The 57,671-nt window shown below is 59.3% G+C and carries 51 protein-coding genes and 2 pseudogenes (1 of these 53 only partly in view); 30 read left to right on the forward strand and 23 right to left on the reverse strand.

All coding sequences use genetic code 11. From position 1 onward, the window contains the following. Nucleotides 1-29: 29 nt before the first annotated feature. Nucleotides 30-3,455: a PAS domain S-box protein gene (locus BW686_RS26785; RefSeq protein ID WP_444860434.1), complete on the reverse strand. Its 3,426-nt coding sequence runs from the start codon at nt 3,453-3,455 to the stop codon at nt 30-32. Nucleotides 3,456-3,824: 369 nt separating this feature from the next. Here BW686_RS26785 and BW686_RS08120 point away from each other — a divergent pair, with 369 nt between their 5' ends. The 5 genes from BW686_RS08120 (at nt 3,825) to BW686_RS08140 (ending at nt 8,877) form a co-directional block, all read left to right on the forward strand. Next, entirely contained in the window at nt 3,825-5,678 is a 1,854-nt protein-coding gene (locus BW686_RS08120) for an ABC transporter ATP-binding protein (RefSeq protein WP_084915818.1), read from the forward strand. A 182-nt stretch (nt 5,679-5,860) separates the two neighbouring features. Next, nucleotides 5,861-6,442: a TetR/AcrR family transcriptional regulator gene (locus BW686_RS08125; RefSeq protein ID WP_084915819.1), complete on the forward strand. Its 582-nt coding sequence runs from the start codon at nt 5,861-5,863 to the stop codon at nt 6,440-6,442. Nucleotides 6,443-6,498: 56 nt separating this feature from the next. Beyond that, entirely contained in the window at nt 6,499-7,602 is a 1,104-nt protein-coding gene (locus BW686_RS08130) for an alkene reductase (RefSeq protein WP_084915820.1), read from the forward strand. Between the two features lie 171 nt (nt 7,603-7,773). Next, entirely contained in the window at nt 7,774-8,160 is a 387-nt protein-coding gene (locus BW686_RS08135) for a nuclear transport factor 2 family protein (protein WP_084915821.1), read from the forward strand. A 60-nt stretch (nt 8,161-8,220) separates the two neighbouring features. After that, nucleotides 8,221-8,877 (forward strand): NAD(P)H-binding protein, encoded by a 657-nt coding sequence (locus tag BW686_RS08140; protein ID WP_084915822.1) that lies wholly within the window; start codon nt 8,221-8,223, stop codon nt 8,875-8,877. A 16-nt stretch (nt 8,878-8,893) separates the two neighbouring features. Here BW686_RS08140 and BW686_RS08145 read toward each other — a convergent pair whose 3' ends face one another. After that, nucleotides 8,894-9,988 carry an NADH:flavin oxidoreductase gene (locus BW686_RS08145; RefSeq protein WP_084915823.1) on the reverse strand — a complete coding sequence of 365 codons (1,095 nt, stop codon included), beginning with the start codon at nt 9,986-9,988 and terminating at the stop codon, nt 8,894-8,896. A 137-nt stretch (nt 9,989-10,125) separates the two neighbouring features. Between BW686_RS08145 and BW686_RS08150 the strand changes: the two genes are divergently transcribed. After that, nucleotides 10,126-11,028 carry a LysR family transcriptional regulator gene (locus BW686_RS08150; RefSeq protein ID WP_084915824.1) on the forward strand — a complete coding sequence of 301 codons (903 nt, stop codon included), beginning with the start codon at nt 10,126-10,128 and terminating at the stop codon, nt 11,026-11,028. 59 nt (nt 11,029-11,087) lie between these two features. Here the strand turns inward: BW686_RS08150 and BW686_RS08155 are convergent, their stop codons facing one another. From BW686_RS08155 to BW686_RS08170, 4 genes are read right to left on the reverse strand one after another with little or no spacing between them, the layout of a single operon-like run. Further along, nucleotides 11,088-11,960 carry a transporter substrate-binding domain-containing protein gene (locus tag BW686_RS08155; protein ID WP_084915825.1) on the reverse strand — a complete coding sequence of 291 codons (873 nt, stop codon included), beginning with the start codon at nt 11,958-11,960 and terminating at the stop codon, nt 11,088-11,090. Next, nucleotides 11,957-12,718, reverse strand: a complete 762-nt coding sequence (locus tag BW686_RS08160; RefSeq protein ID WP_084915826.1) for an amino acid ABC transporter ATP-binding protein — start codon at nt 12,716-12,718, stop codon at nt 11,957-11,959. The genes BW686_RS08155 and BW686_RS08160 overlap by 4 nt, the downstream gene beginning before the upstream one ends. Then, on the reverse strand, nt 12,715-13,374 hold the full coding sequence (locus BW686_RS08165) for an amino acid ABC transporter permease (RefSeq protein WP_084915827.1): 660 nt from the start codon (nt 13,372-13,374) through the stop codon (nt 12,715-12,717). The genes BW686_RS08160 and BW686_RS08165 overlap by 4 nt, the downstream gene beginning before the upstream one ends. After that, entirely contained in the window at nt 13,355-14,020 is a 666-nt protein-coding gene (locus tag BW686_RS08170) for an amino acid ABC transporter permease (RefSeq protein ID WP_084915828.1), read from the reverse strand. The genes BW686_RS08165 and BW686_RS08170 overlap by 20 nt, the downstream gene beginning before the upstream one ends. A gap of 274 nt (nt 14,021-14,294) precedes the next feature. Here BW686_RS08170 and BW686_RS26790 point away from each other — a divergent pair, with 274 nt between their 5' ends. The 9 genes and pseudogenes from BW686_RS26790 to BW686_RS08210 form a co-directional block, all read left to right on the forward strand. Further along, nucleotides 14,295-14,456, forward strand: a complete 162-nt coding sequence (locus BW686_RS26790) for a hypothetical protein (protein WP_179149201.1) — start codon at nt 14,295-14,297, stop codon at nt 14,454-14,456. Between the two features lie 4 nt (nt 14,457-14,460). Further along, nucleotides 14,461-15,099 carry a helix-turn-helix domain-containing protein gene (locus BW686_RS08175; RefSeq protein ID WP_084915829.1) on the forward strand — a complete coding sequence of 213 codons (639 nt, stop codon included), beginning with the start codon at nt 14,461-14,463 and terminating at the stop codon, nt 15,097-15,099. Between the two features lie 297 nt (nt 15,100-15,396). Beyond that, the gene (locus BW686_RS08180; RefSeq protein ID WP_084915830.1) at nt 15,397-17,028 is read left to right on the forward strand and encodes an ABC transporter substrate-binding protein; all 1,632 of its coding nucleotides are present in this window, start codon (nt 15,397-15,399) and stop codon (nt 17,026-17,028) included. Next, nucleotides 17,025-17,975 (forward strand): ABC transporter permease, encoded by a 951-nt coding sequence (locus BW686_RS08185; RefSeq protein ID WP_084915831.1) that lies wholly within the window; start codon nt 17,025-17,027, stop codon nt 17,973-17,975. The genes BW686_RS08180 and BW686_RS08185 overlap by 4 nt, the downstream gene beginning before the upstream one ends. A gap of 4 nt (nt 17,976-17,979) precedes the next feature. Then, nucleotides 17,980-18,897: an ABC transporter permease gene (locus tag BW686_RS08190; protein WP_084915832.1), complete on the forward strand. Its 918-nt coding sequence runs from the start codon at nt 17,980-17,982 to the stop codon at nt 18,895-18,897. After that, a complete protein-coding gene (locus BW686_RS08195) occupies nt 18,894-20,561 on the forward strand; it encodes a dipeptide ABC transporter ATP-binding protein (protein WP_084915833.1) in 1,668 nt (555 codons plus the stop codon). The genes BW686_RS08190 and BW686_RS08195 overlap by 4 nt, the downstream gene beginning before the upstream one ends. 92 nt (nt 20,562-20,653) lie before the next feature. Continuing rightward, nucleotides 20,654-21,175: a hypothetical protein gene (locus tag BW686_RS26795; protein ID WP_179149210.1), complete on the forward strand. Its 522-nt coding sequence runs from the start codon at nt 20,654-20,656 to the stop codon at nt 21,173-21,175. 400 nt (nt 21,176-21,575) lie between these two features. Then, nucleotides 21,576-22,037, forward strand: coding sequence for a DUF3574 domain-containing protein (locus BW686_RS08205; protein WP_084915834.1), 462 nt, complete (start codon nt 21,576-21,578; stop codon nt 22,035-22,037). 127 nt (nt 22,038-22,164) lie between these two features. After that, a pseudogene (locus tag BW686_RS08210) lies at nt 22,165-22,437 on the forward strand (BRO-N domain-containing protein); the annotation flags it as partial. A gap of 12 nt (nt 22,438-22,449) precedes the next feature. Here BW686_RS08210 and BW686_RS08215 read toward each other — a convergent pair. From BW686_RS08215 to BW686_RS08230, 4 genes are all read right to left on the reverse strand, one after another. Next, entirely contained in the window at nt 22,450-24,828 is a 2,379-nt protein-coding gene (locus BW686_RS08215) for a TonB-dependent receptor plug domain-containing protein (protein ID WP_084915835.1), read from the reverse strand. 147 nt (nt 24,829-24,975) lie between these two features. After that, the gene (locus BW686_RS08220; RefSeq protein ID WP_084915836.1) at nt 24,976-26,031 is read right to left on the reverse strand and encodes a substrate-binding domain-containing protein; all 1,056 of its coding nucleotides are present in this window, start codon (nt 26,029-26,031) and stop codon (nt 24,976-24,978) included. A 24-nt stretch (nt 26,032-26,055) separates the two neighbouring features. Further along, nucleotides 26,056-27,081, reverse strand: coding sequence for an ABC transporter permease (locus BW686_RS08225; RefSeq protein ID WP_084915837.1), 1,026 nt, complete (start codon nt 27,079-27,081; stop codon nt 26,056-26,058). Next, nucleotides 27,074-28,633 (reverse strand): sugar ABC transporter ATP-binding protein, encoded by a 1,560-nt coding sequence (locus BW686_RS08230; RefSeq protein WP_084915838.1) that lies wholly within the window; start codon nt 28,631-28,633, stop codon nt 27,074-27,076. The genes BW686_RS08225 and BW686_RS08230 overlap by 8 nt, the downstream gene beginning before the upstream one ends. Nucleotides 28,634-28,956: 323 nt before the next feature. Here BW686_RS08230 and ehuB point away from each other — a divergent pair, with 323 nt between their 5' ends. The 4 genes from ehuB to BW686_RS08250 are packed head-to-tail and all read left to right on the forward strand — an operon-like array spanning nt 28,957 to nt 32,008. Beyond that, complete coding sequence (ehuB, locus tag BW686_RS08235; protein ID WP_084915839.1) at nt 28,957-29,829, forward strand: ectoine/hydroxyectoine ABC transporter substrate-binding protein EhuB; 873 nt, start codon at nt 28,957-28,959, stop codon at nt 29,827-29,829. A gap of 57 nt (nt 29,830-29,886) precedes the next feature. Continuing rightward, nucleotides 29,887-30,564 carry an ectoine/hydroxyectoine ABC transporter permease subunit EhuC gene (gene ehuC / locus BW686_RS08240; RefSeq protein ID WP_084915840.1) on the forward strand — a complete coding sequence of 226 codons (678 nt, stop codon included), beginning with the start codon at nt 29,887-29,889 and terminating at the stop codon, nt 30,562-30,564. Next, nucleotides 30,565-31,218: an ectoine/hydroxyectoine ABC transporter permease subunit EhuD gene (ehuD, locus tag BW686_RS08245; protein ID WP_179149202.1), complete on the forward strand. Its 654-nt coding sequence runs from the start codon at nt 30,565-30,567 to the stop codon at nt 31,216-31,218. Continuing rightward, nucleotides 31,211-32,008: an amino acid ABC transporter ATP-binding protein gene (locus BW686_RS08250; RefSeq protein WP_084915841.1), complete on the forward strand. Its 798-nt coding sequence runs from the start codon at nt 31,211-31,213 to the stop codon at nt 32,006-32,008. The genes ehuD and BW686_RS08250 overlap by 8 nt, the downstream gene beginning before the upstream one ends. A gap of 38 nt (nt 32,009-32,046) precedes the next feature. On the opposite strand, the gene BW686_RS27430 is transcribed toward BW686_RS08250, so the two are convergent. Together BW686_RS27430 and BW686_RS27435 are read right to left on the reverse strand one after the other, a co-directional pair. Next, nucleotides 32,047-32,919, reverse strand: a complete 873-nt coding sequence (locus tag BW686_RS27430) for a methyl-accepting chemotaxis protein (RefSeq protein WP_373270992.1) — start codon at nt 32,917-32,919, stop codon at nt 32,047-32,049. 33 nt (nt 32,920-32,952) lie between these two features. After that, nucleotides 32,953-33,975: pseudogene (locus BW686_RS27435) on the reverse strand (methyl-accepting chemotaxis protein); the annotation flags it as partial. 336 nt (nt 33,976-34,311) lie between these two features. On the opposite strand from BW686_RS27435, the gene mexE reads away from it, so the two are divergent. From mexE to BW686_RS08280, 5 genes are all read left to right on the forward strand, one after another. Then, nucleotides 34,312-35,553, forward strand: coding sequence for a multidrug efflux RND transporter periplasmic adaptor subunit MexE (gene mexE / locus BW686_RS08260; RefSeq protein ID WP_084915843.1), 1,242 nt, complete (start codon nt 34,312-34,314; stop codon nt 35,551-35,553). Nucleotides 35,554-35,565: 12 nt separating this feature from the next. Beyond that, on the forward strand, nt 35,566-38,757 hold the full coding sequence (locus BW686_RS08265) for an efflux RND transporter permease subunit (protein ID WP_084915844.1): 3,192 nt from the start codon (nt 35,566-35,568) through the stop codon (nt 38,755-38,757). Continuing rightward, nucleotides 38,757-40,154 (forward strand): efflux transporter outer membrane subunit, encoded by a 1,398-nt coding sequence (locus BW686_RS08270; protein WP_084915845.1) that lies wholly within the window; start codon nt 38,757-38,759, stop codon nt 40,152-40,154. The genes BW686_RS08265 and BW686_RS08270 overlap by 1 nt, the downstream gene beginning before the upstream one ends. Nucleotides 40,155-40,296: 142 nt before the next feature. Continuing rightward, nucleotides 40,297-41,391 (forward strand): HEAT repeat domain-containing protein, encoded by a 1,095-nt coding sequence (locus BW686_RS08275; protein WP_084915846.1) that lies wholly within the window; start codon nt 40,297-40,299, stop codon nt 41,389-41,391. A gap of 472 nt (nt 41,392-41,863) precedes the next feature. Next, nucleotides 41,864-42,226, forward strand: coding sequence for a histone-like nucleoid-structuring protein, MvaT/MvaU family (locus BW686_RS08280; RefSeq protein WP_084915847.1), 363 nt, complete (start codon nt 41,864-41,866; stop codon nt 42,224-42,226). Between the two features lie 483 nt (nt 42,227-42,709). Here BW686_RS08280 and BW686_RS08290 read toward each other — a convergent pair whose 3' ends face one another. Continuing rightward, complete coding sequence (locus tag BW686_RS08290) at nt 42,710-43,258, reverse strand: DUF4946 domain-containing protein (RefSeq protein WP_084915849.1); 549 nt, start codon at nt 43,256-43,258, stop codon at nt 42,710-42,712. Nucleotides 43,259-43,409: 151 nt separating this feature from the next. On the opposite strand from BW686_RS08290, the gene gloA reads away from it, so the two are divergent. Continuing rightward, entirely contained in the window at nt 43,410-43,931 is a 522-nt protein-coding gene (gene gloA, locus BW686_RS08295; protein WP_084915850.1) for a lactoylglutathione lyase, read from the forward strand. Between the two features lie 84 nt (nt 43,932-44,015). Here the strand turns inward: gloA and ahpF are convergent, their stop codons facing one another. From ahpF to BW686_RS08310, 3 genes are all read right to left on the reverse strand, one after another. Beyond that, nucleotides 44,016-45,578, reverse strand: a complete 1,563-nt coding sequence (gene ahpF, locus BW686_RS08300; protein WP_084915851.1) for an alkyl hydroperoxide reductase subunit F — start codon at nt 45,576-45,578, stop codon at nt 44,016-44,018. A 124-nt stretch (nt 45,579-45,702) separates the two neighbouring features. After that, nucleotides 45,703-46,266 carry an alkyl hydroperoxide reductase subunit C gene (ahpC, locus tag BW686_RS08305; RefSeq protein ID WP_084915852.1) on the reverse strand — a complete coding sequence of 188 codons (564 nt, stop codon included), beginning with the start codon at nt 46,264-46,266 and terminating at the stop codon, nt 45,703-45,705. 110 nt (nt 46,267-46,376) lie between these two features. Then, nucleotides 46,377-47,336: a site-specific integrase gene (locus BW686_RS08310; protein ID WP_084915853.1), complete on the reverse strand. Its 960-nt coding sequence runs from the start codon at nt 47,334-47,336 to the stop codon at nt 46,377-46,379. Between the two features lie 175 nt (nt 47,337-47,511). On the opposite strand from BW686_RS08310, the gene BW686_RS08315 reads away from it, so the two are divergent. Continuing rightward, a complete protein-coding gene (locus BW686_RS08315) occupies nt 47,512-48,522 on the forward strand; it encodes a DNA-binding protein (protein ID WP_084915854.1) in 1,011 nt (336 codons plus the stop codon). A gap of 10 nt (nt 48,523-48,532) precedes the next feature. Here the strand turns inward: BW686_RS08315 and BW686_RS08320 are convergent, their stop codons facing one another. The 3 genes from BW686_RS08320 to galU all read right to left on the reverse strand — a co-directional run bounded on the left by BW686_RS08320 (nt 48,533) and on the right by galU (nt 52,210). After that, the gene (locus BW686_RS08320; RefSeq protein ID WP_179149203.1) at nt 48,533-49,846 is read right to left on the reverse strand and encodes a hybrid sensor histidine kinase/response regulator; all 1,314 of its coding nucleotides are present in this window, start codon (nt 49,844-49,846) and stop codon (nt 48,533-48,535) included. Between the two features lie 63 nt (nt 49,847-49,909). Continuing rightward, a complete protein-coding gene (gene gorA, locus BW686_RS08325; RefSeq protein ID WP_084915856.1) occupies nt 49,910-51,268 on the reverse strand; it encodes a glutathione-disulfide reductase in 1,359 nt (452 codons plus the stop codon). Between the two features lie 102 nt (nt 51,269-51,370). Then, nucleotides 51,371-52,210, reverse strand: a complete 840-nt coding sequence (gene galU / locus BW686_RS08330) for a UTP--glucose-1-phosphate uridylyltransferase GalU (protein ID WP_024650365.1) — start codon at nt 52,208-52,210, stop codon at nt 51,371-51,373. Between the two features lie 319 nt (nt 52,211-52,529). On the opposite strand from galU, the gene BW686_RS08335 reads away from it, so the two are divergent. Next, complete coding sequence (locus BW686_RS08335; protein ID WP_084915857.1) at nt 52,530-52,811, forward strand: hypothetical protein; 282 nt, start codon at nt 52,530-52,532, stop codon at nt 52,809-52,811. 57 nt (nt 52,812-52,868) lie between these two features. Here BW686_RS08335 and BW686_RS08340 read toward each other — a convergent pair whose 3' ends face one another. Beyond that, the gene (locus BW686_RS08340) at nt 52,869-53,222 is read right to left on the reverse strand and encodes a hypothetical protein (protein ID WP_084915858.1); all 354 of its coding nucleotides are present in this window, start codon (nt 53,220-53,222) and stop codon (nt 52,869-52,871) included. A gap of 167 nt (nt 53,223-53,389) precedes the next feature. Between BW686_RS08340 and BW686_RS08345 the strand changes: the two genes are divergently transcribed. Genes BW686_RS08345 through alkB form a run of 3 tightly spaced genes read left to right on the forward strand, consistent with a single transcriptional unit; the run spans nt 53,390 to nt 54,603 of the window. Further along, nucleotides 53,390-53,695, forward strand: coding sequence for a DUF1883 domain-containing protein (locus BW686_RS08345; protein WP_084915859.1), 306 nt, complete (start codon nt 53,390-53,392; stop codon nt 53,693-53,695). Between the two features lie 14 nt (nt 53,696-53,709). Then, nucleotides 53,710-53,892 carry a hypothetical protein gene (locus BW686_RS08350; RefSeq protein WP_084915860.1) on the forward strand — a complete coding sequence of 61 codons (183 nt, stop codon included), beginning with the start codon at nt 53,710-53,712 and terminating at the stop codon, nt 53,890-53,892. A gap of 24 nt (nt 53,893-53,916) precedes the next feature. Beyond that, on the forward strand, nt 53,917-54,603 hold the full coding sequence (alkB, locus tag BW686_RS08355; protein WP_084915861.1) for a DNA oxidative demethylase AlkB: 687 nt from the start codon (nt 53,917-53,919) through the stop codon (nt 54,601-54,603). Here the strand turns inward: alkB and BW686_RS08360 are convergent, their stop codons facing one another. From BW686_RS08360 to zwf, 3 genes are all read right to left on the reverse strand, one after another. Next, nucleotides 54,604-56,421 (reverse strand): glycoside hydrolase family 15 protein, encoded by a 1,818-nt coding sequence (locus BW686_RS08360; protein ID WP_084915862.1) that lies wholly within the window; start codon nt 56,419-56,421, stop codon nt 54,604-54,606. Nucleotides 56,422-56,502: 81 nt separating this feature from the next. Continuing rightward, nucleotides 56,503-57,321: a Cof-type HAD-IIB family hydrolase gene (locus BW686_RS08365; RefSeq protein WP_084915863.1), complete on the reverse strand. Its 819-nt coding sequence runs from the start codon at nt 57,319-57,321 to the stop codon at nt 56,503-56,505. Continuing rightward, nucleotides 57,314-57,671, reverse strand: partial view of a glucose-6-phosphate dehydrogenase gene (zwf, locus tag BW686_RS08370; protein WP_084915864.1) — the 3' end only. It continues 1,175 nt past the right edge of the window; the window shows 358 of its 1,533 coding nt (coding positions 1,176-1,533); its start codon lies beyond the right edge, outside the window; the stop codon is at nt 57,314-57,316. Before zwf ends, BW686_RS08365 begins: the two co-directional genes overlap by 8 nt.

Below are 57,671 nucleotides of genomic sequence, written 5' to 3' on the forward strand. Positions count from 1 at the left end.
AGCGCTAACCGAGCGCTCGGTTCATGGTTTCAGAAAACCGATCCGACCCGAGGCCCTTGGCTGTCCCGGGATTCGCTGCCGACCTGGGACAGGCTTGCCGCAAGCTCATCCTTTCGGAACGGCTTGGTAAGCCGCGGTAGCTCCGGGTCGATCCCTTCACGTTCGGCATAGCCAGAGACGAGAAGAATCGCAGTGCCGGGCCGGGAAGTACGGACCACCCTGGCTAGGTCGGTCCCACTGATGCCAGGCATCAGGTGGTCCGTGACAAGCAGGTCAAATGGCTGCCCGGTGTCCAGCAGGTGCAACGCCTCCTCGCCTGAAGCGGCTTCGATCACGTGGTAGCCCAGTTCGGCCAACATGTATGAAGTGCTTGCACGTACAGGCTCCTCATCGTCGACCAACAGCACGACTCCATGCGCCGATTGTCGCTCCGGAACGTCGATAATGCGCAAGGCCACTGCCGGCAAGGCCATGCTGCGCGGAAGCCAAAGCTCCACGTTCGTTCCCAGGCCGGGCGAGCTTTGAATCGTCAGCGCGCCGTCCAGTTGAGATGCCAGCCCATGCACCATCGAGAGGCCGAGTCCGGTCCCTTTCCCGACACCCTTGGTCGAAAAGAACGGTTCCACCGCCCGGGCAAGCGTGGCTGCGTCCATCCCCGCGCCGGTGTCTGCAACTGACAGACACAGATATTCGCCTGTCGGAAGCTTCGAACGGTGACCGTTGAAGACCGCTTCCATGCTTGCAGATATCCTCATCGTGCCTCCCTCGATCATCGCGTCGCGCGCGTTCACGGAGAGGTTCAGGAGAGCCATCTCGAGCTGGTTCGGATCCGCCATCGCCGCCGGCAGATCCAACGGGGCATCGACGACGACCTTGATTTGCGGGCCGGTGGTGCTGGCCACGAGATCGCCCATATCACTCACCAGCTTTGCCACGTTGACCGGGACCGCCTGGAGCGGCTGACGACGGGCGAACGCGAGCAACCGCTGCACGAGCGTCTTTGCACGGTCGGCCGATTGCAAGGCCCCGGAGATCAGCCATTGCTCCCGTTCGCCGCCCACACCTCTGCGCTGGAGCATGTCGAGCGTGCCAACGATAGGCGTAAGCAGGTTGTTGAAGTCGTGAGCCACGCCGCCGGTCAACTGCCCCATGGCTTCCATCTTTTGACTCTGGCGTAGGGCCTGTTGGACCTCTTCGCGTTCGGCGATGGCTTGGGCTACTCGGGCTTCAAGCGTGGCGTTGAGCTCTCGCAACTCTTCCTCAGCCGCCTTGCGGGCGGTGACATCAACCACCGTGCCGGTGAAGCGCAGGCAGCGGTTGGCCGCATTGAATACGGCACGGCCCTTGGCCGCGACCCAGCGAACAACGCCGTCCTCCCTGCCAATCGTGCGATAGTCCACCTCATAGAGCGCGCGCCGTTCCGGGTCGACGGCTGCCGCGAAGGCCATGATCGTTGCTTCTCGATCTTCGGGATGCAAACCGTCGTAGAAGTCCTGAATCGTGACCGGCACGTCAGCCCGGATGCCGAACATCGCTTTGGTCAGTGGCGGCCAAATGAGCGTGTTATGAACGAGATCCACGTCCCAGAAGCCGATATCGGCGTTTTCTACCGCAAGGCGCAGTCGCTCCTCGCTTTCGCGCAGGCGCATTTCGGCACCTACCCGTTCGACATGCGCCCAGCAACGCTCGACCACTTCCTTGACCAGCGCGATCTCGGACGGTGACCAGTCTCGAGGCTGATCTTGATGAACCGCCATCATGGCCGTCAGTCGGCCGTCCTTTACAAGCGGGCAACAGATGATTGCGTCGACACCGATGGCTCTAAAGCTCTCAAGACCTCCGCCGTGGCTTATCTCTGCCGTCATGTCGCGGATGATTAACGTACAGCCAGCGCGCATGTCATCCGCAGTCCGGGGGCCGAAAAGGTCCAGGCTGTACGTTCCGACCGAGCTCTGAATGCCGGGCGCAGTGTAGTCACTGCGAATCCAGAACCGGTCGTGATCGACGTCGACATCCGCGTAGGCGCAGCGTGACACGCTAAGCTCCTGCCCAAGCAGCCGGGTCGCGACGCGCATCGCCTCTTCGGCAGAGCGGACGTTAACCAACTGGCTGTCGAGCTCATCAAAAAAGCGCAGTCGCGTGGCGCTCTCTTGCAGCGCCGCTTCCGCCTGGTGCTCGGCCGTACGGTCGCGGAAGATTTTCACGAAGCCGCCATGGTTCATGGCGAGCGGCATCATCAATCCGGAACCCCAGAAGCGCGAGCCGTTCTTGCGAAGGTGCCAGCGCTCGTTGACGGCCCGGCCCTGATCCTGGGCGATGTCGAGTTCTCCGTAAAACACACGCTCGGTCTGGTCCGCGTCTGTGTAGAAGAGGTCGCCTGTGCGACCCACTACCTCCTCGGCGCTGTAGCCGACGACACGCTGGGCACCACTGTTCCAACTCGTCACGGTTCCCTGCGCATCGAACGTCATGATCGCGAAGTCCTCCGCGCCTTCGATGATCTGGCGGTAGCGTGCTTCGCTGACCCGGATCGCGGCCTTGGCCCGGGCACGGTGTACGACGAGTCCGACCGTCTGAACAACAAAATCGACGATCTCGATGTCCGCCGACAGTGGCTCGCGCGGTTCATGGTGGTACATCACAAACGTGCCGAGCACATCGCCCCGCGCCGAACGGATAGGCGTTGACCAGCAAGCGTGCAGGCCATGCCCGATGGCCAGCTCGCGGAACCCGGCCCAGAGCGGATCGTGCGCGATGTCGGACATGACCACCGGCTCGTCCTGAAATGACGCGGTGCTGCTCGAGCTTGCGCTCGGGGCGATGACAAAACCTTCGACGGCGTCACGGTAGGCGCCGGGAAGGCCAGGTCCTGAGCAATGCTGCAGTTGCTGGCCCTCCTCGCTCAGGAGCAGGATGCTTCCCAGGAAACGGGACGTGGACAGTGCTTCCACCTCGCGGACGATTGCATCCAGCGCGACGTTGAGGGGCGTCTCTTCGACGGCCAGTTTCAGGATGCGGTTCTGTGCAGACCCAAGGGCCGCCGCGCGGTTGCGTGCCTGGGTAAGGCGGGCATTCTCAAGGGCAATCGTCGCCAGGCGCGCCAGGCTTTCCAGCCGTTTGATCGTATCCTGGTCGTGGGTGCGAACCTCCGACCAGTAGGCGCCGAGCGCTGCGACCGCCACAGGCCTGCCTATGGGCACCATGACGAGGCTACGGACGAAAGTCGGCGCATAGGCGTCCTGCGGGATACGTGGATCAAGCCGGACGTCGCGGATGGAAACCGTCTCACCGTGATGCATCACCCAACCCGAAATGCAGTGGTCGGTCGGGAATGTCTGACCTTGCCAAAGCGGAGAGACAGCATCCTCCGCGACATAGGAACAGCGCCCGCCATGTTCAATGACCACCGCGACGCCCTCCGCTTCGACAGCGGCACGCGCCGTGTCACGAAGCACAGCGACGACCTCTTCCACCGATGTTGCCATGACCAGCCGCTCACTCGCGCTCAGCACATGAGACAAGCGCTCATCACCGCCTTGAAACACCGGAACAGTATGCAAACGGATCTCCCGACAACGGCCACAGAATCTCTTTTCTACGGACGGGTTCAAAATGAATGAGGCAAAAGAGGATTATGCAGGGCTTTTGACCTGGACACGGTCCTGATCCAGTTTCTCAGAAATACGCCCGATGAGCATCACTTGCGCCACGCTGACTGATGAATTGACGGTCTGATGACCTTACGCAGGCTATTAAAATCGTGAACTACGTCACCAGTAGGCTTTAATGCCAGAATATTTGGATTGGTTTGTTTGGAGATCACCATGCTTCGCGCATTTGAAAAATGGCTCGACCCCTTCCCGCCCGACGAAGTACCGCCGCCACCTGAAGGCCTGATTCGGTTTCTCTGGGCCTGCACACGGGGCGCCCGCGGTTATGTGCTTGCGCTTGCGCTGCTCAGTGCCGGTGTGTCGATTTACGAAGCCTGGCTGTTTTCTTTCCTCGGGCAGGTCGTGGACCTGCTGTCGACCTGGCAGGCCGGCGGTGACGCGGGCATGCAGGAAAGCCAGGTGCTGTGGAGCATCGGCATCATTCTGGTGGCCAGCATCGGGCTGGTCGCGTTGCGCACCATGGTTCAGCATCAGGTACTGGCGATCAACCTGCCGCTGCGGCTGCGTTGGGACTTCCATCGCCTGATGCTGCGGCAAAGCCTGTCGTTCTTTTCCGATGAGTTCTCCGGCCGGGTCACGACCAAGGTGATGCAGACGGCGCTCTCCGTGCGCGATGTGCTGTTCACCCTCATCGAGATCGCGCCGGGAATCGGGGTGTATTTCATCGCGATCATCGCACTGGCCGGTGGCTTCGACCTGAAACTGATGCTGCCCTTCCTTGCCTGGATCGCACTGTTCGGGTTGGCCATGCTGTATTTCGTGCCTCGCCTGGGCAAAGTCGGGCAGGAACAGGCCAATGCACGGTCGTCGATGACCGGGCGTATCTCGGATGCCTACACCAACATCACCACGGTAAAGCTGTTCTCTCACTCCAAACGTGAGGCGCATTTCGCGCGTGCTGCGATGGAGGATTTCAAACTCACCGGCTTACGCCAGATGCGCCTGGTCAGCCAGTTCGAAATCGTCAACCAGGCATTGGTGGTTGCACTGATCATGGGGGCAGGCGGTTATGCGCTGTGGCTGTGGCACCAAGGCCAGGTCGGTACGGGTGCTGTGGCGGCGATTACCGCGATGGCGTTGCGTATCAACGGCATGTCGCACTGGATCATGTGGCAGATGACCTCTCTGTTCGAGAACATCGGCACCGTGCAGGATGGCATGGCCACCTTGACCCGCGGCCCCAAAGTGCAGGATGCGCCAGACGCCACCGTCCTGAACACCACGGGTGGCGCGGTGACTTTCGACAATGTAGGTTTCAACTACAACGGCGAACGTCAGGTACTCGACGGCCTGAACCTGAGCATTCGCCCGGGTGAAAAAATCGGTCTGGTGGGCCGCTCCGGAGCGGGAAAATCCACACTCATCAACCTGCTGTTGCGCTTCTATGATGTGGACGAAGGTGAAATACGCATCGACGGGCAAAACATCGCGCACGTGACTCAGGACAGCCTGCGCAGCGCCATCGGTATGGTCACTCAGGACACGTCCCTGCTGCACCGGTCCATTCGCGACAACATCGCCTATGGCCGCCCGGATGCTACCGACGAGCAGATCCGTAGCGCTGCGGTCGATGCGCAGGCCGATGGGTTCATCAGCCAGTTGAGCGACAAGCAAGGCCATAGCGGTTACGACACCCTGGTGGGTGAGCGCGGCATCAAGCTTTCGGGCGGCCAGCGTCAACGTGTCGCGATAGCCCGGGTGATGCTCAAGAATGCCCCGATCCTGTTACTGGACGAAGCCACCAGCGCACTGGATTCGGAAGTCGAGGTGGCCATCCAGGAAAGCCTTGATGAAATGATGGAGGGCAAGACCGTGATTGCCATCGCCCATCGCCTGTCCACCATTGCTGCTATGGACAGACTCATCGTCATGGACGATGGGCGCATCATCGAACAAGGCACCCACGCAGAACTGCTTGGCAAAAACGGCACCTACGCGCGGCTGTGGCATCACCAGAGTGGCGGATTTCTGGGTGAGGATCAGGGCGTGACCGACACTGAGGAATAGGCATGGGCGGTCTGCTGGCGGGTTCCCTGCACTCCAGGCTGCTTTGGCATTGCACAGCCTGTCATCGACAGAATACGGCAATGCAGAAGACCCGGTGTTCCCGGAACATCTCTCAGCAATGCACGGAAAATCATGGCGGGCATCACTAGACGACCGGTCGGTTTACATTTAGGATGCTCGCCATGAAGAAACCCGCCCAGGACATGCGCCAGCACATCATTGATGTCGCCAGGTCGCTGATGACGAACAAAGGCTACACCGCAGTCGGCCTCGCTGAAGTGCTGAGTACGGCCGGCGTACCCAAAGGTTCGTTTTACTATTACTTCAAATCGAAAGAAGAATTCGGTCAGGCGCTGCTGGAAGAGTATTTTTCCGAGTACCTGGGCCGGGTCGACGCACTGATGGCGCGTCCCGGTACTGGCGCGGAACGGTTACTGGCCTATTTCATGTACTGGACAGAAACCCAAGGCACCAGTCTTCCCGAAGGCAAGTGCCTGGTGGTCAAACTGGGCGCGGAAGTTTGTGATCTGTCCGAGGACATGCGCAGCGTTCTGGAAACCGGCACTGCACAGATCATCAATCGCATCACCGCCTGCGTAGAACAGGGTGTATCCGACGGCAGTGTTCACCCCGAAGGCGATCACCGCGGTTTTGCGGAATCCCTTTATCAACTCTGGCTGGGTGCCTCCCTGCTTGTGAAGGTCAACAAGTCCACCGCACCCTTCGATAGAGCACTGCACATGACAAAGCGCCTGCTTAAGTAGCGGGCGTTTTTTTAACCATTTTAGTAGACGACCGGTCCACTAACGAGGTATTTCCAATGAAAGACTCCACCCCAAACACCGATCTTTTCTCTCCGATGCGAATGGGTTCGATTGATCTGGCGAACAGAATTGTCATGGCGCCTGTGACACGCAGTCGTTACGCCGAGGACGGTGTGCCGAACGACATGCACGCGACCTATTATGCGCAACGTGCGACGGCAGGCTTGATCGTGGCCGAGGCGACCAACATTTCGGCGCAAGGCCGAGGCTATGCTGCAACGCCCGGGATCTGGAACGAAGACCATGTCGCAGGCTGGCGGAAAGTCACGGACGCCGTGCATGCCGCCGGTGGCAAGATCGTCAGCCAGCTCTGGCACGTAGGCCGGTTCTCCAGTGTCGACCTACAACCCGGTGGTAAAGCGCCGGTAGCGCCCTCCGCCATCCAGGCTGAAGGCAACACCTACACCGTCGACGGCTTTGTGCCTGTCTCCATGCCGCGCGCGCTGGAAACCGACGAAATTCCCGGCATCATCGAGCAATACCGACAGGCAGCTGAAAATGCCAAACGGGCCGGTTTTGATGGCGTTGAGGTTCACTCGGCCAACAGTTATCTGCTCGACCAGTTTCTGCGCGACTCGACCAACCAGCGCACCGACCGGTACGGCGGCTCGATAGAGAACCGGGCCCGTCTGACGTTGGAAGTGACCCGGGCCATCGTCGACATCTGGGGCAATGACCGTGTCGGCATTCGCCTGTCGCCGGTCACGCCCGATGCCGGTAACACTGCACCGGACAGCAACGTCATGGGCCTGCATGGCTATCTGATCCAGCAGTTGAACGCACTCAATCTTGCCTATTTGCACTTTGTCGAAGGGGCGACGGCCACTTCCCGTGAGGTCCCGGAAGGCGTCGATATGGATGCCTTGAGCGCTCAGTTCAATGGCCCGTTCATTGGCAACAATAACTATGACCTCGAGATGGCGGTCGAGCGCCGGGCGCAGGGCAAGATCGACGCCGTGGCGTTCGGTCGCCTGTTCATCTCCAACCCCGACCTCGTCGCCCGCCTGTTTCACGGGGCCGAACTGACCATTGCTCCACGTGAGTCCTACTACGGCGGCGGCGCCAAAGGTTATACCGACTGGCCGCTGGGTCAGTACTGAAACCTGTTTGAGCTTTGCCGCCTTATCGACGCGCCCGTTGCAGCCCATACGATCACGTGAACGACCTGATCATCTCGCCAAGCCGCCAGGACTGGTGATCGGCCAGGTGCTGTTTATTCACCCACACAATGTGTTCGCCACATCTGCTGTTCCCCCAAGGAGTACTGTCCCATGAGCAAGAACATCAAAGCCGTACCCACCCGCGATTACAATGCCGTCATCGCCACCGCCAGCCAGTATGTAGAAGGCTTGCGCATCGGCAGCGTTGCGACTATCGAGGAAGCCTTTCACAAGGATGCGGTGATGTATGGCTTCACCAACGGTCAATTGCTGGGCGGACCGATCAGCAATCTGTACACGTTTGTCGAAACCAACGGTACTGCACCCGATATCACCACGCGGCTGGACATACTCGCCATCACTCCAACCACGGCGGTGGTACGCATTGACATGGAAAAAGATGCGATCGGTGCTGACTACAATGACTACCTGACGCTGATCAAAATCGATGGCACCTGGAAAGTGATTGCCAAGGTTTACCACCAGTTTGAAGGTTGATGCGACAAAGGAGCGCCGACATCAGAGCGTGCCGGCACCCCACCCACAGAGGAATATCTGATGCCCAGAATTTTTGTCATCGGGGCCGCAGGCAAGGTTGGCCTGCGCCTTATAAAAAACCTTGGCAACAGCGGTCATGAAGTGATCGCACTGCACCGCAAGGAGAAGCAGTCGGCGCTGATCAAGGCAACGGGTGCCCTGCCCTTGCCTGGAAACCTGGTCGAGATGGATGCACCTGCGCTGGCCAGTGCAATGGCCAGCAGTGACGTGGTGGTTTTCACCGCCGGGGCTGGCGGTGCAGGCATTGAGCTGACCAACGCCATTGACGGCGAAGGTCTGAAAACTTCAGTAGCAGCCGCTGAGCTCGCTGGCGTTCGACGCTTCCTGTTGGTGTCGGCATTTCCCGAAGCCGCACGCGGTACAGACACTTCCGCTGGTTTCGAGAACTACATGAGGGTGAAGAAAGACGCCGATGTATGCCTGGCCTCTTCCGCACTTGACTGGGTCATTCTCAGGCCGGGCACCCTGGTCGATAGCGCAGGTTCGGGCAAGGTCAGCGCAGGTCCGGCCATTCCGTACGGCGACATCCCGCGCGATGACGTAGCGGCTTTTCTGGCAGCACTGGTCGACCAGCCTGAAATATCCCGACAGATCATCGAGCTTACCGAAGGCACCACGCCTGTCGATCAGGCGGTAAAAGCACTCGGCCAGCGCTGATACGGGTCAGCAATGGCTAGCCAAGCTCACTGTCTTTGATATTGGCAATCGGTCCAAGGATCGCCGGATCAAACTCCCGGACTGCCCCGCCTTCAAGCAGCAACCGCGGCAGGTCCGGGTTGGCCAGCGCGCCCTTGCCCACTGCAATGATGTCTGCGCCCTCGCAAAGAACCTGCTCGGCCTTTTCCGGGTCGTGCAGCCCGCCATTGGCGATCAGCGTAATATTCGGGGCGTAGCGACGGGCCAGTTTGACCAGGCTGGCCTCTCCTTCGGCAAAAGCGGGCTGCCATGCCTGATGCTCCGTCACATGGATGTAATCGACGCCGGCATCGGCCAAGGCACCAAAAATGATTTCGGCATCACGCTCGCCTCCCGCCCACTTATGTTCAAAATCGTTGACCTTGCCTTGTGAAAGACGCACGCCAACGGGTACAGGTCCGGCAACTTTTTTCACCTCGGCAATGACATCGAGGGTAAGGCGCAGGCGCTGCTGAACATCACTGCCCCATTGGTCTGCCCGCTGATTGGTGTAATCGGTCAGGAACTGATCGAGCAGGTATCCGTTCGCGCCATGAATTTCGACGCCGTCAAAACCCGCAGTGCCGATAGCCAAGGCCGTCGCGCGGGCGAACCCGTCAATGGCATCGGCAATATCCTTGTCGCTCATTGCCTGCGGAACCCGGTAACGACCCTCGCCGTAATAAAACGCCATCTGTTCGCCTTTCGGGCGAATGGCAGAAGGTCCCACCGTTTCATTGACGAAGCGATTTGACTGACTGAGCGCGCCCGCATGCATGATCTGCGCAATCACGGCACCTCCATGACGATGAATCGCATCCGTCGTGGCACGCCAGGCCTGGGCCTGCTCGTCATCGGTGAGGCCCGGCTGAAACGGGTATCCTTGAGAAAAACGGCGATCAGTGTAGTTGCCTTCGGTGATAATCAGGCCGAAACCGCCTTTGGCGAAACGCTCGTAGTACCGCGCCATGTTCTGTGTTGCGCAGCCCTGTTCAGTCGCGCTGACGCGGGTCATGGGCGCGAGTGCGAACCTGTTCTTCAGCTTCAGATGCCCTTTATCGAACGGACGTGAAACGTGCGTGATCTTGCTCATACTTCAAACCTCACCCTGCAGATTGCCTGCGAATTGCCCGCAGCCATTGACGGAATCTGCATGACGGTAAGTCCTGAAGCAGACCATGGGAACCCGGCCGCTCAGATAAGCCGCTTTAACGAAAAGGGATAGAATCCGTGCAAATCGCTGACCTAGAAGTGTTTGCAGCTATTGCTTCCAGCAGGAGCCTTTCCGAAGCCGCACGCCGGCTCGGGGTATCTCCGATGGCGGTTTCCAGGCGTCTGGCGGTACTGGAAAACGACCTGGCGGTGAGGCTGGTTCATCGCACAACCCGTTCGGTGTCACTGACCCCGGAAGGCGAAGTCTTTCTGCCGCACGCCAAAACGATGCTGGAAGCGTGCGAAACCGCCCGCGCCACGCTGAAAGCCGATGCAGGCTCTGCCAGCGGCGTGTTGCGAGTGACGGCGCCAAGCGTATTTGGTCAGACCGTCATCATGCCGCTGCTGCCCCTATTAATGAGGGAAAACCCGGCACTGAGTATCGACCTCACGCTGTCGGACAGCATCGTGGATATCGCCGGGCTGGGAATCGATGTCGCCATCCGGATTGCCACAATACGTGACTCGGCTCTGGTGGCCAGAGCGCTGGCGCCCAACCCTCGGGTGGTATGTGCAAGCCCTGAATACCTTGCGCGGCACGGTAAACCGGTGGTGCTGGACGACCTCAGGCGCCACCCGTGCATCGCCTTGCATGGAATGCCTTATTGGTCGTTCACCCGAAATGACGAACCTGTGGCCATTAGGGCGCAGGGGTCGTTTTCTGCCAACAGTGTCGAGGCCGTCCGCACGGCGTGCAAACAAGGCCTGGGGCTGGCCATGCTGACGTATTGGGATATTCGCCATGAAATCCACGACGGCAGCCTTGTGCAGATCGACTTCAAGGACGGCCTTCCCGAGCAGTTGTCTGTGACCGCAGTGCTGCCGACACGCCAGCGCGTTCCGCACAGAGTGCGCCTGTTTGTGGACCGCCTTGAAGCCGAGCTTCGCAAAGAAACAGGTTCAACGGGCGCAGCCTCGTAAACAGACAAACCGGCCTGAAGCCGGTTCGTCATTCATCCGCGGCAATCAAACGCCGATCATCAAGGCTTCCAGCTTCCGCCCTCGACGATCACCGCATTGGGGTCGGTGCCTTCGGCCAGTTCCGGACGCACGTACTGGTCGTAAAGCTTGAGCAGGTATTTCTCTTCGCCCAGCCTGGCCAGCTCGGTATTGACCCAGTCGCGCAATTCGATGTTGCCCTTCTTGACGGCAGGCGCGATGGGCGCTTCGTCGCCGAGTTTCTGATCAAGCACACGGTAACCGGGGTTTTTCTTTGCCCAACTGAACAGCACCAGGTTGTCCTGCGCATAAGCGTCGCCTCGGCCATTGGCCAGCGCTTGTAAGGACTCGGAGTTCTTTTCGAACTTCAGCACTTTCCAGTCCGGATGATTTTTTGTCAGCCAGATATCCGCCGTGGTGCCAGTGGTGACGATGGTTGTTCTGCTCGCCAGATCATCCAGGGTCTTTACCGGGCTGGCCTCCGGAACCAGCGCCTGCACGGCCACGCGCAGGTTGGGGTTGGTGAAATCCACCGCTTCCCGGCGTTCCGGGGTGACGGTCATGTTGGCCAGAATCAGGTCGACCTTGTCGCTTTGCAAAAACGGAATCCGGCTGGCGGGTTCAACCACTACGAACTCGACTTTCTTTTCGTCACCCAGCAGGTCCTTGGCAAAACGCTTGCCCAGGTCGGTGTCAAAACCGACGTATTGGCCTTGTTCGTTGACGAAGCCAAAAGGCGGCTTGTCGCTGAACACGCCGACAATCAATTTGTCACGGGCCTTGATGGTGTCGAGGTAACTGGCAGACGGTGAAGGCGCAGCCTTGGCGACGGGCTTCTGTTCGGCAGGTTTGTCGCAACCGGCCAGCAGAGTCAAGGCAATCAGCGGTAAAACGAGGGCAGTCTTGAAGCTCACGATGCTTTCCTTTTTGGCATGTTTTCCACGTAGGAGAACCTCTCCAGGAACTGCTGCGCGCGTGCGGTCTGCGGGGCGCTGAAGAAAGTTTCGGGGTCGTTCTGTTCCGCGATCACGCCGCGGTCCATGAACAGGATTCGGTCAGCCACCGCGCGGGCGAAGGCCATTTCATGGGTGACGATCAGCATGGTCATGCCGCCTTGTGCAAGGTCGAGAATCACTTCCAGCACCTCCTTGACCATTTCCGGATCGAGGGCTGCCGTGACTTCATCGAACAGCATGACGTGGGGGTTCATGCACAGCGCGCGCACGATGGCGATACGCTGTTGCTGGCCGCCGGACAGCTCGCGAGGATAAGCGTCGCGCTTGTCGGCAAGCCCCACCCGCGCCAGCAATGCTTCTGCCTGCTGACGGGCCTCGCCCGCAGCACGTTTTTGCACGCGCAGCGGGCCCAGCAGGATGTTGTCGAGCACGGTCATGTGCGGAAACAGGTGGTAGCTCTGAAACACCATGCCGATCCGCTGCCTGACCAGCCGCCAATCGGCATTGGCAGGCAACGCCTGACCGGCAAAGTGCAGGCTCCCGGCGTGACCGAGTTCCAGGCCGTTGAGGCAACGCAGCAGAGTGCTTTTGCCACAACCGCTGGGGCCAAGAATCACCACGACTTCACCCTCTTCCACCTTGAGGTCGATGTCTCGGAGCACTGGCGTGTCCCCGAAGTTTTTGCTGAAGCCGGACAGTTCGATCAATGTGCTCATGTGTGATTCCAGCGCCGTTCAAGCACGCGCGACGCGGCCGACAGCGGATAACAGACGATAAAAAAGAACAGAAACAGGAAGCCGTAGATCAGCACCGATTCATAAGTGCGCTCGATGATCTGCTGCCCGACTTTGGTCACGTCGATGACGCCGATCAGCACCGCCAGCGAGCTGGTCTTGATCAGGCGGGTGTAGACGTTGATCACCGGCGGAGTCAGCCGCTTGAGTGCCTGCGGCAAGAGCACCAGTCCATACAATTGGCTCAGGCCCAGACCGATCGCCAGACCTGCTTCGCGTTGTCCGCGTGGAATGGAACGCAGCCCGCCGCGCACCACCTCGCCGACTTCACTGGCGCCCCATAACGACAACACCAGCACTGCGCACCAGAACGCCGGAATGCTCAGGCCGAAGAAGATCGGTAAACCAAAGAAGAACAAATACAGCCACACCAGCACTGGAATCGCCCGGAACAGCTCCAGATAGATGCGCAGCGGCAGCTCAAGCCAGCGCTTGCCGAGGCTGCGCAGCACGCCGTAGCAAAGTCCTCCTACGCTGCTGAAGACAATGGCCAGCAGCGAAATACCTAATGTACGGCCTGCCCCCGTTGCCAACTGCGGCGCAGACACCCACAACAACTCAAGACCCGAACTGGCCATGCTGGAGCCTCCTTTCCAGAAGGCCAAGCAGCAGCGACAGCGGCAGAAACAACAGCACACAGAGGCCGGTCATGACCGCCAGCATCTCGTAGGTTTTGTAGTAAAGGGCAATGTAACTTTTGGTGGTATAGAGAATTTCCGGCACCGCCACAGCGGAAACCACAGTGGTTTCCTTGAGCAGGAAAACAACATTGGCAAACAGCGCCGGCAGGCTGAGGATGCCCGCCTGCGGCAGAATCACGTGCCGCAACAACTGCCAGCGGGACAGCCCGATGGACAGACCGGACTCGATCTGCGCCTTGGGCACCGCTTCGATTCCCGCCCGCAGGATCTCGGTCAGGTAAGCCCCGCCGAGGAAGGTCATGGCAATGACGGCCGACGCAAAACCCGAGACGCGAACCCCCAGTGTCGGCAACGCGAAATAGATAAAGAACAGCTGAATCAACAAAGGCGTGTTGCGTGCCAGCTCAACGTAGACCGGCACCAGACGGTGCAAAACCGGCACACGAAATGTGGCAATCGCCGCATTAATGATCGCCACCGTCAGCGAGGTCAGAATTGCAATCAGCCCTACCTGCAGGGTGACGCCTACGGCGTTGAAAAAGGCAGGCAATGTGGAAATCGCAAAGGCGTAATCGAAGGTCATTGCCGGCCTTCTACATCGGAATGAACAAACAGGGTATGCATCAGGCAAAGCCTTGAAATGGCGGGATTACATATAGCTTAACCATCTGTTTTATTTAAATTTAATACCTTTTTCGCATAAGCATAGAGCGAACAAGGTCCTGATCTTGTGCTCCCTGCCTCGCTGTATTAAGCACCAAATGGAATTAACACATACCAACTCAGTATTTATGGGTCTATGCAGATTCGCAGTAGTGTGAGCCTCACCAAGCCGCCCGTCCCACGAGAACGACCTCATGCCAGAATCTGCAAACATCATCGATTTCAACCTTTATCGTAAACGCCGCCAGGCACGGGCTACTGCCGAGCTGATGTGGGCGATGTACGTTGCCAGGGCCAGCGTCTGCGGCTTCACCTTTGTCGCTGCAAGCACCTCCAGTGAGACCCGCCAGGCCTGAATCAATGAATTTCCTACACACCGTTGACGGTCAGGAAGATGCACCATCAGGCGCCCGTGACGGCACCCACACCGAGGAAGACCTGATCGGCCCCAGGGTCGCGCGCAACCTCCAGCGGTTGCGCAGTAAACGCTACTTGTCGATGGATGCACTGGCCCGCCTGACGGGTGTCAGCCGGGCGATGCTTGCGCAAATCGAGTCCGGCCGCAGCGTGCCGTCGATCAAGGTGCTGTGCAAAATTGCCAAGGGTTTGAAAGTCTCGATTGCGGCGTTCCTGGAAGACCGCGCCTTTGAAGGGGTGGAGCTGTTACCTGCACAACACAGCAAGCGACTGGTGAGTGCCAGTGGCGTATTTGTCAGTCGGGCGTTGTTTCCATTCGATATGGCACGCCAATCAGAATTTTATGAGATCCGTCTGGGCGCTCTGGGAGAAGAAACCTCCAAAGGGCATGGTCCCGGCGTACAGGAAAACCTTGTGGTGGCACAAGGCGTACTGGAGGTCAGCGTCAATCAGGAACGTTATCTGTTGTCTACCGGCGACTCGATTCTGTTCTACGCCGACCAGCCGCACCGCTACCGAAACCCCGCAGACAGTGAGGCTCTGGCGTTTCTGGTGATGACCTATCCAGAACGTATGGACTGAACCCTTGAGCAAGTGCAAAGCCCCCGCCTCGGGGGCTTTTTCGTTTTTGGAAACCATGATCTCTGTATTTGCACGCGTGGCTGGCCGAAATAAATACTTTTTACGCATAATAAAATATCAAATAAATCATGAAAATCTATATTAGCTTAGAATAAAAAATACTTTTACAGCGGCTTTTCATAAGAATACGGTCTTTAAACCCGCTGGAGCGCGGCGCCCGACTTGAAGAGGATTTTTCATGCATTGCACTCGACCTTCGATATTTCCCAACGTATTTGTGCATCGGAGGGCAGCGCGATGATCGAGCGCCCTCTCCTTTTGCGCCTGCTGTTCGCCGCCCTCACCGCCGTCGCCCTTTTCGGATGCTCGCCCTCGGGGCAGGACAGTCAGGCGCGCAAAACGCTCAAGGTCACTTTTTTCAGAGACAACACCACGTTGGTCAGCCTTGACCCGTTTCAGGTCTACTGGCTGGAACACCGGGTGGTATTGCGTAATGTCGCCGAGTCCCTGACCGATCAGGATCCGCAGACCGGTAACATCATTCCCTGGCTGGCTGAACGCTGGGAGGTCAGCGAAGACGCGCTGGCGTACACCTTCCATTTACGCAAAGACGTGACGTTCAGCAATGGCTCGCGTTTCGACGCCCAAGCGGTAAAAACGGCCTATGACGCCGACAAGTCGTTTGCTGCGCAATTGCCTGCAACCTTCGGCGCTACGTACCTCAAAGGTTACGACCACGCCGAGGTGCTGGATGACTTCACGATCAAGCTGGTGCTGGCCAGACCCAATGCGGGCTTCTTGCAAGCCACCTCCACCACCAACCTCGCCATTCTCGCCCCGGAGTCCTACGCACTCAGCGCCAAGGAGCGTTCATTGGGCGCGATCATCGGCACCGGACCGTTCGTACTGGAGCGCTATACACCCGAAAGCGGTCTGCGTCTGACCAAGCGCAAAGGCTACGCCTGGCCGTCGGCCAACGCGCAAAACAAAGGCGAGGCCCATCTGGATGCGGTCGACGTCAGTTACGTCCCGGAAGAAAGCGTGCGCAACGGCCAGTTCGTCCAGGGCCAGGTCGATATTCTCTGGCCGCGCAACCCGTTCTCCGAAATTGACCTGAATCTGTTCAAATCCAAGGGCGCGACAATCCAGAGCCGCTCGCTGCCAGGCCCTTCCCTGAATCTGTACCCCAACACCCGTGGCGCTCGCATCCTTGCCGACCGCACGGTGCGTCTGGCCCTGCAAAAGGCAATCGACCGCACCACCTACGCAGCCACGGTCTATAACCCTCAGTTCCCGGTGGTTTCGGGCATCTACGACGTCACCACGCCGTTTTACAAAAGCCAGGCTGGCAAACTGGCCTACGACCCTCAAAGTGCCGAACGCTTGCTGGACGAGGCTGGCTGGCAGAAAAACGCTGACGGTTATCGCTACAAGGACGGCAAACGCCTGAAACTGGCCTACAACCTCTCGCCTGCCGAAACCGCTGGCGACGTGCTGATTCAGGATCAGTTGCGCAAGGTCGGTATCGAGCTAACGCTCAACGTTGTCACCACCGCCGAGTGGGCCGCCAACAACGCCTCGGGTAACTACGACCTGACCTCTACCTACATGACCCGCGCCGACCCGATCATTCTGCAGACCATCATCGACCCGCGCAGCGCCAACAGTTCGACGCTGGCCACCAATCTTTACGCCCCGGAAACGCTGCCCAAGGCGCTTGAACTGTTCGACGCAGGGCTGACCGCCACACGCAGCGAGCAGCGTGCAACAGCCTATGGCGACTTGCAGGACTTGCTGATCGACGAAGGCTCGGCATTCCCGGTCTATGAGCGGGTCTGGCAAGCCGCCACGGCAAAAAACGTCCGTAACTTCCACTGGACTGCCGAAGGTTTTGCGCTGTTCAACGACATCGAGATTGCTGCGCCATGAGCCGTTATATCCTCGGTCGGATCGCGCAGGCGTTGCTGGTGCTCTGGGGCGCCTACAGCATCACCTATTTCATTCTGTATCTGCTGCCCGGCGACACGCTGTCGATCATGCTCAGCGCCTCGGGTGTCGAGATTGACTCCCTGTCCGCGCAGGATCTGGCCAAGGCCACGTCGTATTACGGGCTGGATCGCGGGGTGTTCGAGCAGTACTTTGATTTGCTGTCGGGTGCGATTCACGGTGATTTCGGCAACTCGCTGACACTCAATCGACCGGTCTCGGAACTGCTGGTCGAGCGTCTGCCGCACACCCTGAGCCTGGCGGGTCTGGCCATTGTGCTGTCATTGATCGGCGGGATCGGTCTGGCGTACCTCACCGCCTATGTGCGCTGGCAACCGCTGAAAGTGGTGTTGTCGCGCTTGCCTTCGCTGGGCTTTTCGGTGCCGGTGTTCTGGATGGGCCTGCTGTTCATCCAGCTGTTCGCATTCAGCCTTGGCTGGTTCCCGGCGACCGGCAATCAGGGTTTTATCAGCCTGATACTGCCCGCCGTCACCTTGGCAATCCCCAGCGCTGCGGTGTACGCACAGGTCCTGCAACGCGGCTTTCAGGGCGTATGGAAAGAACCCTACATCGTCACCGCCTACGCCAAAGGCCTGACCCGCGCACAGGTCCAGGCCCGTCATGCGTTCAAGAATGCGGCGTTGCCGTTGCTGACGCTGATCGGCCTGCAAGTGGGCAATACCGTTTCCGGGGCCGTGCTGGTGGAAACCATCTTTGCCCGCGCCGGGATCGGCCGCCTGGCTCAGGAAGCCGTGCTGCGCCAGGACATTCCAGTGGTACTGGCCATTGTCGCGGTATCGGCCGCGGCCTTTGTTGTGGTCAACCTGATCGTTGACCTGCTGTACCCCGCGCTGGACCCACGCATCGCCCACACGCCAAAGGTGTCCTGACATCATGACCATTTTCGACAACCGTCTTGCACGCCTCGCCCAGGCTGTCATCACGCCTAAGCCTCGATCAGCCGTGCAGTGGCGACGACGCAGCAACCTGAGCCGGATTTTCGAAACGCTCAGCCCGCTGCTGCGTCGGCCGGGATTTGTGCTCGCCGTGGCGTTGGTAGCTTTTGCGCTGCTGGCGGCGCTGGCACCCGACCTGCTCAGCCGTTACGCGCCCTATGCCACCTCGCCCACCGACAAACTCACCCCGCCGAATGCCACACACTGGTTCGGCACCGACGAACTGGGCCGCGATCTTTATACCCGCGTTGTGCATGGCTCCAGCCTGTCGGTACAGGCCGCGTTGCTGGCGGTGGGTATTGCAATGACCGGCGGCCTGAGCCTTGGGGTTGTTTCCGGTTTCGCGGGTGGGCGCATCGATGCCGTGATCATGCGTTTCATCGACGTCTTGCTGGCGCTGCCCGGCCTGCTGTTGGCGCTGGCAATTGTCACCGCCATCGGTTTTGGCACCCTGCCTGTCGCCATCGCGGTGGGCGTGGGGATCATCCCCGGCTTCGCCCGGACCACGCGCGCCGAGGTACTGCGGGTCAAGACGCTACCGTATGTAGAAGCGGCACGGCTGGGCGGTGCCAGTTGGACCCGCACGCTGCTGCGGCACATTTTGCCCAACGCCTGGGGACCGGTGGCGGTGCTTGCCACGCTGGATTTCGGCGCGGCGATTCTGGCCACCGCCGGGCTGAGCTTTCTCGGCTTCGGCGCAGCACCGCCAGCCGCTGAGTGGGGCACGTTGATTGCCAATGGCCGTCACTTTCTGATGACCGCGCCGTGGGTGTCATTGCTGCCTGGCCTGTTTCTGGTCGGCGTAGTGTTCAGCTTCAACCACATCGCCCGCACTCTGGAAGAGGTTCAACGATGAATGAAGGTGCTCAACTGATCGATGTCCGTGGTCTGAGTGTCGCTTACCGCTTCGACGGCCAGATCAATCAGGCCGTGCGCAGCGTCTCGTTTCAGGTGACCAGAGGCGAGACCGTGGCGATTGTCGGCGAGTCCGGCTCCGGCAAATCGACAATCGCCAACGCAATCCTCGGCCTGCTGCCGGACAACGCGACCATCACCCACGGTGAACTGCACGTAGACGGTCAAGATCTGAGCCAGGCTTCCGAGCGCGAGAAACGCAGGGTTCGCGGCAGCGTGATCGGTCTGGTGCCGCAAGACCCGATGGTCAGCCTCAACCCGACCTTGCGCATCGGTCGACAAATTGCCGAAGCGCTGATTCAGGCCAATGGCCGTCGCTACCCGGCAGTCGATGCTGATGTGCTGGAGCTATTACAGCACGTGGGTCTGGACAAGCCCGTGCTGCGCGCCCGACAGTACCCGCATGAATTGTCCGGTGGCATGCGCCAGCGCGTTTTGATCGCTATCGCGCTGGCCGGCCATCCGAGGCTGATCATCGCTGACGAGCCCACCAGCGCGCTGGATGTGACCGTGCAGCGCAAAATCCTCGACCACCTGCAACAGCTGGTGGCCGAACGAGGCATTTCCCTGCTGATCATCACCCACGATCTCGGCGTGGCAGCCGACCGTGCTGACCGCGTGCTGGTGATGAAAAGTGGCGAGTTGGTCGAACAAGGCGCGCCGCAACACATCCTCATCAACCCGGCCCATGCCTACACCCGCGCACTGATCGCTGCGGCACCGGCTTTCGGACAGCGCAAAAGCCCGGTGGCTTCGCGCCCGATACTGGCCAACGACACACCATTGCTGACGCTGAGCAATATCGGCAAGACCTACCGCTTGCCTTACGTAAAGGGAGAAGAGGCCGAGTTTCAGGCGCTGCAGGACGTTAACTTCAAGGTGTTCCCCGGTCAGACCCTGGCCATCGTAGGTGAATCCGGTTCGGGTAAAAGCACCGCACTGCGCATCGCGCTGGGCCTGGAAAAGCCCACCCACGGGCGAGTGCTGCTTGAGAACCGCGATGTCACGGACCTCGGCTGGCGTGAGTTCAGACCTTTGCGACGGCGCATTCAGTTGGTGCAGCAAAACCCGTTCGCAGCGCTTGACCCACGCTTCACGCTCTTCGAAAGCATTGTCGAACCGCTGGTCTCGTTCGGCCTGCTGAAAGGTCGGGAGCTGGAACACGCTGCCCGTCGACTGATCGAACGAGTGCATTTGCCGGTGGCCTACCTGGACCGCCTGCCCCGCGAGCTGTCGGGCGGACAGCGGCAGCGGGTAGCCATTGCCAGAGCGTTGGCGCTGCAGCCGGACCTGCTGCTGCTCGATGAACCGGTGTCGGCGCTGGACGTGTCGGTGCAGGCGCAGATTCTCGACTTGCTGGTAGAGCTACAAGCTGAATCCGGCATTGCATACGTGCTGGTCTCTCACGACCTTGCGGTGGTCGCCAGCGTCGCCCATCAGGTGCTGGTGCTCAAGCATGGCAAGACCCTCGAACAAGGCCCGGCCAGCGACGTTTTCGAGCGGCCGGAAGCCGCCTACACTCAAGAACTGATTGCCGCGATACCTGGCCGCCGCCTGGAGCTTCAGGTAGCAGCACAGCAGTACAAGCAGCTGGCAAACCACTGAAAACACAAAAGCCCTGACGCGCGAACGTCAGGGCTTTGCATTGCCGAGCTGGCAGCAGCGGCTCAGCGCTGCGCTACCGAACCAATCAGCAGGTGCAGCACATCATCGGCATGCCGTTGCAGCTCATCATCATCGGCATGGCGCAGTCGTTCATCATTTTCATCATCAATGCGCAGCAGTTGCTCATCATTTCCATGCTCATACCAGGCATCGGCATCATCATGCACTTCATGCAGTCCGCTTCGACAGTGCAGGTCATCATGCACTTCATCATCGGCACAGGCATGCCCATCGGCATCATCATCGGCATGTTCATGCCAGACATCATGTTCATCATTGCCATGCCGTCTTCCGACATGCACATCATCGACATGTTGCCGCACTGCATCATCATCGGCATGCCGCAGGTCATCATCATCGACATCATGTCGGCGCTGTTCTTGAACAGGGTCATGTCCATGCCTGCAGCCGGCTTCATGGTACACATCATGCCGTCGGCCATCATCTCGCACTGCAGGGTCGCCATCATCATGGGCATGCCCATCATCGGCATCATGGGCATGGCGTTGTTCATAGGCATCTGCATTGCATTCATCATGTTCGAAACTCCGTAATCGAAAGGGATGTTGAAATTCATGGGCGGATTCTAGAGATACGCAGACAGGCCGCAAGACGCTGGTCAGACGGTCGGAATCAATGCTCAAGACCCTTGATCCCCCATGAAAGCAGCGTCCGATTCATGCATCACAGCAGCATCAATAGTGATAGCAGCTGCCGATGACGCTGTAGCGTCGATCTGATGAATATGGATATGCCTTTTGAATCTATCCATACAACCAGAAGAAATAAACGGTCTAAACAGCTGCCATTTTGATGAAGTAGAAGCGCTGCAATTTGGCGCTGCTTATTCTTTTCAGTCGCAAAAAGCGGTTTTTTATTATTTCATCCCGTACACCAAGCTTCTTATAGTGAGCCTTCACCCTGACCGCTGTTATGTGACCCAAGGAATACCTGATGCCCGCACGCCTCCTGTTACCTGGCCTGTTATTGCTGCTGGCCGGGTGCGCCACCGCCCCCGCCCTGCCGGTCCACACAACCAACCCATCCAGCGCAACCCTGCAGGGTGACAGCAGCCGCCCGGCACAAGCGCAGTGGCTGCGCACCGAATTGTATTTTTCAACAGGGTCGCTGGACGATCCACGGCACCAGGTCAATGCGGCGCGCTGGCGCGAGTTTCTCGACAAAGAAGTCACGCCACGCTTTCCGGACGGTTTCACCGCATTCGATGCCTATGGCCAGTGGCGTGACAAAGGCGCTGCCCAGCCAGAACGGTTGAGTACCAAAGTCATCGTCATCCTGCACGAAAACACCGCCAGCCATCGCGCAGACATTGAAGCCATCCGACTGGCCTGGAAACGGGTGACGGGCGATCTGTCGGTGTTGCGGCTGTCGCAGCCGGCGGAGATTTCTTTTTGAGTGTTGAATGGCTGATCCGCCACTGAACATCGCCTGTGCCTGAGGGGCCATTGCCTCACAGGTTCGGCGTTTGATTGCCCACGTGAGCCACGTCAGCCGCTTAGCGTACACAATCAGAATCACGCCAAACTTCGTACCGGAGAACCGCGCGCTGCGTCAGTGGCTGACGCATGAGGTGCTGACGGTTTTGCACGATCAACAGAACCTGAGCCTGGACAACCCCAGGATGAGCCAGCTGCAATGGCCAGGCACGTCGCTGAGCGTGCTGCACTGGCGCAGCGAAACCTGGATTCGGGTGCGGGACATGCCGAATGTTGTGATTGAGGCGGCACCCCGGCCAAAGCGGACACTATGGCGCAGGGTGTTGACGCGGATGGAATGCAAAAGCGCCGTCGATTGATACCCCCCACCCTCAAAAACCGTAAGTAGCCCGCGCATAGTAATACGCACCGTTGGTGCCAATCGGCGACAGCACGTCATACGGCAGGTTGCCGCCATAGCTGATTTGCGAGTTCGAACGCTCCGGGTAGCGGTCCGTGAGGTTGTTGCCGCCCAGGGCGATGTCGAAGGTCGGTGTGAATGTGTACTGCACTTCAGCGTCCAGTTGCCACACGGCGTTGTAGGTCTGCTCGGGCTGTGAATCGCCGAAGTCGAACACGCGGGTGGTTTTGCCCTGTCGGGTCAGACGGCCGAGCAAGCCCCAGTGCTGGCTGACCCAGTTGGCAGAAAACACCAGGCGGTCCCTTGGCGCGGCGTCGGTCAGTGTGTTGCGTTCTTCGACGCCCACCAGTGCATCGTCGCCAATGCCCAGCGCGCTGAGTGGCGAGGGCGTGCCTTTGGTCCGGGTGACTTTGGTGTGGTTCCAGGTGTAGGCCGAGGTCAAACCCAATTGCCCGTCGAGCCACGGCTGGTGGTAGTTGAGGACCAGCTCGGCCCCGTGGGTGCGCGTGTCGGCAGCGTTGGTGAAGAAGTTGACGTCGTGGACCCCGGCAACCCCGAGGTTGTTGTTGATGTATTGCTCCAGGGCGTCATTGCCGATGCGCTGGGACAGAGTAATGCGGTCCTTGACGTCGATGCGGAACACATCCAGCGAGGCATCGAAGCGCTCGCTCAATTGCGCGGTCAGGCCGAGGCTGACGTTTTTCGAAGTTTCCGGTTTCAAGTCTTCAGCGCCCAGTGACCGCGCAATCGGATCGTTGACCGACAGCACGCGGATATCGGTCAGCGCGCCACCCGTGCCGAAGTTGCTGGTGGTGTGCTGAAAGCCGACCTGGGCCAATGAAGGCGCACGGAAGTTGTTGGACACCGCACCGCGCAAGGCCAGTTGTTCGGTCAGGCGATAACGCCCGCTGAGTTTGCCGGTCAGTTTGCTGCCGGCATCGTCATAGTGTTCCCAACGCGTGGCGGCATCGACAAACAGTCGGTCAGTCAGGTCGCCGGACAACTCGGCGTACGAGCCGAACACATTGCGGTCCAGGTCCACCGCCTCGCTCGGGCGCAGGCCATTGGCACCATCAGCCCCGGTGCCAAAGTACGAGGCGGCATCACCGGCGTAGGTCAGGTAGTTTTCGTAACGGTATTCACTGCCCACCGCGAGCACGAAAGACCGCGAGCCGAGACGCAGCTCGCGGGTGAAATCCAGGTTAGCCGTGGTCTGGCGCAACGCGTAGTCACCGGTGTCGAAACGGGTCGGCGAATCGGCGCCTAACGCGACGTTGAGGGTGCGTTCAGTGGCCGACTCGAAACGGTTACGCCCGTGGGTGAGGCTGCTGTCGAAATCCCAGTCTTCGCCAATCAGGCCCTTGAAACCGGCGGTCGCCGACAGGTCGGTATTGTCGCCCAGCGATTGCGGCAGGTAGCCGTTCGGGTAGAACTGCGGCTGATCAGTGGGGTAGCGATAGAACTCGGCACCGGTGGTGTGTCGCTCGTTGTAGGTCCCAAATGAATACGCCTTGCCATTGCCCAGCGGCACTTCACTGTTGAACCAGAAGTTGACGTCGCGTGCCACACCGTCGCCCATCACATAGTTTCGCTGACCGGCGGTGTCGGCAAAGCCGTCGAACCCGGCGCGGTTGGTCGGGTTGCGGTCCTTGTATTCAGTACCGCCCCGGATAAACCCGCCCTCTTCGCCCAGCCGCGTGCCGATCCTGGCGGTGGTCAGGCTGTTCTGGCCATCGGTGGTGGTTTTGCCAATAGCGTTCTGCCGGGTGTGGTAAGCGCCGTAGGTGGTGGAGACTTCGCCGCCTTCGGGGGCGTCGTCGAGGATGATGTTGATCACGCCGGCAATGGCGTCGGAGCCGTATTGCGCACCGGCACCATCGCGCAATACTTCGATGCGCTTGATCGCACTGATCGGAATCGAGTTGAAGTCAACCGGTGCAGTGCCGCGACCGATTTTCGACGAGTCGTTTACCAGCGCCGAGGTGTGGCGGCGCTTGCCGTTGACCAGCACCAGTACCTGATCGGGGCTCATGCCGCGCAGTTGCGCTGCGCGCACATGGTCTGCGCCACCAGAGTTGGACTGCCGGGGAAAGCTGAACGACGGCAGTAAAGTCTGCAACGCCTGGCCCAACTCGCCATTGCTGGCCCCGGCAGACTTCAAATCATCAGCCGTCAGTACATCCACCGGAACAGGCGAATCCAGCACCGTGCGCGCCTTGCCTCGCGTCCCGGTAACAGTGACTGCGCCCAGGCGCGTGTCCTCGGCGCTGGCGGATGTTTCTTCGGCCTGCGCAGGCAGTATCGCTGTCACTATTGCGGCGGCCAATAATGAACGTGATCGGTAGTACATACGGCGCTCCTTCGAATCGCAGGTACGGACCGGCCTTGCCAGAAGCAAACCCGACAGGACGCCCTGCTCACAGTTATATGTTGATACCGACAGAATGACGGCTGCCCCTTCCACAGCACGTGTGAGCAAGGCAACTGTGCGATGCAGCTACTTGGCGAGCGGTATCCACGGTGGATTGGCCACGTTTGCCGCGTCGGCAAATGCAGGCACCTTTTCCGCGAGATCACGTACGTTCTTTACATCGAGGTCCAGTAATTGTTGGCGGGTAATCAGCGCGGGGGGCACTTGCACCCGACTGCCAGGGTCTTGACCGGCAATACGCATCGCCAGGCTGCGCACGCTGATCGCTCCGATCACTTCCGGGTTGACGGCGGCAGTCGCCACCCAGGCGCTGTCGGGCTCTTTCATGATCTGAATATCGGAAGTTGATATGTCTGCGCTGTAGATTTTTATCTGCTTGCCAAGGCCCGCTTCGTCGACCGCTATCTTGGCCCCTTTGGCAAACTCGTCGAACGGCGCGAAAATCACCTGCAACCCCGGATTGGCGCGCAGGACCGCACTTGCCTGATCTGCCACCGAGTTGGCAATCGGCGGGTTGAGCGTGCCGAAACGGGCCTTCTCGACGATACCGGGGTTGGCCGCTTTGACCTCACGCCAGATATCGTCGCGGCGCTCCATCGGGGTAAAGCCGCCGATGAACACATAGCCTGCCTGGAACGTATTGCCGTTGTCCTTCAACGCTTGCCCGAGGGCCAGACGTGCCAGCTCATGGTGATCCTGTTCCACCTGCGTCACCTGCGGGTTGCCTAGATCAACGTCGAACGCGACCACCTTGATGCCTTTGGCGACGGCCTTGGCCACGGTATCCTTGAGGGTTTCTGCCAGGCCCAACTGAATGATGATGCCATCCACGCCGAGGTCGATGGCCTGTTCGAGCATTTCCCGCTGGGTGGCAGCCTGCTGCCGTGCATCGAACAGACGCAGATTGATGCCCAGTGCCGCCGACTGTTTCTCTACGCCGCGCAGATACGCTTCCGGGAAGTCACCGGAGAACATGTAGCCCACCAGCGCGATATTCACGCCGCCCTTGTCGAACGGCGCTGGCGCATCTGCAATTCCTGCCGCATGGGCACCGCCAGCCAGTGTAAAGACCAGTACCGCAGCAAACAGTCGGCGCAGCCCGCCGTGGATGATTCCGGACATCAAGTATTCCTTTTGTGAGAAGGCTCAGCGCGCCCGTTGCGCGAGACCGAAAGTAAACATCAAGGCCAGCACCAACACCGTACCTTTGACGAAATCCTGGGTGTAATAAGGAGCATTGAGCATGGTCAGGCCGTTGAGCAGCGTGGCGACCAGCAGCGCGCCCACCAATGTGCCGAATGCATTGGGCCTGCGTGCCCCGAGCACAGCGAAACCGATCAATGCTGCGCCTAGCGCGTCCAGCACCAGACCGTTGCCGGAACTCACGTCGCCGCGCCCCAGCCGTGCCGCCAGCAACAGGCCACCCAGCGACGCGAGCAAGGCCGACAGTACGTAAGCCAGCAACTTGTATTTTTCCACCGGCGCACCGGCCAGGCGGGCCGCACGTTCGTTGCCGCCAATGGCATAGAACACCCGGCCGAAGCGGGTCAGCTCCAGAAAGCCCCATACCAGCAGCGCCATGACGGCCATGATCAGCACCGGAACCGGCACGGTGTCCCACAGCCTGGCGCGACCCAGCGCCAGGAATCCGGTGCTGAAGCTGCCACTGGCTTCGTCGCCGTCGGGCAAGGTCATGCCGACCGAAATGGAACGCCCGCCGGTAGGAATCAGCTGCACGCCGATGATCAGGAACATGCTGCCCAGCGTGGCCAGAATGTCCGGAATGCCCATGCGCACGATGAGAAAACCGTTGAACAGGCCCACCAGCGCAGCGCAGCCAAGGCTGATGAAAATCGCCCACAGCGGCCCCCAATCGAGCACGACCATCACGTAGCTGGCGCACATCACACTCATGGCGGCCACCGCGCCAATGGACAGGTCCATGCCGCCCACCGACATGCTCAGCGTCACGCCCAATGCCAGTAAAGCGACGATGGACAACGATTGCAGGATGATGAACAGGTTGCCGATGCGCAAAAATGCAGGCTCGGCGATTGAAAACAGCAGCACCACCAACACCAGCACCAACAGCAGGCCGTAGTGAATGATGAAGCGCAGAACGGCATCGCCACGCGCAGGCTTCAAGGCGATCGAAGGAATGGACTCAGACACGCAGGGTTCCTCGGTGCAGTAAAGGCGGATTGACCGGCTGCGGCGCTACGCCTGCCAGTTGCGCAAGCAGTTCGTCACGTTGCAGGCCGGCGCGTGAGTACTCGGCCACCACGCTGCCGTCGCGAACCACCAGGATGCGGTCGGCTATTTCCAGTGCCTCATCGGGGTCGGTGCAAATCACCAGGGTGGCGCGCTGTGATGCACTGGCGCGGATCTGTGTACCGATCTCGCGGCGGGCGCGAATGTCCACGCCCTGAAAGGGTTCGTCGAGAATCAGCAAGCGGCCGTTGCCCAGCAACCAGCGCGCCAGCACGACTTTCTGCTGGTTACCGCCGGAAAGCGTGTCCATCGGTGCATCGACGCCTGCGCACTTGATGCCCAGCGACCGAACCTGGTCCTGTACCGCTTCACGCTCTTTGCCCTGATGAATGAACCCTGCGCGAGTGAAACGCGACAGGAACGGCAAGGTCAGGGTTCTGCTCAACGAAAAGCCCGGCACCAGCGAACCTCGCGCACGGTCTTCACTGGCCATGAACACCCCGCCCGCGATGGCCTGACGGGGTGATGGCGGCGCCCACGGCAAACCCTCCAGTTCAAGGGTGCCGGCCAATGGCTGGCGCAGGCCGTAGAACAACTCGGCAATCTCGCTTTTGCCCGCCCCCAGCAAACCCGTCATGGCAACCACCTCGCCTTCGTGCAGGCTGAGGTCAAAGCAGGCGCTGCGCGTATCCAGCTGGCAACCACGCACCCGAAGGACTTCGCGACCACGTTCGCTGCCTTGACGCAGCACCGGAGCCAGCTCACTGCCCAGCATGGCGCGCACGGCAGCGGCGAGGTCCAGGGGCGCCGCGAACTCGCCACTCACGCGCCCGTCGCGCAACACAATGGCCCGATCGGCAATGCGTTGCAGATCAGACAGGCGATGAGAGATGTATAGAATGCAGACGCCTTGCGCACGCAGCGCGTCGATCAACTCGAACAAGCGATGCGCCTCGGTCGCCGACAACGAGGCTGTGGGCTCGTCCAGCACCAGCAATCCGGGCTTCAGCGCCAGTGCGCGCGCCAACACCACCAGTTGCTGTTCCGCCGTGCCGAGGCTCTCGATGGGCGCATTCAGCGGCAGGTTCAACTGCAGGGTTGCGGCAATTTGCGCCGCCCGTTGATGCAGACGCTGAGGTTGATTCCAGAACGGTGCGTCCTGCTGGCACAGTTCATCCAGCAACAGGTTTTCGGCCACGCTGAACCCTGGCACCAGCGCTTCGTCGACATGCTGATGCACCGCGACTATCCCCGCCTGTCGGGCCTCCAGCGGAGAGGTAAAACGTACCGCCCTGCCCTCGACCAGTAGCTCGCCAGCGTCATGCCGATGGCTACCGGCAAGAATCTTCACCAGCGTGGATTTACCTGCACCATTGGCCCCGAGCAAGGCCACCACCTCACCCGGAAAAAGACTCAGATCGATGTCTTGCAGCACACGGCTCGGACCAAAGGATTTGCTCAACCCGGTGACGCGGACCCACGCATCTTTGAGAACAGCTGGCGGTACTTTCATGGGCATCTCGGCACAAGGAAAAAACACATGGCCACAACACAAACCCACAACAACGTGAGGGGCTGTAAGCACTGTGCGATAGAGCCTAATGGACTAGCTCGCAAGCTATAAATAACCAATAAGCATATCAATAGACGGGGCTGGCCCGTCTGTTTTGAGGGTTGGCGAGCCGCTGGATAACGCATATGCATATTCATTATTGATATTTAGATTTATTTTTTAATAGCTATAAGGTGCTCGCTTATGCAAAACGCGAGGCGCTTTAGAACAGACTTCTACAGCAGACGTACCCGCCTACCTTCCCCTGACTTCGAGCACACGCAATGAAAGGCATCAAACCCCTGTCGTTCTCAGCCCTGACAGGCTCAGCGTTGCTGCTGAACGCTGTCATTTCGTTCCCTGCGCTGGCCGGGCTGCTGGAAAAAGGTCGCAGCGACGGCCTGACCGCAGGCATCGCCAACGAGCAGCCTTATGCGTACATCGGCACCGATGGCAAGGCGACCGGGGCCAATGTCGAAATACTTCGGGCGACTCTCGAGCCGCTGGGCATCAAACAGATCGAGACCCCTATCACCGACTTCGGCTCTTTGGTGCCGGGCCTGGCGGCGGGTCGTTTCGATCTGATTGGTGCCGGCCTGTTCATCAACCCGAACCGCTGCAAAGTCATTGCATTTTCCAACCCGGTCACGCGGTCCGGCGGTGCGTTCATCGTCAAGGCCGGTAACCCGCTGAAGCTGCACAGCCTCAAAGATGTCGCCAACCACGGCAAGGCGCGACTGGCCACACAGCCTGGCAGTAATCAGGTGCAGGAAGCCAAAGACAGCGGTATCGCCAACAGCAATGTGGTGCTGTTCGACAAGGACACCGAAGCATTGGCGGCCCTGCAGGCTGATCGGGTCGATGTGGTGTATTTCCCGGATGCTGAAGTCATCAGCCTGATCAAGAAGGCCAATAGCCCGGACATCGAGCGTGCGTTGCCGTTTGAGCAGATCCCGGACGCCAGCGGCAAACCGGGCTGGAATTACCATGCCTACGGCCTGCCAAAGAACGACCCGGCCTTCCAGCAAGCCTTCAATGAGCAGTTGGCCAGGCTTCGCGCGTCAGGCCAATTGCTGAAGATTCTCGAGAAATACGGCTACACCGAAAACGAACTGGCAGACCCTTCCATCACCGCAGCTCAGCGCTGCAATCCATGACCTGTGGCGCCCCGCAAGGGCGCGCAGTAAAAGGCCCTGACCCACACGAGTACGGCCATGCCTGTTGATGCCGCCACATTGGAAACCGCCGGTTTCATGGCCAGACAACTGGCCCACGGTGCGCTGGTTACGTTGCAGATCACCGTTCTCGCCGAGTTGCTGGTACTGGTGCTCGCCTTCGTGATCGCCCTGATGCGCCTGTCGCCGTATAGAGCGTTGCGCTGGTTCGCGACGCTGTACGTCGAAGTGCTACGGGGCATCTCGGCGCTGGTGCTGCTGTTCTACCTGTTCTTCATCCTGCCGTTGTTCGGCATTCGCCTGTCGCCCATGACCACAGGCGTGTTGGGCCTGGGCCTGACGTTTTCGGCATACGGTGCGGAAATCATTCGCTCGGCGCTGGTCAACGTCAGCCAGGGTCAGCGCGATGCACTGCGGGCGCTCGACTTCGATCCGCTCAGCGCATTTCGACGAATCATCCTGCCGCAGGCCCTGCCCTTCATGATCCCGCCGATGGGCAATCAACTGGTCGAGCTGCTCAAAACCACGTCGCTGGTTTCGCTCATCACCCTGACCGACCTGACCTTTACCGGCAGCCAGTTGGTCACCACCCTGGGCCAGCAGACGCTGATCTGGAGCATCGTGCTGGTCTGCTACTTCATGATGGCCTGGCCACTGAGCTGGCTGGTCCGGCGTTATGAACAGCACGCCACCGCGTGGCGCACGGCAAAGGGTTGAATGATGGACTTTGATCTCGCATTCGCCTGGTCGATTCTGCCGGAGCTTTTTCAAGGCTTGCTGGTGACCGTACAGGTCGTGCTGCTGGGCTTTTTGCTGGCGGTGGTGCTCGGTTTGATGCTGGCACTGGCATTGCGCTCGCACCTGACGCTTGTGCATCGCCTGAGCAAGGGCTACCTGAGCTTTTTCCGTAATACGCCGCTGATGGTCCAGTTGTATGTGCTGTTCTTCGCGCTACCGCTGGCCGGCATCACTTTCCCGGCCATCACCACGGGTGTGATTGGCCTTGGGTGCTATTACGCAGCCTACATTGCCGAAGCGTACCGGGGCGCAATCGACGACATCCCCAAGGGGCAATGGGAAGCCGCACGCGCGCTGGACTTCAATCATGGCGACACCTGGCGACGCATCATCCTGCCGCAGGCGTTGAAACCCATGCTGCCGGTGCTGGGCAATTACCTGATCGGCATGTTCAAGGAAACGCCGCTGCTGGCGGTGATCACTATTCCCGAGCTGTTTCAGGCCGCCAAGCAGATTGCCGGCATGACCTATCGATACAACGAGCCTTACACGGTCATGGCGTTGATGTTTCTGGCAATCAGCGTACCGACCTCGTTGCTGTTCAAATACCTGGAAAGGCGCCGTCATGTCTGATCTCGCACACCCCGCACACTCGCCCATCACGAGCACGCAGATACAGCTGAAACAGGTGGTCAAGGACTTCGGCAGCAACCGGATTATCGATCACCTGGACCTGACCATCCCGCAAGGGCAGAAAGTCGCACTGATCGGCCCCAGCGGTTCAGGCAAGTCCACGGTGCTGCGGCTGATCAAGGGGCTGGAAAACTATCAGCACGGCAGCATCGAAGTGGCGGGCGATGCTGTGCCGGCGCGCAAGGCTCGCTGGCACTGGCCCGGCTCGCGCAAGCCCCCGGTGATTCACCGGGTGGGCATGGTGTTTCAGCAGTTCAACCTGTTCCCGCACCTTACCGTGCAGGAAAACATCACTGAAGCACCGCTACGTGTGCTCAGACTGTCTCGCGAAGAGGCCTTGGAACGCGCGCATCAATACCTCGGGCTGGTCGGGCTTGCGCACAAAGCCGATGCCTATCCGAGCCAGCTTTCCGGAGGCCAGCAGCAACGCGTGGCAATTGCCAGAGCCTTGGCCATGCGCCCACAGGTCATGCTGTTCGATGAAGTCACTTCGGCGCTCGATCCGGAACTGGTCGGTGAGGTGCTGGCCGTCATTCGCTCGATTGCCCACGAGTTTCAAATGACCATGTTGCTGGTCACACACGAAATGAAATTCGCTCAGGACATCGCCGATCGAGTGTTATTCATGGAGAGCGGGCGCATCGTGACAGATGGCACGCCTCGCGAGGTGCTACTGAATCCGGAGAATGAACGGACCCGACGCTTTCTGCAGTTGGTGGAGCAGCGCTGACGTACAGCGCTGCTCGTTGCTGCCACACGCTGAGCGGGTCAGATCCGAAAGCGCGCAACCATACCTTGCAGATCACTGCCCAGACGCGCCAGTTCCACGGTGGAGGCCGCGCTTTGCTCGGTGGCCGCGGCAGACTGGTCGGCGATGTCGCGTACGCTGATGACGCTGCGATTGATTTCATCGGTCACCGCGCTCTGCTCCTCGGCGGCGGCGGAAATCTGCTGACTCATTTGCTCGATGGTGGAAATCGACCGAGTGATTTCCACCAGTGCCTGTTCGGCCTGACGGGCCAGTTCCACGGTGCCCTCGGTGCGTTGACGGCTGGCGTCCATCAGGTCCGATGCCGCGCCGGTGCCATGCTGCAATGCCTGAATCAGCGCTTCGATTTCCGTGGTGGACTGTTGCGTACGCTGTGCCAATGAACGCACTTCATCGGCGACCACGGCGAAGCCGCGTCCCTGTTCCCCGGCGCGGGCAGCTTCGATGGCTGCGTTGAGCGCCAGCAGATTGGTTTGCTCAGCGACCGCCTTGATGACGTCAATCACGCCGCCGATCTTGTCACTGTCCTGAATCAGGCGCTGCATGGCATGACCCAACTGCCCTACTTCGCCGGCCAACTGGCTGATTTCACGCGTGGCATGCTGCACCACGCTGCTGCCGTGGGCGGCACGATCACTCGCCAGCCTGGCGGCCTGCGACGCATCCTCGGTGTTCTGGGCCACTTCCTGCACCGTAGACGCCATCTGGTTCATGGCCGTCGCCACCTGATCAACTTCCATTTTCTGATGAGTGACGCCAGCGCTGGTCTGTTCGCTGACGGCTGACAGCTCTTCGGATGCCGTGGCGATTTGTGTCACACCGTTACTGATGCCGCCAATCAATGTGCGCAGCGATACGGTCATGTGCTGCATGGTGTTTTGCAGCAGGCCCAACTCGTCTTGGCGCGTGGTGCTGATATCGTTGGTCAGGTCGCCGTCGGCAATACGTCGTGCTGCGATGACCGTTGCATTGAGCGGACGCGTGATCTGACGGGTGATCAGGATGGCGGCGAAGATACCCAGCAACAGTACGATCAGTGCGACCGTGAACACCTGCGCCACTGCGCTGCTTTTTTCCTTGTTGGCACTGACTACCTGACCGGCCATCAGCGCTTCGGCACTTTTGACGATGTCCAGCGACTGCTGGCGCAGCGTGTCACGGACCTGATCGTTCTGCTGCATCATCTGCGAGATGGACGCCATCAACGCCTTGTACTGTTGCAAGGCCGCAAGGGCTGCGTCGACAGCCGGGCCGGCCTCGTTCGGCAACCGGGTACGCGCGCTGATGACCTGCGCAATCAGCGAGTCTGCGGCATCAAAGGTAATCTGCCTGTTTTCGGTGGTAGGAATGCTGATGTAGCGGCGGAATACCAGCCGAAAGTTGGTCATGCCATTACGCAGATCGCCGGCAATCTTCACTTGATCGATAGCGTTCTGATCCAGTGCGCGTGAGGCGTCTTCGAAAGTCTTGTGCAGAAGTGTTTCGAAACTGCCACTGACCTGCTCGGAAATACTGATCAGCGGCTGCATGGCCTGATCGATTTTCTGATTGTTGTCCACCAACTGGCTGAATGTCTGCCTCAGGGCGCCTGCCTGATCGCGAATACCTCTGAGCAGATCGGCGTTGGCCGGGACGGTCAGAATCTTCAGGCCGTCCTCAATGGTCTTGCCCAGGTTGTCCAGCGCAGTGCCATAGCTTTGCGCATTGCCGGCATCGGGTTTGGCAGCGTATATCTGCGCAGCGATCCTGATGCTCAACGCATCGGCTTTGACTTCAGCGACCTTGGCCGCCTTGCCCAGCCGTTCGATCAGCAAGTTGGCGCTGAGGTAACCCATCGTGGTCACCGTCAGTACACCCACCAGTATGAGGCCGAAGCCAATGCTCAGCTTTTTGCTGACGTTCAAATTGTCCAGCCATGTCGATTTCATCAAATTGTGCCTTGGTGTTTGTCGTGATATTCAAAGATCGACGCTCGGCGGGACAACTTGACGGGGGTTCCGATTGCATGAATTGATCGTCTGTATAGCGAGATAACATGGGCTTTTCACGGAGGCAGGCGCAACGCGGCATACCGATCATCTGGTGCGCGTAACACGCATTGCGCACCTTCACAGGCAGCCATCGAAACCCTGAATCGTCTCCCGGTTTCAATGCCTGTGGGGATGCATCATTGTCAGTGATAGTAACCTTCGATTTATTCGATTCGTTAATGACACCCCTCGCCAACAGACTCCGCCCATTCACTATTCCCGGCGGAACTTCCCATGCCCCAGACAATCAGCCATCTGCGTTTTCCCCTCACTGCTCTCGCACTTATCGTGATCAGCGCCTGCGGACGCGCTCCGGAGGCCACCACGGCGCCGGGCGCAGCCAAGGTCAGCGTGGCCAAAGTGCTAGAGCAGCCGGTCAACGAGTGGGATGAAGTGACCGGGCGCCTTGAAGCACCGGAAACTGTTGAAGTACGCCCGCGGGTTTCCGGTCAGATCGATCAGGTCGCGTTCACCGACGGCTCACTGGTCAAGAAAGGTGATCTGCTGTTCCAGATCGATCCCCGCCCGTTCCAGTCGGACGTACGCCGCCTCGAAGCGCAATTGCAGCAGGCACGTGCCACGGCAGCGCGGACTGACAGCGAAGCTCAGCGTGGTGAGCGCCTGCGCGCCAACAATGCGATTTCCGCCGAGCTGGCCGATTCGCGTACCACGTCGGCGCAGGAAGCCAAGGCCGGTGTCGCGGCGATTCAGGCGCAACTGGACCTGGCCCGACTGAACCTCGGTTTCACCCGTGTGACGGCACCGATTTCGGGCCGTGTCAGCCGTGCCGAGATCACCGCCGGGAACATTGTCACCGCTGATGTCACCGCACTGACCAGCGTGGTTTCCACCGACAAGGTCTACGCCTATTTCGACGCTGACGAACGCGTGTTCCTCAAGTACACCGAACTCGCTCGCAAGGGCCAGCGTGGCCAGACGACACCGGTCTACCTGGGGCTGTCCAACGAAACCGGCAACCCGCACCTGGGCCAGATGAACTTCGTCGACAATCAGGTCAACCCGCGAACCGGCACCATCCGGGGTCGCGCCGTGTTCGATAACACCGACGGCAGTTTTACACCGGGCCTTTACGCGCGTCTGAAGCTGGTCGGCAGCGGCACTTACTCGGCCGTGTTGATCAACGACGAAGCCGTCGGCACCGACCTGGGCAAGAAATTCGTGCTGGTGATGGACAAGGACAACAAGCCGGCCTATCGACCCGTCGAGCTTGGCCCGAAAATCGAAGGCCTGCGGATTGTGCGCAACGGTCTGAGCAAGGACGACACCATCGTGGTCAAGGGCTTGCAACGTGTGCGCCCCGGCCAGCCGGTGGACCCTGAAGTCACCCCGATGGCCAGCGCCGAGACCCTCGCCGCACTGCTCAAACAACGCCAGGCCCTAGAAGCCAGCAACCCGCCAAACGTGACGCCCAAAGCGGCCGTCAATATCGCCAGCGCTACTGCGCCACGCGGCTAAGGGACTTGTCCGATGAACTTCTCCAAATTCTTTATCTCACGGCCGATCTTCGCCGCGGTGCTGTCGCTGCTGATCCTGATCGCCGGTGCCATCTCGCTGTTCCAGCTGCCGATCAGTGAATACCCGGAGGTCGTGCCGCCTACTGTTGTCGTGCGCGCCAACTTCCCCGGCGCCAACCCGAAGGTGATCGGCGAAACCGTCGCTTCGCCGCTGGAACAGGCCATCACCGGTGTCGAAGGCATGCTGTACATGTCATCGCAAGCCACCGCCGACGGCAAACTGACCCTGACCATCACCTTCGCGCTGGGCACTGACCTGGACAACGCGCAGGTGCAGGTGCAGAACCGAGTCACTCGCAGCGAGCCCAAACTGCCCGAGGAAGTGACCCGTATCGGCATCACCGTGGACAAGGCCTCGCCTGACCTGACCATGGTTGTTCACTTGACCTCGCCGGACAAGCGCTACGACATGCTGTACCTGTCCAATTACGCGGTGCTCAACATCAAGGATGAGCTGGCACGACTGGGCGGTGTCGGTGATGTGCAGTTGTTCGGCATGGGCGACTACTCGCTGCGGGTCTGGCTCGATCCGAACAAGACCGCATCACGCAACCTGACCGCCACCGACGTGGTCAACGCCATTCGCGAGCAGAACCGTCAGGTCGCCGCCGGCCAGTTGGGCTCGCCGCCTTCGCCAAATGCCACCAGCTTCCAGATGTCGATCAACACTCAGGGCCGTCTGGTCAGTGAGGAAGAGTTCGAGAACGTGGTGGTTCGCGCAGGTGCCGATGGCGAAATCACCCGCCTGAAGGATATTGCACGCATTGAACTGGGTTCCAGCCAGTACGCGCTGCGCTCGCTGCTCAATAATCAGCCCGCGGTGGCGATACCGATCTTCCAGCGCCCCGGTTCCAACGCCATCGACATCTCCAATGACGTGCGGGCAAGGATGGCCGAGCTGAAGAAGAGCTTCCCGGAAGGTATGGATTACAGCATCGTCTACGACCCGACGATCTTCGTGCGCGGCTCCATCGAGGCGGTGATCCATACACTGTTCGAGGCACTGATTCTGGTCGTGCTGGTGGTGATTCTGTTCCTGCAAACCTGGCGCGCCTCGATCATCCCGCTGGTGGCCGTACCGGTTTCGCTGATCGGCACCTTTGCCGTGATGCACATGTTCGGGTTCTCGCTGAATGCGCTGTCATTGTTCGGTCTGGTACTGGCCATCGGTATCGTCGTGGACGATGCGATCGTGGTGGTGGAGAACGTCGAACGTAATATCGAACTGGGGCTTGAGCCGGTCGCGGCCACTCACAAGGCGATGGCCGAGGTGACCGGCCCGATCATCGCTACGGCGCTGGTGCTGTGCGCCGTTTTTGTACCGGCTGCGTTTATTTCCGGGCTGACCGGACAGTTCTATAAACAGTTCGCGCTGACCATTGCCATTTCGACGGTCATCTCGGCGTTCAACTCGCTGACCCTGTCGCCGGCACTGGCTGCCGTGTTGCTCAAAAGTCATGATGCACCGAAGGATCGCTTCTCGCGCTTTCTCGACAAACTGCTCGGCGGCTGGTTGTTCCGTCCGTTCAATCGCTTCTTCGAGAAAGCCAGTCATGGCTATGTGGGCACCGTCGCCCGGGTCATTCGCAGCAGCGGCATTGCACTGCTGGTGTATGCGGGCCTGATGGTCCTGACCTGGATGGGTTTTGCCAGCACACCCACCGGTTTCGTGCCCAGCCAGGACAAGCAATACCTGGTTGCATTTGCCCAATTGCCGGACGCCGCGAGCCTGGACCGCACCGAAGACGTGATCAAGCGCATGTCGGAGCTGGCCCTCAAGCAGCCTGGCGTGCAGGACGCAATCGCTTTCCCCGGTCTGTCCATCAACGGATTCACCAACAGCCCCAACAACGGTGTGGTGTTCGTGACCCTCAAACCGTTCGATGAGCGCAAGGACGCCAGCCTGTCGGCCAACGCTATTGCCGGTGCGCTGAACGGCCAGTTCGCGTCGATTCAGGAAGCCTACATGGCGATCTTCCCGCCCCCGCCGGTACAAGGCCTGGGCACCATCGGCGGCTTCCGCCTGCAAATCGAAGACCGTGGCAACCTGGGGTATGACGAGCTGTACAAGGAAACCCAGAACATCATCGCCAAAAGTCGCAGCGTGCCGGAACTGGCCGGCCTGTTTACCAGCTACACGGTGAACGTGCCGCAGGTCGACGCAGCGATTGACCGCGAAAAGGCCAAGACCCACGGCGTGGCGGTCAGCGATATCTTCGACACCCTGCAGGTGTACCTGGGCTCGCTGTATGCCAACGACTTCAACCGGTTCGGCCGCACCTACCAGGTCAATGTTCAGGCTGAACAACAGTTCCGTCAGGATGCCGATCAGATCGGTCAGCTCAAGGTGCGCAACAATCTGGGGGAAATGATTCCGCTGGCGACATTTGTCAAAGTCAGTGACACCGCAGGCCCAGACCGGGTCATGCACTACAACGGTTTCATCACCGCCGAGATCAACGGTGCAGCAGCACCGGGATTCAGCTCGGGCCAGGCTCAGGCAGCAGTGGAAAAACTGCTTCAAGAGGAGCTACCCACCGGCATGATCTACGAATGGACCGACCTGACCTATCAGCAGATCCTTTCGGGCAATACCGCGCTGTTCGTCTTCCCGCTCTGTGTGCTGCTGGCGTTCCTGGTGCTGGCGGCTCAGTACGAAAGCTGGAGCCTGCCACTGGCGGTGATCCTGATCGTGCCCATGACCCTGCTCTCGGCCATTGCCGGGGTGATGATTGCCGGCAGCGACAACAACATCTTCACCCAGATCGGCCTGATCGTACTGGTAGGCCTGGCGTGCAAGAACGCGATCCTGATCGTGGAGTTCGCCAAGGACAAACAGGCTGAAGGGATGAGCCCGCTGGATGCGGTACTGGAGGCGTGCCGTCTGCGCCTGCGCCCGATCCTGATGACGTCGTTCGCGTTCATCATGGGCGTGGTCCCGCTGGTGCTTTCCAGCGGTGCCGGTGCCGAGATGCGTCATGCAATGGGTGTTGCGGTGTTCTCCGGGATGCTCGGGGTCACCTTCTTCGGCCTGCTGCTGACGCCGGTGTTCTACGTGCTGATCCGTAACTACGTCGAGCGCAAGGAGGCCCGCAAGGCCGCCCGGGCGCAGCCACTGCACAACCTGCCTGCGGAGACGCATTGATGAGCGCGCTTAAACTCTTTGTCCCGAGCCTGCTGGTCCTGGCACTGGCGGCCTGCGCTGTCGGCCCGGACTACAAGGCGCCCGACACGGCACCGGTAACGCTTGAGTCCGCTTCGCAGGGCAACTACGACCGCAGCAAGATGAATACCCTGTGGTGGCAGCAATTCGAGGACCCTACCCTCAATAAGCTGGTCGCCCGATCACTGGACGGCAACCGCGACCTGCGCGTCGCATTTGCCCGGCTCAAGTCTGCACGGGCCATTCGCGACGATGTCGCCAACGACGTCATGCCAGTCGTGACCAGCCGTGCCAGCAGTGACATCGGCAAGGGTCAGCAACCCGGCATCACCGAGCGCCGGGTCAACAGCGAGCGCTATGACCTGGGCCTCGACATGGCATGGGAAGTGGACCTGTTCGGACGTATCCAGCGCCAACTGGAAGCCAGCGATGCCGATCAGGGCGCGGCAGAAGCCAACCTGTATCAGTTGCAGGTGACGTTGATCGCTGAAGTGGTGGATGCCTACGGGCAACTGCGCGGCGCGCAATTGCGTGAAGCCATTGCTCGGGACAACCTGACCAACCAGCAAAAGTCTCAGGACATCACCACGCAACTGCGCGATGCCGGTGTTGGCAACGAACTGGATGTGGTGCGTTCCGATGCGCGTCTTGCCGCGGTTGAAGCAACGATTCCGCAACTGCAGGCCGAACAGGCTCGCCAGCGCAACCGTATTGCGACGCTTTTGGGCGAACGCCCGAACACCCTCAGTGTGGACCTGAGCCCGAGCAAGCTGCCCGCGATGGCCAAGGCCTTGCCCATCGGTGACGCGACGCAGGTGCTGCGCAATCGGCCCGACGTGCGGGCGGCCGAACGTCAGCTCGCCGCTTCGACGGCACGGATTGGCGTGGCCACTGCCGACCTGTTCCCGCGGGTCAGCCTGAGCGGCTTTCTGGGCTACACCGCCGGACGTGGCTCACAAATAGGTTCGTCCGCCGCCAGAGCCTGGTCACTGGGACCAAGCATCACCTGGGCCGCGTTTGACCTGGGCAGCGTTCGTGCGCAGATTCGCAGTGCCGACGCCGACGCCGAAGGCGCGCTGGCCAACTACGAACAGCAGGTACTGCTCGCGCTGGAAGAGTCGGAAAATGCGTTCAGCGACTACAACAAGCGCCAGCAACGCCTGGTGGCGCTAATGCGTCAGAGTGAATCAAGCCGCGCCGCCGCCAGACTGGCGTCGGTGCAATACCGTGAAGGCACCGCGGACTTCCTCGTGCTGCTGGATGCAGAGCGTGAGCGTCTGGCGGCGGAGGACACCCAGGCTCAGGCTGAAATCGAGCTGTACCGTGGAATTGTGGCCATCTACAAAGCACTCGGCGGCGGCTGGCAACCTCAGGCCTGATATCACCCGGTCGGTCATCACGCCCCGCGCCCCGCCAGGACGCGGGGCTTTTTTTGGCCTGAACCCGGCTCCATCCGGATTGCCGTTTGACAGCTGCCAGCCACTCCCCGAAGCTGCAACCCGTCACGCATTGGAAATCGATATGCCCAGACTGGACTCACAGGCGTTATCGCCACACTCCTTTATTCGCCGTCGCTGGAAAATCGGCGCCGCGCTCGCTGTCTTGCTGACGCTTTTGCTGATGTTCTGGTGGTGGCGCGCCCCGGTACAGCCGACGCCCGCCAGATTGAGCCACACCTATGCCGAGGCACTGGAGCAGGCACAGGCTGGCAAGCCCGGCGCTGCGCGAGTGCTGTATCAGCAATTGGCCCGCAATGATCTCTCTGACGCAGAACGCATCAGCTTGCTCGCCGAACTGAGTGACTACCCCAGCCCGCAAGCACTCAAGTTACTCGACGCAGGCCTTGGCGATGCGTCGGCGCAGGTCCGCAAGGCCGCCATCGACGTCAGCGTGAAACTGGTTTCCAACAGTCAACGCAGCCTGCTGCTGGGGCCGCTGCTGGATGACAGCGACGCTTCCGTCAGGTATCACGCCACCAGCGCCCTGCTCGGCCTCTCGCCAGACGAGCTGGGCCTTTACTTCGCTGTGCTGCAACAAAGCGCAGAGGCGTTTCAGGAGTTCCTCAAGAGCCAGCCGCAAACGGCCCAGAGCCAGTTGCAGCTTGCCAGGCTGTACTTGCAGACCGGCGACCTCGACCCGGCGGTGGCGGCCCTTCAGCGAGCGACCTCACTTGATCCGGGCAACATCGAAGCGGCACTGGCCCACATCGAGTTGCTGGATCGCAAGGGACAGGCCGAGCAGGCACGCAGCCTGTTCGCCGGTTTGCTGGAGCGCAATCCCGGTTCATCCATGCTTCAGCACGCCTTGGGAATGTGGTTGTTAAACCACGGGCAAGCCGAATTTGCCGTACTCAGCCTCGCAAAAGCCATCGAGCTGGCGCCCGACAACAGTGATTATCGCTATGACCTGGCGGTCGCTCTGCACTCATTGAACGAGCTTGAGGCGGCGCAGAAGCAACTGACGCAGATCGTTCAAAACCAGCCCGCCAACCGCAAGGCACGGGTTCTGCTGATCCAGTACTGGAAAGAAAACGGCCAGTTACAAAATGTTCAGATTCTCCTGGCAGAGCTGGAGCAGCAGAATCCCGATGACCCCGAGCTGCAACAGGGGTTGTAGGACCCAAACGGAGGCCAAAAGCCACCCTGTGCGCTGCTGCATGCCTCACAGCCAACGGCCTTCAGACACGCCAGGGATTTACGCATCTGACAGTCTTCATGCCTGTCAGATGTTTCTCTTTTTATGCCAAACGGCCTCGTTTGGCACGTTTTCAATCCGCGCCTAATATCAGAAATAACTTACAAAACACCGTGCGCGAACACACGGGCACCCTCGCCTATATTCAACAGCGGGCAGTGCCTGCATTTAATGAATTTGAAAAATACTATTTTCTAACTGGCAAAAAAGGTGCATTATTTGCGAGCTACTGAGTTATAAGCACCCTCTATCTGCGCAAGGATGCCGGAAAGGCCTAGTTTCACCATAGAAACCGCAGGTATCGGGCAACACCGAATGAGCTCATCCGCCAGACCATTGTGGCTCATCGTTTTATTGGGCTGACAACAGCCATTACATTGTTGGAGTGTATTACTTGTCCAGACTTGCCGAGTTTCGAGCAGCAGAGAAAGCCCTTCAAGAACAGCTTGCACAGCTGGAAACGTTGAAGAATGACGCCGGATTGAAAAAGGAGATTGAATTCGAGCAGAAGCTCCAGGACCTGATGGGCACCTATGGCAAAAGCCTGCGTGACATCATCGCCATCCTCGACCCGTCCAGCGCAACGTCGCTGGTTGCGCCTGCCGGGCCAAAGCGCCGCCGTGCGCGCGTCGTCAAGGTTTATCAGAATCCGCACACCGGTGAGCTGATTGAAACCAAGGGCGGCAATCACCGTGGCCTCAAAGCCTGGAAAGAGCAATACGGTGTCGACACTGTTGATTCATGGCTTCGCGCCTGATTGCAACTCCGTCATCTGAAGCCCTGCACTTGCAGGGCTTTTTTTATTGGCCCCGGCATTCGATGAGTACACGCACCGTGCAACCGCGAGATGAAACAGGGATGAACGGTGACCGTGCCGGAAGACGCCGTATTCATATGGACGACTCCGCGAATTGCCCGACACCTCTAACTTTTCGGCTCAAGCGTATTAATCACGCGAAAATAATGACGCCAATAAACGGAGGGCTTAAGCGATTCAGTCCACAGTTACAAAACTGAACATTTCCTGAATCAGGGTAGAGTAATTATTCAGTTTGTCTAATGTAACGAAATATAAAACCCTGTATTACACGGCACGTCGACACCGCGAAACTGCCTGTCGACCCTGCCGCTCAAGCTTCACACTTTTTACACATGCATTCTTGGATGATGAAGACCGCTAAAGGAATAGCGCCCCATGCCCGCCTCGGCGGGCTTCTTTTTGTCTGCGAAAAAGCACGCCTTACTGCACGTCACCGAGCTGCAGGCTCTCGCGGATACGCAACGCTTCATCCTTGTTGGCGGCATAGCCGTCGGCCGACCCTGCATAGGACAACGACCAGGCCATCTCTTTGCTGGCTGCCGCCACCAGGGTCTGGGTCAATACATGCACGCCGTTCTGGGTAATGGTGCAAGTGGTCTCCAGTGCAGGAACAACGCTAAGCCGGCTTTTACGCATATGGGTACAGGCGCTTTGTAGGCCGCTGCGAGCAAAATTGACCTGAATCGACTTGCGCATCTCCAGCAACACCCCCGAGACATTCACCTCATGTCCGGGCGTGAGGCGCGTCTGCGTCAGCTCCATCACCATCAAGGGATTTCCATTTTGATCGTTTTTCACCGCACGCTGTCTGACCTGCACGGAAGGCTGAACGGCCTCGGTCGGCAGTGACTCGACTTCCCAGCCCGCTGGCCAGGTGATCATTGCATCGGTTGCACTGGCTGGCGCAGCGCCCAGCAACAGGCAAAGACACAAGCTTGGCAAAACATGTCGGCAGTGCGCAAAAATCATGATCAGGTCGCCATAACAGGTGACCGCGAATTCTGAGCCTGTTGCCGGCTACGAGCAAGCGCGTCGCCGCGTTAACCGAGCCAGGGTTTGGCACTCACTGCCCTGCCCCGTATCATTTGGCACTATTTGTACATTCGTTGGAGAAACAGTCATGAGCTTGCACGAACTCAACACACTACCGGGCGTCACGGCCAATCCTGAAGAGGCTACCCGGCAATTTGTGTTCAACCACACCATGCTGCGCGTCAAGGACATCCAGAAATCACTGGACTTCTACACCCGCGTACTCGGCTTCAGCCTGGTTGAAAAGCGTGACTTCCCGGAAGCCGAATTCAGCCTGTATTTTCTTGCCCTGGTGGACAAGGCGCAGATCCCGGAAGACGATGCTGCGCGCAATGAGTGGATGAAGTCGATACCGGGCATTCTGGAACTGACCCATAACCACGGCACTGAAAGCGATGCGACGGCGTCGTACCACAACGGCAACAGCGACCCGCGTGGCTTTGGTCACATTTGCGTGTCCGTGCCTGACGTCAAGGTCGCCTGCGAGCGCTTCGAGGCCTTGGGGGTGGACTTCCAGAAGCGCCTGTCGGACGGCCGCATGAACAGCTTGGCCTTCATCAAGGACCCGGATGGCTACTGGGTAGAAATCATCCAGCCGACGCCACTCTGAGGCCTCATGTGAAGCGCTCCGGTGCGGAACGATAAACAAAAAAACCCGTGATCGCTCACGGGTTTTTTGTTTACCGCTGTTCCGTCAGGCTGGCGCGGACGTGCGGATCAGGTGGTCAAAGGCGCTCAGGGAAGCCTTGGCACCCTCGCCCAAGGCGATGATGATCTGCTTGTACGGCGCAACCGTCACGTCACCGGCGGCGAAGATGCCTGGCACCGAGGTCTCACCGCGAGCATCGACCACGATCTCGCCGCGCGGCGACAACTCGATGGCGCCTTTCAGCCATTCGCTGTTAGGCAGCAGCCCGATCTGGACGAAGATACCTTCCAGCGCAATGGTGACTTCTTCGTTGTTGGTGCGGTTCTTGTAACGCAGGCCGTTGACCTTCTGCTCATCGCCGGTGACTTCAGTGGTTTGCGCACTGGTGATCACGGTGACGTTTGGCAGGCTGTGTAGCTTGCGTTGCAAGACGGCATCGGCACGCAACTGCACATCGAACTCCAGCAGGGTGACGTGAGACACGATACCTGCCAGGTCGATTGCCGCCTCGACACCCGAGTTACCGCCACCAATCACAGCCACGCGCTTGCCTTTGAACAGCGGACCGTCGCAGTGCGGGCAATAAGCCACGCCCTTGTTGCGGTATTGCTGCTCGCCCGGCACGTTCATTTCCCTCCAGCGAGCGCCGGTGGCAAGAATGACCGTCTTGGCCTTGAGGCTCGCACCGCTGGCAAATTTCACTTCGTGCAATTCACCGGCCGCGCCAGGAATCAGCTTGTCGGCACGCTGCAGGTTCATGATGTCGACTTCGTACTGCTTAACGTGCTCTTCGAGCGCAACAGCCAGCTTCGGCCCCTCGGTGTGTTGCACCGAGATGAAGTTTTCGATGGCCATGGTGTCAAGCACCTGACCGCCGAAGCGTTCAGCTGCAACGCCGGTGCGGATGCCTTTGCGGGCGGCATAGACCGCAGCCGCCGAACCGGCAGGACCGCCGCCGACCACCAGCACATCAAAAGCCTGCTTGGCGTTGAGCTTTTCTGCCTGACGCGCACCGGCACCCGTGTCGATTTTGGCCAGAATTTCTTCCAGGCCCATACGGCCTTGGCCGAACAACTCGCCGTTCAGGTAGATACTCGGGACCGACATGATCTTGCGGTCGGTCACTTCGTCCTGAAACAGCGCGCCGTCGATAGCAACGTGCTTGATGCCAGGGTTCAGCACTGCCATCAGGTTCAGCGCCTGAACAACGTCAGGGCAGTTCTGGCAGGACTGCGAGAAATAGGTTTCGAAATGGAATTCGCCTTGAAGAGCGCGAACCTGTTCGATGGTTTCCGCACTGACCTTGGGTGGATAGCCGCCAACTTGCAGCAGCGCCAAAACCAGCGAGGTGAATTCGTGCCCCATGGGGATACCGGCAAAACGCAGGCTGATATCGTGACCAGGGCTGTTCAGCGAGAACGACGGCGTACGGGCGTCGGTGCCGCTGTCATTCAGGGTGACGTCTTTGGAAACACTGATCACATCATTGAGCAGTGCAAGCATTTCCTGAGACTTCGCGCCGTCATCAAGGGACGCGACGATCTCGATGGGGCGAGTGACCCGCTCCAGGTAGGATTTCAACTGGGCTTTAAGATTGGCGTCCAACATGTGGCGACTTCCTGTTTACAAAGGGTAGAAATAACAACGCCCAGGCGATGACCGCCCGGGCGTTTTATGGGGCGATGCGGTTTACTTGCTCAAGAGCTCAACGCCCCCAGCCGATTCATGCGAATCAGATCTTGCCGACCAGGTCCAGGGACGGAGCCAGAGTGGCCTCGCCTTCTTTCCACTTGGCCGGGCAAACTTCGCCCGGGTGAGCAGCCACATACTGAGCAGCCTTGATTTTGCGCAGCAGCTCGGAAGCGTCGCGGCCAACACCACCGTCGTTCAGCTCGACGATCTTGATCTGACCTTCCGGGTTGATCACGAACGTACCGCGATCCGCCAGACCGGCTTCTTCAATCAGCACGTCGAAGTTGCGCGAGATGGTCAGGGTCGGGTCGCCGATCATGGTGTACTGGATCTTGCCGATGGCAGGCGAAGTGTTGTGCCATGCTGCGTGGGCGAAATGGGTGTCAGTCGACACGCTGTAGATTTCAACGCCCAGCTTCTTGAACGCGTCGTAGTTGTCAGCCAGGTCTTCCAGTTCGGTCGGGCATACGAAGGTGAAGTCAGCCGGGTAGAAGAATACGACAGACCATTTGCCTTTGAAGTCAGCGTCCGAAACGTCAACGAAAGCGCCGTTCTTGAACGCGGTAGCCTTGAACGGTTTTACTTGGCTGTTGATGATAGGCATCGGTATATCTCCTGATGAGTTGGATGGGTTGTGAATTCGATGGAGTGAAGCTTACGCATGATCGATGACAATCGCTCATTGGCAAACCTGATGTCACTGATTGCTTTTCACTATGAAGGCTGCTTATCAATAGAAGAAACCTTCAGGCCGCTTCCCACTCCAGGACTGCTCGGAAACGGCGCGGCCTCAATGTAGCGCATCGCTGACTTGATGTCCCTCCAGCCGACATAAGCCATCAACGACTTGAAGTCCCAACCGTTGCTGTGCGCCCAGCTTGCGAAACCGCGACGTAAGGAGTGGCTGGTGTAATGCTCGGCAGGCACGCCCGCACGCTCGAAAGCCTGACGCAGCAACGGAATGACGCTGTTGGCGTGCAACCCGTGCTCATTCAGATTCCCCCAGCGATCGACCGCCCGGAACACAGGCCCACGAACCAGCGCGGCACAGTTTATCCACTCTATATATGCCTGCACCGGACACAACCGCTGCAATGCAGGCGTCTGGTAAGTTTTGCCCAGATTGTCGCGATCCCCCTTGCTGCGCGGCAGGTACAGGCTGATACCGGAATGGGCAACGGCCCTGACGTCCTGCACCTGCAGGCGGCACAACTCGTCACTGCGAAACCCTCGCCAGAAACCGAGCAGGATCAGCGCCGAATCTCGACGGCAACGCAGCAGCCGCGGCTGATCGTGTTGCGCGCTGGCCTCGTGAGCCTCGACCTCCAGCCAGGCGATGACTTTTTCCAGGTCTTGCAACTGCAAGGGCTCGGCCTGTTTTTCCTGCACCGGATGCAGCGCACGGATGCCTTTGATGACCTTGCGCACCATAGGCGCCTTGGTGGGATCGACAAAGCCCTGACTGACATGCCACTGAGCCAGCGCTGAGAGGCGCAGCTTCAAGGTGTTAACCGACAGCGTGCCTGCGTAACTGGCCAGGTAGCGCGCCACGCTTTCACTGGTCGCCGGCAGAAAACCGCCCCACGTCACCTCGAAATGCTCGATGGCCGCCCGATAGCTGCGACGCGTGTTGTCTCGGGTCGCGGCATCAATGTAGCGATCAACATCATTCATGGCTCAAGCCTGCGGGTGTACTGGGGAAACCGTTGAAAAGGCACCTGACAGCGCCTGACACGGGATAATACGCCAATATCCCGTGTTAATTAATTCAAAAAACACCAAATCATTTCAAATAATATAGTATGTAATTACAGGGTACATACCACAGTACGAAATCGTAGGAGACAGCATGGCTCGGGGCGGTGTAAACAAGGCGTTGGTTCACAAGGCAAGGGCTTCCCTGCTGGCCAGAGGCGAAAACCCGAGCATTGATGCGGTACGTATCGAAATGGGTAACACCGGCTCGAAAACCACTATTCATCGCTATCTGAAAGAAATAGATGGCGCGCACACGCCAGCGCCGGACATCAACGAGGAATTGAGCGAGTTGGTGGCTCACCTCGCCCAGCGACTTCAAGAGCAAGCCCAGGAACGCATAGACCAGGCGCACGACGAGTACCAGACCGGTCGCAATAGCCTGCTGCAACAACTCGACACCGCCCGGCAACAGATCAGTGAATTGCAGGAACACCTGCTGCAGCGCAACGAGACCATTGAACATCAGGCCGCCGCCCTGCTCCAGACCCGACAGGCGCTGCAAGAAACCCAGACCGAACACGCACGACTGCACCAGGCCAACCTGGACCTGCAATCACGCCTGCAAGACAAGGACAGCCAGATTCACTCGCTTGAGGAAAAGCACTTGCATGCTCGCGAGGCGCTGGAGCACTACCGCGACTCGATCAGGGAACAACGCGAACAGGAACAGCAGCGCCATGAGGGCCAGGTTCAGCAATTGCAGATGGAGCTGCGCCAGGCACAGCAAAGCATTGCCATGCGCCAGGAAGAGATCACGCAACTGAACCGCGATAACGAACGAGTGCTGGCAGAAAATCGCAGCACCGCACGTGAATTGCGCGACCAGAAAGACCAACTGAGCCGAGCGGCTAGCCAGGCCGTCGCATCAGCGGAACAGCACCAGCACACCCATACGCAATGCGCACTGCTGGAAGAAAGGTTGCGCAGCCTGCAGGAAGAAAGTGCCACGCTTAAACAGAGCATGACCGACACCCGACAGCAAAACCGGATGCTGGAACTGCTGCTGATCAAAAAGGAAGTGGCGCTGGAAAACCTGCAACGACAGATCGAGCCGCCTGACGAATCCGCAACCAGCAAAAAGAAGCCGCAACGCAAAACGTGACAGACCTGCCTCAGTCGCTCGTCGACTCACACTGACACGACACACAAGGCAGGTACAAATCAACGCGAGCACCCTGACCCAGCACGCTTTTTACCTGCACATGCCCGCCGGTCTGCTTGATGAAGCCATAGACCATAGACAAGCCCAGCCCCGTTCCCTGACCCACAGGCTTGGTGGTAAAAAACGGATCGAATACCCGGTCGATCACGTCCTGAGCAATGCCGCAGCCATCGTCTTCGACACTGAGCTGCACATAGTCGCCTGCCGCCAACACACCCTCCTGCACAGAAAGCCTCAAGGCCTGACTGCGAACCTGGATCCGGCCATCTGCCGACACCGCATCACGCGCATTGATCACCAGATTCAACAACGCATTTTCCAGCTGATGCTCGTCAGTCTGAATAGCGCTCAACCCTTCCGCCAGCTCGATATGCAGGCGGGCCTGATGGCCGACCGTGCCTCGTAACAGTTCTTCCATCGAGCGCACCATGCAATTCACGTCGACCGCACGCACACTGAGCGGCTGACGACGGGCAAATGTCAGTAACCGTTGAGTCAAAGCAGCCGCCCGATTGGCGGAGCTCACCGCCGCGTCCACGTAACGATCCACCTCGCCGAACCGCTCAGCCCCCATGCGCAGCCTGATCATTTCCAGCGCACCCAGCACCCCGGACAGCATGTTGTTGAAATCGTGGGCGATGCCGCCCGTCAATTGACCGATGGCGTCCATTTTTTGCGCATGGCGCAGCACCTCTTCCGCCTGAGCGCGCTCCGCGATCTCGATCTGCAACCGCTCATTGGCCCTGGCCAACTCACCGGTACGCTCGGCAACGCGCAACTCCAGACTTTCATTGAGTTCGCGCAGTGCCTCTTCGGCATTGACCTGAGCAGTGATATCGGTGTGAGTACCCAGCCAGTGGGTAATGTGCCCCTGCGCATCGCGCATGGGCAGTGCGCGTGACAGAAACCAGTTGAAGGCGCCGCCCTTGCTGCGCAGCGCAAAGGTGTCTTCCCAGACGGAGCCGGTTGCGAAGCAGTATTGCAATCGTGCTACCACTCGCTCGCGATGCTCGGGGTGCAGGACCGAACGCCAGCCCAGCGCGTTCATGGCTTCCAGCGTAGCGCCGGTGTAGGCGTACCAACGCTCGTTGTACCACTGGATCTGGCCGCCGGGGCTGGCAGTCCAGGCCAGTTGACTCATGTTGTCAGCCAGCGTCCTGAACTGACGCTCGCTCTCACGCAGCACATCAACGAGCTGTGCAGCGTCGCGGTGTTGTCTGGCCGGATGCAGAGGCATCTTCGCCGAGGGGTTTTCTCTATTCACTCAGGGATCCGTCCTCTCAAGCGTTAACCCCGGCGCCCATCCTGAGCGCCGGGTATGCACCGTTTAGCGCCTGGCGGGCGTACGCATGGTCACGAACTCTTCTGCCGCGGTCGGATGCACACCGATGGTGTCGTCGAACACCTGTTTGGTCGCGCCCGCCTTGATGGCGATTGCCAGGCTCTGCACGATTTCCCCGGCGTCCGGCCCCACCATATGGCAGCCCAGCACACGGTCGGTTTTCGCATCCACAACCAGCTTCATCAAGGTGCGCTCCTGATCATCGGTCAGCGTCAGCTTCATGGGCCGAAAGCGGCTCTCGAAAACCTGCACGTCATGACCCGCCTTGATCGCATCTTCCTCGGTCAACCCCACAGTGCCGATGTTCGGCAGACTGAAGACCGCCGTCGGAATGTGATTGTAGTCCACCGGTCGATACTGCTCCGGCTTGAACAGGCGACGCGCAACCGCCATGCCTTCCGCCAGCGCCACCGGGGTCAGTTGCACGCCTCCGATAACGTCGCCGAGAGCCAGAATGGACGGCTCGCTGGTGTGATAATGCTCATCGACCTTGATGTAGCCATGCTCATCAAGCTTGACGTCAACGTTCTCCAACCCGAGGTTATCGAGCATCGGCCGACGACCCGTCGCATAGAACACACAATCAGTCTCGATCGTACCGCCCCCCCTCATGGAGAGTAGCAGACTGCCATCAACCTGCTTGTCGATGCGCTCGATGTCGCTGTTGAAGCGGATCGTCATGTGGCGCTTAAGCAGCTCCTCATGAAGATGGGTACGCACACCGCCATCGAAACCGCGCAGAAACAGCTCGCCTCGATAGACCAGCGTGGTATCGGCGCCCAAGCCGTTGAAAATCGAGGCAAACTCCACGGCTATATAGCCACCGCCGACCACCACAACCCGCTTTGGCAGCGTCTTGAGGTAGAACGCCTCGTTGGAAGTGATCGCATGCTCGCGCCCAGGCACGTCAGGCACTTGCGGCCAGCCACCCGTCGCAATCAGGATGCGCTCGGCGCTGTGAGTCCGACCGTTGATCTCGACCTGCTGCGGGCCGACGATCCGGGCGTGCCCCTCCAGGAGCGTGACACCGCTGTCGACCAGCAGCTTGCGATAGATACCGTTGAGACGATTGATCTCACGGTCCTTGTTGGCAATCAACGTAGACCAGTCGAAACTCGCCTTGCCCAGCGACCAGCCAAATCCTTTGGCATGATCGAAGTCCTCGGAAAAATGCGCGCCGTACACCAGCAGCTTCTTGGGCACACACCCCACATTGACGCAGGTGCCGCCCAGATAACGACTTTCGGCCACCGCCACACGCGCGCCGAACCCGGCTGCAAAGCGTGCCGCCCTGACACCACCCGAACCCGCACCAATTACAAACAGATCAAAATCGAAGGCCATTGATATCTCCTAGGCAGAGGCACAGCATAACCGCTTGGCGGTCTGGCAGAAATGACAAAGCCACCCGAAGGTGGCTTTGTCCGAAACGTCATCAATCAATAATCAATGCGCTTTGCCAGACTTGTAGAAATGCTCGAAGCAGAAGTTGGTCGCCTCGATATACCCTTCAGCACCGCCGCAGTCGAAACGCGTGCCCTTGAATTTGTAAGCCAGCACATTACCTTCCGCAGCCTGTTTCATCAGAGCGTCGGTGATCTGGATCTCGCCGCCCTTGCCTGGCTCGGTCTGTTCGATTTTCTCGAAGATGTCCGGCGTCAGGATGTAGCGACCAATGATCGCCAGGTTAGAAGGTGCATCTTCAGGCTTCGGCTTTTCGACCATGTCGGTCACGCGGAACAAGCCTGGTTTGATCTCTTCACCAGCGATCACGCCATACTTGTTGGTTTCCGACGGATCGACTTCCTGAATGGCAATGATCGAGCAGCCATAATGCTTGTGCAGTTTGACCATCTGCGCCAGCACGCCGTCGCCTTCAAGGTTGACGCACAAGTCATCGGCCAGCACCACGGCGAACGCTTCGTTGCCGATCAAAGGACGACCGCTGAGAATGGCGTGACCCAAGCCCTTCATTTCGGTCTGACGCGTGTAGGAGAAGCTGCACTCGTCGATCAGCTTGCGAATGCCGACCAGGTATTTCTCCTTGTCAGTGCCCTTGATCTGATGCTCAAGCTCGTAGCTGATGTCAAAGTGATCTTCAAGAGAGCGCTTGCCGCGGCCAGTCACGATGGAGATTTCAGTCAGGCCAGCCGCGAGTGCTTCTTCAACACCGTATTGGATCAGTGGCTTGTTGACCACCGGCAGCATTTCCTTGGGCATGGCCTTGGTCGCCGGGAGGAAGCGAGTGCCGTAACCGGCTGCTGGGAACAAGCATTTCTTGATCATAAAAGTCCTTGGTAAGGGCTGATGGTGTTAACGAGCCAGTCTAATCAGGCGGCGGCCACCTTACAATGACCCGCCACGGGCCGTCCAATGCCATCATAGAGGAATACACAGCCAGATAGTTCCGCACTTTCTTGCATATCGCGCGCATTGCCCGAGGGAAACAGCCCGTAAAACAGAGCATTTCCACATGCCTCAGAACACCGCCCCCTTGTGTACAAAGGCGATACAGCATTGTAAAAACATGGCGGAACGATGGCACCCGCTTTCAGTCCAACGCTCACATTCGTTAATTCTCTGAACTTATCCTGAAGCGAAAACCATGATCAGACTTCTGTCCATTATTGCTGTGCTGGGCCTCACCGGCTGCGCGACCGCCTCAAACACCTACCTGAAGAACGGAAAACAGGGACTGAGCATCGATTGCTCAGGCGAAGCCATGTCCTGGGCCAGTTGCTACGAAAAAGCCGATGCATCCTGCGCGGGCACTGGTTACGAAATTGTGGGAACGGACGGAACGCCGCAGCCTGCTGAACGTGACAAGACCCTTGGCGTGGATGTCGGCAATTACAAAAGCCGCAGCGTGCTGGTGGTCTGCAAATAATTCACGCCTGTCGCCCCGTCCGGACAGAACGGGGTGACGTGATTCGTGTACCGGCGATCAGCCTGAAATGCAGGCCTCGGCAGCATTCTGAACGTCCCGGAAACGAATAGGGACGTTGGACAGGCGCTCGTAAACCTTGATCGTACTGCCGCCCGAGCGGGTTTCGACATCAACGACCGCCGCCGGGGACTTGCTGAGCTTCTGCGCCACAATGATCCGCAAACCGTCGTGACGGGGCTCTATCAGTGGCGGCTTGCGGCTGCTGCTGATCTTGCTGGCGAAGCATTCCGCATACTCCTGAGGGTTCTTGCCCGACATCACGCTCATGGTGGGGAGTGTATGCTCGATGTCATTCACCGTGGCACAGCCAGTCATTGCCAGAGCCAGGACTACTACAGCTGCCAGTTTCATACAAAGCCTCCGAATAAAGGTCCTACGACAAGCCTGTGCGCAATTAAATCCCGAGAAGGACACTTTTTACGAGAAACACGGCAAATTAGTCGCTGCATACGTCAAATCAAGGGCGTCACATGCTATCGTTTTGATTTTTCAGAAAAACCCCTGCTTCGGAGCCCGTCATGAAATTCGTACACCAGCGTGAGCATCTCAACGAGGACGACCTGGTCGTTATCGAGTGCTCTCAGACCTGTAATATTCGCCTGATGAACGACGCGAATTTTCGCAGCTTCAAGAATGGTGGCCGACACACCTACCATGGCGGCGCATTCGACACATTCCCAGCGAAGATCGCAGCGCCCAGCACAGGGTTCTGGAACATTACCATCGACACCGCAGGTCGCAAGGTGGACACCAACGCCGGGCGCAAACCGGCTTTCACTCACAAGATCAAAATTGTCCGGCGCTCGACCTCACGACTGGGATGATGCAAGGAGTCACTGTGAACAATCCAGCACCACGCACCACCAAATTTGCTGTCAGCTACAAGCTCAACGGCGAACGTCGCTTTGAATTTGCCCAACTGCAATCGGCTTCTGTCGAAGAGGCAGAGGCCGCATTGAAGAAAATGCACGGTCAGAGTGACGATCAGATTACCGACGTGAAGGTCAGCAAGGCACTTTGACGCTCACCGCTACCCGAGTTGACCATGCAGCGCAAAGGTGACACACCTGCCAATTTCGACCTGTTTGCCGACGCAGTGCCGCAGCCCTGCAGCGACGAACAGATAGGCCCCGGTTCATGGCTGTTCCGGGGTTTCGCGCTGCCCGTCATCGCCCGGTTGCTGGCGGACCTTCAAACCACCGTTGGCCTCGCCCCCTTTCGCCACATGCTGACACCCGGCGGCCTGAGCATGTCCGCTGCGTTGAGCAGTTGCGGGCAGTTGGGCTGGATTACCGACCGTCATGGCTATCGCTACAGCGAAACAGACCCGCAGACCGGGCAACAGTGGCCGGCAATGCCGGACGCTTTTATGCAGCTGGCACAACGTGCCGCACTGGCCGCAGGCTATCCAGGGTTCACGCCTGACGCCTGCCTGATCAATCGCTATGTCCCCGGCGCAAAGATGTCTCTGCATCAGGACAAGGATGAACACGACCACCGATGGCCCGTGGTATCCGTGTCACTGGGCATCCCGGCAACGTTCCAGTTTGGTGGGCTGCAGCGCAGCGACAAGGCTCAACGTATCTCGCTGTTTCATGGGGATGTGGTGGTCTGGGGTGGCGAAGATCGCCTGCGCTTTCACGGCATTCTGCCGATCAGACAGGCTGCTCACCCACTGCTGGGTGAACAGCGTATCAACCTGACCTTTCGCAAGGCCGGCGCGGATAACTGATCAAACGCTTTCGAGCGCTCCCGAAGTCCGCGCAAGCGCAGGGCACACAACCCGGTGCAGATTCAGTGCGGTGTTGATGATCCCGATATGACTGAACGCCTGAGGGAAATTGCCCAGCATGCGGCCACCCTTGGGATCATATTGCTCCGCCAACAGCCCTACGTCATTGCACAGCCCGCACAGCCGCTCGAACAGCCGCGCAGCATCATCGGCCCGGCCCAACAGCACGTAAGCATCCGCCAACCAGAACGAACACACCAGGAACGTGCCTTCACGGCCCGCCACGCCATCAACGCTGCGCTCATTGTCATAACGCAATAGCAGACCGTCCTGCATCAACGTGCGCTCGATTTGCGCGACGGTCCCGACCACACGCGGATCCTCGGGCGGCAGAAACCCGGTCAAGACGATCTGCAACAAGCTGGCGTCAACTTCTTTTGCACCGTAGGTTTGCACAAAACTGCCCAGCTCGGCATCGAACCCCTTGCGGCAGACATCGGCATGAATCTCATCCGCCACCTTGCGGTAATGGTTCGCCAGCGCACGATCTTCATCGTCTTCGGCAGCTTGGGCGATTTGAGTGGCGTTGCGGTCGAACGCCACCCAGGCCATGACTTTCGAATGGGTGAAATGACGTGGCTCGGAACGAATCTCCCAGATCCCGGCGTCTGGCAAGTGCCAGATCTTTTCGAGATAGGGCATGACCACTTTGGAAATCGCCACGCTGCGCGGGTGCGGCGTCATGCCGCTTCTCAGCGCCTGGATCATGGCGTCCGCAACTTCACCGTACACGTCCAGTTGAACCTGATTGGCCGCACCATTGCCAACCCGCACTGGCAGCGAATGTTCATAGCCCGTCAGCCACGGTAATTCGTATTCCTGCAGGCGGCGCTCACCGCCCACGCCATACATGATCTGTATCTGCTCAGGATTACCCGCCACCGACCGTAACAGCCAGTCGCGCCAGGCCGTAGCCTCCTCGAAATAGCCCAGATTCATGAAGGCCAGCAGGGTCATGGTGGCGTCGCGCAGCCAGCAATAACGGTAATCCCAATTGCGCTCACCGCCCAGTTGCTCCGGCAATGACGTGGTCACTGCCGCGACAATGCCGCCGGTAGGCGCGTAGGTCATGGCCTTGAGGGTGATCAACGACCGTTTGACCTGGGGCGTCCACTGCCCTACGTCAGGGCACCGGTCAGAAAACTCGCGCCAGTAGACTTCAGTGGTCTCCAGCGCCTGCTCGGCATCGATACCGGCACACAAAGGCTCGAAGGATGGCTGATACGCCAGGGTAAACACCTTGCGTTCACCTTCGCTGACATGAAAATGGCTGGCGGTATGGTGATCCTGCGGGTGCAAGGCGACCGGGCTGCGCAGCACCAGCATTTCCGGCCCGGCCACTGCGGTCAATGTGTGCGCATCCCTTTTTTCGACCCACGGCACATTGCTGCCGTAATCGAAGCGGATGGCCAGATCCACACCGAACTCGACCTGCCCGCTCAACCCGACCACGATTCGCACCACATGGCCGCTGGTGTTCATGGGCATGAAATCGATCAGCATTGCGCGACCGTCGCAGGTCTCGAAAAGGGTTTCCAGAATCAGGGTGCCTTCGCGGTAGCGCCGCTCTACGGACGTCACCTCGGCGGTGGGTGCGATCTTCCAGCGACCATGATCCTCGCTGCCCAGCAGGGCGGCAAAACAGGCAGTGGAGTCGAAACGGGGGAAACATAGCCAGTCCAGCGAACCGTCACGGGCGACCAGCGCCGCCGTCTGACAGTTGCCCAGCAACGCGTAGTCTTCGATCAGTGCAGCCATTCAGAAAGGCCCGTCTTGATGATGGTTCGTTACGGCCCGGCCACCGCCATTCCTGCCGCTGGCAGCCGGTACACGGCGCGTTCAGGCTGGCAGAATGTAACGTTCGATGGCGTTGGCAACACCGTCCTGCTCATTGCTATCAGTAACATGGTCAGCCTGTCCCTTGACTGTCTGCCCACCCTGCCCCATTGCAATCGACACACCGGCCTTGTGAAACATCGCCACATCATTGCCGCCGTCGCCAATGGCCGCCGTGCGTGAAAGGTCTACCCCGAGGTACTCCGCCAGCGCCACGAGCGCCGAGCCCTTGTTGGCGTCCAGCGCCGTCACGTCCAGATAGTACTTTTGCGAGCGTGCAGCCAGGGCCAGCCCTTCTATCTGCGGGTTGAGCCGGGACTCCAGGGTCTTGAGCAGTTCAAAGTCGGCGCTGGCCGCAACGATTTTGTCTACGCGATCCAGATAAGGCTCAAAGCTTTCGACCTTAACGTAATCGTACCCGAGCGCATCGCGCTCATGATCGACGTAATCGGCTTCAGGGTCGAGCAACAGCCATTGATCATCGGCGAACACCCAGATGCCGACATTCTGCCCTTTGAACAGCTCAAGACAGGTCCTGACCGCAGCTGGATCAATGCGATGCGCCGCAAGCAGGCTGCCGTCGGGGTGAGTGATGGTGCCGCCATTGAACGCCACGGTCGGCAGATCGACGCCCAGCGCCTCGATGAACTGGCGCATCGCCCTTGGCGGGCGACTGCTGGCCAGCGTGAAATGGATGCCCGCTTCGCGCAGACGCCCGATCGCGTCGATGTTGGCCTGGCTCAGGCTATGGTCATGGCGTAACAAGGTGCCATCAATGTCGGACATCAGAAATTGCACGGGTAACGAAGATGCTTCAGACATTGAGCGCCCTCCATTCGCGTCCATCGCGGGTCAACAGCTCTTCCCCGGCAACGGGTCCGTCTTTGCCAGCCTCGTACAACTGCACATCGGGTTGCTTCGCCCAGGCGTCGAGAAACGGTTGCACCGCACGCCAGCCGTTCTCGATGTTGTCGGCACGCTGGAACAGCGTCTGATCACCGGTCAGGCAGTCATAGATAAGGGTTTCATAGCCAGTTGAGGGCTGCATTTCGAAGAAATCCTTGTAGGCGAAACCCAGTGCGATATCTTCCATGTCCAGCGTAGGGCCGGGGCGCTTCGCGAACAGGTCGAACCACATCCCCTCATTTGGCTGGATCTGGATGCGCAGGTAG

The sequence above is a fragment of the Pseudomonas syringae genome, assembly GCF_002157375.1.
GTDB classification, from domain to species: Bacteria; Pseudomonadota; Gammaproteobacteria; order Pseudomonadales; family Pseudomonadaceae; genus Aquipseudomonas; species Aquipseudomonas syringae_T.

Excerpts from the sequence above, each read along its gene's own strand:
- BW686_RS08275 (WP_084915846.1), top strand. The coding sequence starts at position 40,297 with ATGCCCAGACTGGACTCACAGGCGTTATCGCCACACTCCTTTATTCGC.
- BW686_RS08175 (WP_084915829.1), top strand. The coding sequence starts at position 14,461 with ATGAATTTCCTACACACCGTTGACGGTCAGGAAGATGCACCATCAGGC.
- BW686_RS08250 (WP_084915841.1), top strand. The coding sequence starts at position 31,211 with ATGTCTGATCTCGCACACCCCGCACACTCGCCCATCACGAGCACGCAG.
- ehuC (WP_084915840.1), top strand. The coding sequence starts at position 29,887 with ATGCCTGTTGATGCCGCCACATTGGAAACCGCCGGTTTCATGGCCAGA.
- mexE (WP_084915843.1), top strand. The coding sequence starts at position 34,312 with ATGCCCCAGACAATCAGCCATCTGCGTTTTCCCCTCACTGCTCTCGCA.
- BW686_RS08125 (WP_084915819.1), top strand. The coding sequence starts at position 5,861 with ATGAAGAAACCCGCCCAGGACATGCGCCAGCACATCATTGATGTCGCC.
- BW686_RS08335 (WP_084915857.1), top strand. The coding sequence starts at position 52,530 with ATGATCAGACTTCTGTCCATTATTGCTGTGCTGGGCCTCACCGGCTGC.
- BW686_RS08315 (WP_084915854.1), top strand. The coding sequence starts at position 47,512 with ATGGCTCGGGGCGGTGTAAACAAGGCGTTGGTTCACAAGGCAAGGGCT.
- galU (WP_024650365.1), bottom strand. The coding sequence starts at position 52,210 with ATGATCAAGAAATGCTTGTTCCCAGCAGCCGGTTACGGCACTCGCTTC.
- gorA (WP_084915856.1), bottom strand. The coding sequence starts at position 51,268 with ATGGCCTTCGATTTTGATCTGTTTGTAATTGGTGCGGGTTCGGGTGGT.
- ahpF (WP_084915851.1), bottom strand. The coding sequence starts at position 45,578 with ATGTTGGACGCCAATCTTAAAGCCCAGTTGAAATCCTACCTGGAGCGG.
- BW686_RS08270 (WP_084915845.1), top strand. The coding sequence starts at position 38,757 with ATGAGCGCGCTTAAACTCTTTGTCCCGAGCCTGCTGGTCCTGGCACTG.
- BW686_RS08165 (WP_084915827.1), bottom strand. The coding sequence starts at position 13,374 with ATGGCCAGTTCGGGTCTTGAGTTGTTGTGGGTGTCTGCGCCGCAGTTG.
- BW686_RS08195 (WP_084915833.1), top strand. The coding sequence starts at position 18,894 with ATGAATGAAGGTGCTCAACTGATCGATGTCCGTGGTCTGAGTGTCGCT.
- BW686_RS08310 (WP_084915853.1), bottom strand. The coding sequence starts at position 47,336 with ATGAATGATGTTGATCGCTACATTGATGCCGCGACCCGAGACAACACG.
- alkB (WP_084915861.1), top strand. The coding sequence starts at position 53,917 with ATGCAGCGCAAAGGTGACACACCTGCCAATTTCGACCTGTTTGCCGAC.
- ehuB (WP_084915839.1), top strand. The coding sequence starts at position 28,957 with ATGAAAGGCATCAAACCCCTGTCGTTCTCAGCCCTGACAGGCTCAGCG.
- BW686_RS08160 (WP_084915826.1), bottom strand. The coding sequence starts at position 12,718 with ATGAGCACATTGATCGAACTGTCCGGCTTCAGCAAAAACTTCGGGGAC.
- BW686_RS08135 (WP_084915821.1), top strand. The coding sequence starts at position 7,774 with ATGAGCAAGAACATCAAAGCCGTACCCACCCGCGATTACAATGCCGTC.
- BW686_RS08170 (WP_084915828.1), bottom strand. The coding sequence starts at position 14,020 with ATGACCTTCGATTACGCCTTTGCGATTTCCACATTGCCTGCCTTTTTC.
- BW686_RS08215 (WP_084915835.1), bottom strand. The coding sequence starts at position 24,828 with ATGTACTACCGATCACGTTCATTATTGGCCGCCGCAATAGTGACAGCG.
- BW686_RS08140 (WP_084915822.1), top strand. The coding sequence starts at position 8,221 with ATGCCCAGAATTTTTGTCATCGGGGCCGCAGGCAAGGTTGGCCTGCGC.
- BW686_RS08345 (WP_084915859.1), top strand. The coding sequence starts at position 53,390 with ATGAAATTCGTACACCAGCGTGAGCATCTCAACGAGGACGACCTGGTC.
- ehuD (WP_179149202.1), top strand. The coding sequence starts at position 30,565 with ATGATGGACTTTGATCTCGCATTCGCCTGGTCGATTCTGCCGGAGCTT.
- BW686_RS08190 (WP_084915832.1), top strand. The coding sequence starts at position 17,980 with ATGACCATTTTCGACAACCGTCTTGCACGCCTCGCCCAGGCTGTCATC.
- BW686_RS08180 (WP_084915830.1), top strand. The coding sequence starts at position 15,397 with ATGATCGAGCGCCCTCTCCTTTTGCGCCTGCTGTTCGCCGCCCTCACC.
- BW686_RS08365 (WP_084915863.1), bottom strand. The coding sequence starts at position 57,321 with ATGTCTGAAGCATCTTCGTTACCCGTGCAATTTCTGATGTCCGACATT.
- BW686_RS08360 (WP_084915862.1), bottom strand. The coding sequence starts at position 56,421 with ATGGCTGCACTGATCGAAGACTACGCGTTGCTGGGCAACTGTCAGACG.
- BW686_RS08145 (WP_084915823.1), bottom strand. The coding sequence starts at position 9,988 with ATGAGCAAGATCACGCACGTTTCACGTCCGTTCGATAAAGGGCATCTG.
- BW686_RS08205 (WP_084915834.1), top strand. The coding sequence starts at position 21,576 with ATGCCCGCACGCCTCCTGTTACCTGGCCTGTTATTGCTGCTGGCCGGG.
- BW686_RS08120 (WP_084915818.1), top strand. The coding sequence starts at position 3,825 with ATGCTTCGCGCATTTGAAAAATGGCTCGACCCCTTCCCGCCCGACGAA.
- BW686_RS27430 (WP_373270992.1), bottom strand. The coding sequence starts at position 32,919 with ATGCAGCACATGACCGTATCGCTGCGCACATTGATTGGCGGCATCAGT.
- BW686_RS08220 (WP_084915836.1), bottom strand. The coding sequence starts at position 26,031 with ATGTCCGGAATCATCCACGGCGGGCTGCGCCGACTGTTTGCTGCGGTA.
- BW686_RS08185 (WP_084915831.1), top strand. The coding sequence starts at position 17,025 with ATGAGCCGTTATATCCTCGGTCGGATCGCGCAGGCGTTGCTGGTGCTC.
- BW686_RS08290 (WP_084915849.1), bottom strand. The coding sequence starts at position 43,258 with ATGATTTTTGCGCACTGCCGACATGTTTTGCCAAGCTTGTGTCTTTGC.
- BW686_RS08265 (WP_084915844.1), top strand. The coding sequence starts at position 35,566 with ATGAACTTCTCCAAATTCTTTATCTCACGGCCGATCTTCGCCGCGGTG.
- BW686_RS08130 (WP_084915820.1), top strand. The coding sequence starts at position 6,499 with ATGAAAGACTCCACCCCAAACACCGATCTTTTCTCTCCGATGCGAATG.
- gloA (WP_084915850.1), top strand. The coding sequence starts at position 43,410 with ATGAGCTTGCACGAACTCAACACACTACCGGGCGTCACGGCCAATCCT.
- BW686_RS08230 (WP_084915838.1), bottom strand. The coding sequence starts at position 28,633 with ATGAAAGTACCGCCAGCTGTTCTCAAAGATGCGTGGGTCCGCGTCACC.
- BW686_RS26790 (WP_179149201.1), top strand. The coding sequence starts at position 14,295 with ATGCCAGAATCTGCAAACATCATCGATTTCAACCTTTATCGTAAACGC.
- BW686_RS08340 (WP_084915858.1), bottom strand. The coding sequence starts at position 53,222 with ATGAAACTGGCAGCTGTAGTAGTCCTGGCTCTGGCAATGACTGGCTGT.
- ahpC (WP_084915852.1), bottom strand. The coding sequence starts at position 46,266 with ATGCCTATCATCAACAGCCAAGTAAAACCGTTCAAGGCTACCGCGTTC.